Here is a 57,671-nt window from a genome sequence, read left to right on the forward strand (position 1 = left end):
AAAGGGTGCGCATGAAGCATTTCCGGCTGCTCGTTCTCGGTAACGGCGTTTCCGCGTACGGCAGTTATCTGAACATGGTCGCGCTGAACGTCTTCGTCTACGACGTCACCGGGAGCGCCCTGGCCGCGGGGCTCTTCATGGCGGTGCGGCTGGGGACGAGTGTGGGGGCGGGGTTCGTCAGCGGGCGCCTTGTCTCGGCGTACGACCGCAAGCGGCTGATCATCGGCGCCGACCTCGGTCAGGCGCTGGCGCTCCTGGTGCTGCTCCTGGCGCCCGAGGCCGGCCGGATCTCCCTGCTGTACTGCCTGGCCGTGGTCACCGGGGGCTGCTCGACGCTCTCGCAGGTCGCCCTGCGCAGCAGCATCCCGGAGATCGTGGGGGCCGAGCACCGGACCCGCGCCAACAGCCTGCTGGTCACCGGCCGTTCCCTCGCCATGATCGCGGGCTTCGCCTCGGCGGGTGTGGTGGTGGCGCAGCTCGGGTACACGGCGGCGTTCGTCTTGGACGCGGGCACGTTCCTGGTCTCCGCGTCGGTACTGCTGGTGCTGCCGATCCGCACGAGGGCCCGGTCCGAAGGGTCCGGGGGCGCGGAGGAGGGCGCGCCGGGCGCCGGGCGCCGTTCCGTCCGGCTGTTGTGGGCCGGCGCGCCGGTGCTGATGGCGATGATCGCCGTGCGGGCCGTCGACGGGCTGGGCTCCTCCTCGCACAATGTCGCGCTGCCCGTCTACTCCAGCCTGCTGGACCCCGACCACCCGGCCACCTTCATCAGCCAGTTCTGGGCCACCTGGGCGGTCGGCACCATCATCGCCCAGCAGGTGCTGGCCCGGCACAACCGCCGGACCGGACGCACGCTGGGCGAGCGTGCCTTCGCGGTCGGCGCCTGTGTCATGTCGGGGGCGTTCATCATCGTGTTCAGCGGGCTGCCCACCGTACCGGCGCTCGCCACCTCACTCCTCGCCGGAGCGGCGGACGGAGTCACCGAGGTCGTCTACGTTTCACGGCTCCAGCTGGTCCCGGACGAGCAGCGCGGACGCCTCTTCGGGCTCTCCGCCTCGGCCGAGAACGCCGGGTTCGGACTGGGGATGCTGGTCAGCGGATCGCTGCTGGAGTCCTTCTCCCCGTTCCAGGTGGTCGCCTCCCTGCACGGCCTCGCCATCGTCCTGTGCCTCGCCCTGCTGACGCTGCTCGTGCTGCGCCGTTCCCCGGCCGGGACCGGGCGATTACGTGAGGCCGGCGACGCCGCCGTGCAGGAAGGGCGCGGCTGATGGGCGGGGGCGGGCAGGACCCGCGCATCGCCGTGGTCGGGATGGCCTTCCGGCTGCCGGGGGCCGACACCCCGGAGGACCTGTGGCGCATCATCCGTGACGGCGAGGACCGCTTCACCCGCTTCACGACGGACGAACTGAAGGCCGCGGGGGTCCCCGAAGAGCTGTACCGGCGCGACGACTTCGTCGGGGCCTCGGCCGTCCTGGACGACATCGCCGGGTTCGACGCCCGGCACTTCGGGATGAGCGCCCGCGAGGCCCGCCTGACCGACCCCCAGCACCGCCTGTTCCTGGAGTGCGCGCAGCACGCCCTGGAGAACGCCGGCTACCCGGACGAGCGGGACGGCAGGCGGATCGGGGTCTATGCCAGCACCGGCTACCACCTGTACAGCATGCAGTCCTATCTGCTCAACAACGTCCTGCCGAACGAGGACATCGCCGACTGGCTGGCCGGCATGCAGGTCCTGGTGGGCAACTACACCGACTTCAACGCGACCCGGGTCGCCCACCGGCTCGGTCTCACCGGCCCCGCCGTCAACGTACAGACCGCCTGCTCCAGTTCGCTGGTGGGTGTGCACCTGGCCGCCCAGTCCCTGCTGCTGGACGAATGCGACATCGCGCTGGCCGGCGCCGGCGCCGTCCACGTCCCGCAGGTGCTCGGCTACCACTACGTCAAGGGCTCGATCCTCTCCAGGACCGGCCGGCTCCGGGCGTTCGACGCGGCCGCGAACGGGACCGTCGGCGGCACCGGTGTCGTGGCCGTCGTACTGAAGCGGCTGACCCGTGCGCTCGCGGACGGCGACACCGTGCACGGCGTCATCCGCGGCTGGGGCATCTGCAACGACGGCGCCGACAAGCAGGCGTTCGCGGCACCCAGCGCGCGGGGCCAGCAGCAAGCCGTACGCCGGGCGCTGGACCACGCGGGCGTCCGGGCGGACACCATCGGGTATCTGGAGACCCACGGCACCGGCACCCTCAAGGGCGACCCCATCGAGCTGGAGGGGGCGGGCGCGGCGTACCGGCAGGACACGGACCGGACCGGCTACTGCGCTCTCGGAGCCGTCAAGGCCAACATCGGGCATCTCGACGTGGCGTCCGGACTGGCCGGTCTCGTCAAGGCCCTGCTGGTGCTCAAACACGGTGTGATCCCTCCGATCGCGGGCTTCACCGATCCCAATCCGCTGCTCGGGCTGGCGGACAGCCCGTTCTACGCACCCCGCGCCCCGCATCCGTGGCCCGAGAACGGCACCCCCCGGCGGGCGGGTGTCACCTCGCTCGGGGTCGGCGGCACCAACGTCCACCTGATCCTTGAGGAAGCCCCCGAACCCGGGCCGCGGTCCGCCACCGCGGCCCCGCCGGACGTGCTCCTGGTCTCCGCGACGAGCCGGGAGGCCCTCGCCGACAACGTACGGTCCCTGCGCGACGTGCTCCGCAGGCGGACCGCGCTGCCCCTGGCGGATCTCGTCACGACCGCCGCGCTCGGGCGCTCGCACGGCCGGTACCGGATCGCGGTCCGGGCGAGCACACCGTCCACGCTGGCCGACGCCCTGGACGCCTGGCTCCGCGGCCCCGCACCGCTCGCGACCGCCGCGACCGCCGCGACCGCCGCGTCCCCCGTGCCGCCGGGGGACGCCCCCACCCGGGTGGTGTTCCAGTTCACCGGTCAGGGTTCGCTGCGCCCCGGGGCGGCGGCGGCCCTGTACGAACGGTTTCCCGTCGTGCGTGAGGTCCTCGACGCCTGCGAGGCGTGGCACCGCCGTCTCACCGGTGAACCGATGCTGACCGGACTCCTCACCGAGGGGGCGGGCACCCCGGGGGCCGTCTGGCCGACCGCGACCGCGCAGCCGGCCCTGTTCGCCCTGCAGTGCGCCCTGGTCCGGCTGTGGGACGAGGCGGGCATCAAACCCTGGGCCGTGACGGGCCACAGCGTCGGTGAGTACGCGGCGCTCTTCGCGGCCGGGGCGCTGTCGCTCGCGGACGGCCTGGAACTCAGCACGTACCGGGGCCGGCTGATGCGGGAGCACTGCGCGCCGGGCGCCATGGTGGCGGTGGCGCTGGCGCGGGAGTCCGCCACGGAGCTCGCCGCCGCTCACCCCGGCCTGGAACTCGCCGTGACCAACGGGGAACGCTCCCATGTGCTGGCCGGTCCCGTCGCGGCCGTGGACCGGATGTGCGCCGCGCTCGACGACCGGTCCACCCCGTACGAACGCCTCGCGGTGGACCGGGCCTTCCACACCGCCGCTACGGAGCCGATGCTCGACGCGTTCGCGACGGTACTGGCGAAGGTCCCCTTCGCACCGGTACGGACCCGCTTCATCAGCTCTCTCGACGGCCGGACCCGGGAGCCCGGCTGGGTGCCGGACCCGGAGCACCTGGTCCGCCATGCCCGCGAGCCGGTGCGCTACGACGCGTCGCTGCGTGCCGTCGCCGGTGAACGGCCCGGCGTACTCCTGGAGATCGGCCCGCACACCACGCTCAGCAGCCTGGCCCGCCGCTCCCTGCCCGCGGTGCGGGCGGTTCCCTCCCTGCACCGGAACACCGGGCTCACGGCACTCTTCGGCGCTGCGGCGGATCTGCACTGCGCGGGAGCGGATGTCCGCTGGGAGACGTTCCTGGCCGGCACCGGAGGGCGGCGCGTCCCGCTGCCCGGCTACCGCTTCCAGCACCGACACCACTGGGTCGGGGCCCCACCCGGGCCCCGCGGACCCATTTCCCCGGCGAGAGAGGAACGCACCATGACGACAGAAGTGACGGAGACCGGACCGCTGCTGGACAGCATCCTCGGTTTCCTCTCCGGAGCCTTCGGGGAGGACCTCACCTCGGTCCCCGCCGACACCCCCTTCTTCGATCTCGGTGCGGACTCGCTCCTCATGATCAATGTGCTCCGGGAGATCGAGCAGGAACACCACGTCAAGATCACGATGCGAGAGCTGTTCGACGAGACGGGAACGCCCCGGCTTCTCGCCGAACTCGTCGCTGCGCGGCTGCCCGGGCGGCCGGGCCGGTCCGGGCAGCCCGGGGCCGTCCCCCGGCCGGCCGCCGCACCCGCGACCGCCGGGCCGGCGACGGGCGGCACACCGCCTGTCCACGCCGCGTCGGCCGACGACTCGCCGCCTGTCGCCCATGCCGTACCGCACGACGTCCCGCACCCCCACCCCGTACCGCACGACGTCGTCGCGGACGCGGGCCCCGTCACCCGGCAGGAGCCGGACGGCGGTCCCGTCACCCGGCAGGAGCTGCGGGAGCTGGCCCTGCGGGTCCAGCAGCTGTCACAGATCCAGCTCCAGATGCTCACCCAGATATCCCAGCTCTCCGAGTTGCTCGCGCTCCGGAGCAACTCGGCGGCGGCCCTGCCGAACGACGAGGTGGTCCGGTGAACGAGCAGAAGAGCCTCACTGCCGCCCTGGACCGGGACCTGGCCGACATGGCCCGGCTCGCGCAGCGCATCACCGAACAGATCGGCGCCGGGCCGGCCGTGGCCGGCGGTGCACGACAGCCTCAGGCACACGGGCCGCGCGTGGTGATCGCCCCCGATGCCGGCATGGTCCGCTCCACCTCGCCCCGCACTCAGCAGAACCATCTCGACGACCTCGTACGCCGGTACACGGCACGTACGGCGGCCTCCAGACAACTCGCCCAGCGCCACCGCCGCAGACTCGCCGACAGCAGAGCGGTCGTCGGATTCCGCAAGTCGACCAAGGAGATGCTCTATCCGGTAGCGGCCCGTCGCGCGGAGGGCGCACGGATCGAGGACATCGACGGCAACAGCTACACCGACATCACCATGGGTTTCGGGGTGCTCCTCTTCGGCCACGAGCCCGGCTTCGTCCGGGAAGCCGTACGCGAACACCTCTCCCGGGGCATCCGGCTCGGCCCCCGCAGCGTCGAGACGGGCGCGGCCGCCGAGCTGCTGTGCGAACTGACCGGGATGGAACGGGTGGCCTTCGCCAACTCCGGTACGGAGGCCAACGCGGCGGCGATCCGTCTGGCCCGTGCCGCCACCGGCCGCGACCGGATCGTCACCTTCCAGGGCTCCTACCACGGCCATGCCGACCAGGTGCTGGGCCGGCAGGCGGGCCACGGCGCCCAGGAGGGGACCGTACCCGTCTCCCGGGGCATCCCGCACAGTGCCGTCGCCGAACTGACCGTCCTCGAATACGGCAGCGAGAAGGCCCTTCAGGCGATCGAACGGGACGCGGAGCGGATCGCGGTGGTCATCGTCGAACCGGTGCAGAGCAGGCATCCCTCGCTCCAGCCGGCCGCGTTCGTCCGCAAGTTGCGCGAACTGACCGCTCGTCACGGCATCGTGTTGATGTTCGACGAGATGCTGACCGGATTCCGTCCCGCGCTCCGCGGCGCGCAGGAGCTCTACGGCGTCACCCCGGATCTCGCCACCTACGGCAAGCTCCTCGGCGGCGGATTCCCCATCGGCGCGATCGCCGGACGCTCCGACATCATGGACGGGGTCGACGGCGGTCACTGGACCTACGGGGACGACAGCGGTCCGACCGCCGACACCACCTTCTTCGGCGGCACTTACCTGCAGCATCCCGTGTCGATGACCGCGGCGCACGCCGTACTCACTCATCTGAAGGAGCACAGTCCGCACCTTCAGGAGCGGCTCAACGCCCGGACGACCGAACTGGCCACCGGACTCAACGACTTCTTCGAAGCCGAGGAATTCCCCCTGCGGATGGGCTGGTTCGGCTCCCAGTTCCGCTTCGAGCACCGCGCCGACATGGAGCTTCTCTACTACCACCTGATGCTGCGGGGCGTGCACGTATGGGAGTGGCGCAACTTCTTCCTCTCCACGGCTCACACCGACGGTGACATCGAGCATGTGGCCGATGCCGTGCGGGGGTCGCTGAGGGACCTGCGGAAGGCCGGTTTCTTCCGCACCGGCACGGGCCCGTCCCGGCGCCCCGCACCCGTCCGGGCAGCCGTCGGACCGGCGGCGGCCCTCCCCGTCCCGTCGACCGAAACCGTGGCCGATGCGGTGGCGGGCGAGGTGGCGGACGAGGTGGCCGATGTGCCGCCCGTTCCCGCGGCCGTCCCGGTTCCCGTGGCCGTCCCGGTTTCCGCGGCGGCCACGACGCCGCGTCGCGCGGACTTCAGCCTCTACTTCTTCGGCGACTACCCGGACGACGGACCCGGCCCGAAGGAGGGCCGCTACGAACTGCTCATGGAGGCGGCCCGGTTCGCCGACCAGCACGGGTTCGAGGCGCTGTGGATGCCCGAACGGCACTTCAACTCGTTCGGCGGCCTCTTTCCGAACCCCGCCGTCCTGGCCGCGGCACTGTCCCGGGAGACCCGGCGCATCCGCATCAACGCCGGCTCGGTCGTGCTCCCGCTGCACGACCCGATCCGGGTGGCGGAGGAGTGGTCCATGGCGGACAACCTCTCCGGCGGACGCGTCGGCCTCGGCGTCGCGAGCGGGTGGAACGCCAACGACTTCGTCTTCTTCCCCGAGCGCTTCGGGCCGCACAAGCAGGAGATGTACGACCGGCTGGAACAGGTGCGGAGCCTCTGGCGGGGCGAGACACTGCGCCGCACCACCGGGGACGGCGAACGCGAGATCCAGCTCTTCCCCCGCCCCGTCCAGACGATGCCGCCGCTCTACACGGCGGTGGTCGCCAACCCGGAGTCGTACGAACGCGCCGCCGCGCACGACCTGGGCATCGTGACCAATCTGATGACCCAGGACATCGACCAGCTCAGGGACAACATCGCCCGCTACCGCCGGGCCCGGGCGCTCCACGGCCTCGACCCGGACGCCGGACGGGTCGCCGTCCTGCTGCACACCTATCTCGCCGACGACCACGACACCGCCCGCGCCGAGGCCTTCGCGCCGATGGCCCGCTACATGCAGGCCTCGCTGTCCCTGTTCAGCGGCGTCACCAACAGCCTCGGTGTCACCACCGACCTGAGATCGCTCAGCGAGGACGACCTGGACGTGGTCTTCCGGCGCGCCTACGGCCGCTACTGCGACCAGCGGGCCCTGATAGGCGACGTGGACACCGTCCTGCCGGTGGCCGAGGCGGTGGCCGACGCGGGCGCGGACGAGATCGTCGCGCTGGTCGACTTCGGCGTATCGGCGGACCAGCTGCGCGCCGGTCTCCCCCGGCTGGACGCCCTGCGCCGCCGGCACCGGGAGCGGCGGACACCCGACCCGGGCGCGCCCCTGTCCCCGGGCCAGGAGCGGATCTGGTTCCTGGAACGCCTGCTCCCGGGACGCACCGCCTACAACGAGGTGAAGGCGATCCGCCTGCGCGGTGCGCTCGACACCGAGGCACTGCACACCGCGCTGCGCCGGCTCGTCGCCCGCCACGAAGGGCTGCGCACCGTCTTCCGGCAGGCCGGCGATTCGGCGGTCCAGCTGGTGCGGGAGGCCGCCGAGCCCGACTTCGGCGTGGTGGACGGCACGCTCCGGGCCGAGGCCGCCGTGCGGGAGGCGCTGGCGACGGAGAGCGCCCGCCGCTTCGACCTGGAGAACGGTCCGCTGTTCGTCAGCCGGCTCGTACGTACCGCGGTCGACGAGCACGTGCTGGTCCTGTCCTTCCACCACATCGTGGTCGACGCGGCCTCGGCGACCGTCCTGTGCCGGGACCTCGCCGCCTTCTACCGGGCGGCGCGCGACGGCACCGAGGCCGGGCTGCCCGCGCTGACCTGGAGCTACGCCCAGCACGCACGGGAACAGCGCGCGACGGCCGACGGCCCCGGCAGCGCGCGGGACCTGACCCACTGGCGGCGCGTGCTCGGCGGCGACCTCCCGGTCCTCGAACTGCCCACCGACCGCCCCCGGCCGGCGGAGATGACCTCCGAGGGCCGCGCCGTCTTCCGCTCCCTCGGCCCCGGGCTGTCCGAACAGGTCAGGCAGCTGAGCCGGGGCCAACGAGCCACCCTGTTCATGACCCTGGTGGCCGGCTGGGCGGCGATGCTGCGGCGGGTCACGGGGCAGGAGGACATCGTCATCGGCATCCCGGTCTCGGACCGGCCGCGGCGGGCCGAGGAGCTGATCGGCTTCTTCGTCAACACCGTCGCCCTGCGGGTCGACCTCACCGGCGATCCCGGGTTCGCGACGCTGCTGGACCGGGTGCGTACCGTCGCGCTCGACGCCTACGACCACGCGGGGACACCGTTCGAGAAGGTGGTGCGCGTACTCGCTCCGCCCCGCAGGACGGACCGCACGCCGGTGTTCCAGGTGTGCGCCGAGTTCCAGTCGTCGGAGCCGTTCCGCCTCGACCTCCCCGGCATCGAGGCGGTCGCGCTGGACGCCGGCCCCGACAAGGCGCTGACCGATCTGACGGTCTACTTCACCGACGGGCCGCAGGGCGTTCGCTGTCATCTGGAGTACAACGCGGATCTGTTCGAGCCGGGCACCGTCGACAGGTTCTTCACGGTCTTCCGCGACCTTCTGGCCGCCGCCGTCGACAAGCCCGGCACACCGCTGTCCCTGCTCGCCCGCCCGGCGGTCGAGGGCGACGAGGTGCCGGAGAGCTGGGAACACGGCCCGGTCCGGCCGGTCGCGGACACCACCGTGCACGACTGGGTCGCCCGGCAGGCGGCGGCGCACCCTGCGCGGACCGCGGTGGAGGCCGAGGACGCCGTACTGACCTACCGGGAGCTGGACGAGCGGGCCGGCCGGCTCGCCGCCGTGCTCGCGGAACACCGGGCGGACGAGGACCGGGAACCCCTGGTGGCGGTGTGGCTGCCACGCTCCGCGGAGCTCGTCGTGGCGCTGCTCGCCGTGCTGCGGGCCGGTTGCGCGTATGTGCCGCTCGACCCGTCGCTCGGTGCCGTCCGCGCCGCGCAGGTGATCGCCGAGAGCGGCGCCCGCACGGTGATCAGCGGCGCGGACGGACCGGGGGAGCTGCGGCTGCCCCGATCGGTGACCGTCGTCGCGCCGGACGCCGCCCCGACGGGAGCCCCCGGGCCGGGCACCCGGCCGGCCACCGGCACCGGCACCGGCACCGGGGGCTCCTCCCTCATCTCCGCGTGCTCCGTCATCTACACCTCGGGCAGCACCGGCACGCCCAAGGGTGTCGTGCTCACGCACCGCGGCCTCGTGGACCTCTGCCAGTGGCACCACGAACGCTTCGCGTTCACCGGCGACGACCGGAGCGCCGTCGTGTGCAGCCAGAGCTTCGACGCCTCACTCCTGGAGATCTGGCCGGCGCTGACGGCGGGCGGCACGATCGTCGTGGCCGGTGAGCCGGTCCGCCGCGATCCGCTCGCCCTGGCCCGGTGGTACGCGGACCAGGACATCGCCTTGAGCGTCCTGCCGACGGCCCTGGGCGAACAGGTGCTGCGCCTGCCGGTGGCCGATCAGCCCCCGCTGCGCCATCTGCTGCTGGGCGGCGAGGCGCTCCGGAGCCGTCCCCGGCCCGAGGCCCCCTACGAGACGGTGAACATCTACGGCCCGACCGAGACGACCGTGCTGTGCGTCGTCGACACGGTCTCCCCCGGGGCCGGCGGGCCCGTCCCGGACGAGGGCGCGGACGAGGGGGCGGACGTGATCTCGATCGGGCGTCCGGCCGACAACGTGACCCTGCGCGTGGTGGACGCCTCGGACAAGCCGGTGCCCATCGGTGCGGTGGGTGAGCTCCTCGTCGGTGGTCCGGGCGTGGCCGCGGGCTATCTGCACCGGCCGGACCTCACCGGGGAGAGGTTCACGGCCGAGCCGGACAACGCCGAGCCTGAGAGCGGGGCGGAGAACGGGACCGAGAGCCGCTACTACCGCACGGGCGATCTGGTCCGCTGGACGGCGGACGGGCGACTCGTGTTCGTGGGCCGTACCGACGACCAGGTGAAGATCCGCGGATTCCGGGTCGAGCCGGAGGAGGTGACGCAGGTACTGGGCCGTCTCGACGGTGTCCGCCGGGCGGCCGTCGTCGGCCTGCGCCGTGCGAACGGCGAGGCCTTCCTGGCCGCCTATGTGGTACCCGCCGGGCCGGGCCGCGACAGTGCGGCGGAGCAACGGTCCCGCACGGACCGGTGGGCCGAAGAACTCAGCCACCGCCTGCCGGAGTACATGGTGCCGCGCGCCTGGCGGATCCTCGACGAACTGCCGCTGACCGGTAACGGCAAGCTGGACCGGACGCGGCTCCCGTCGGCCGGTCCCTTCATCCCGGCTGCCGGTCCCTTCCTCCCGTCGGCTGGTCCCTTCCCCCCGGCGGCCGGCGAGGGGGCCCGCCGGGCCGGCGGCCCGGCGCCGGAGGCCGAACCCCGCACCGCGCCGGAGGCCGAACCCCGCACCACGCCGACGGACGGACTTCGTGAGCTCTGGGCGGCCGAGTTCGGCCTCACCGCGTCGGGTGTCGATCCGGATGTCTCCTTCTTCGACCTGGGCGGGCATTCGCTCACCGCGACGAGGCTGGTCAACCGGATCAGGGAGGCGTGGGGCATCGAGTACCCGCTCTCGCACCTCTACCAGGAGCCCACGCTGCGCGCCATGACGGAGTTCGTGCACGACGCCGGATCGCGAAGGGTCGTCCGCCGGGGCCCGGCCAGCCGACAGCAGTCGCGCTTCGCCACCCTGCAGGCCCGCCACGCCAGACCGCAGGTCTTCAACGTCGCCCTGCGGATCACCTTCTCCGGCCGGCTGGACCCCGGATCCCTCGGCACCGCACTCCAGCAGCTGACCGAGCGTCATGAAGCGCTGCGTACCCGCCTGGTACAGGAGGGCCTCGGCTCCTGGCGCCAGGAGGTGCTCGAATCCCGCCCCCTCGACCTGCCCGTCGACGACCTCACCTCACGGCCGGAGCCGGAACGGCGGGCCGAGGTGGAACGGCTCGCCGAGCGGGCGGCAGAGACACCGCTCGACCTCTTCGAGGGGGACGTGCTCTCCGCCCGCCTGCTGCGCACCGGCACCGAGGAGTGGGTACTGCTGCTCGTGCTGCACCACTGCACCTGCGACGGGTGGGCCCTGACCACGCTGCTCAATGAGCTCGCCGCGCTCTACCGTACGGCCGTCACCGGAACCGGCCCCGGCCTGTCACCCGTGGTACCGCAGCAAGTGGAGTACGCGCACTGGCAGATCGCCCACGAGGCGGCGACCGGTGGGCGCCGCACGGACTACTGGCTGGACGAACTCGCCGACGCCCCCTTCGCGGTGGATCTGCCGCTGGACCGGCCGCGGCCCGGCGCCCTCAGCGGGCGGGGCGGAGTCGTCGAATTCACCGTGCCCGCCGAGGTCCGCGCCGATGTGGAACGGCTGGCCGCCCGGCGGGCGACCACGCCCTTCGTGGTGACCGCGGCGGCGCTCGGCCGGCTGCTGGCGGCGAAGGCGGAGCAGGAGGACGTGGTGATGAACATCTCCTACGCGGGCCGGGAAAGCCGCGAGTTCGAGTCCCTGGTGGGCTGCACGGCCACCGGGTTCGCCCTGCGGGTCCGTGACGCGCGCGCCGGTTCCTTCGCGGCGCTGACGGACCGGGTCACCCGTACGACGGTCCTGGGCATGGAGCACGCCATGCCGCCGCGCCAGGTGGCGCCGGCGATGCGGGAGCGCAGGGGCGTCGAAATACCGGACAGCCTGGCCGTCGGCCTGGCCTACGAGAGTTCGCTGGACACCGGGATCGAACTGCCGGGGCTCACCACCACGGTGGCGGAGATCGCCCCGGCCGCGTCCCGGTCGGAGTTCATCATGGTGCTGACCCCGGCCGGGGACGTTCTGGAGGGTGCCGTGGAGTACTCGGCCGACCTGTGGGACCGGGCAACGGTCGAGACATGGACCCGGGAGTACGTACGGCTGCTGCGGGACGAGGCCGGGGAGGCGCTCGCCGACGGCGTCCACCCGCGCCGGGACAGCCCGCGGTAACCGGCCCCGCGGCAGCCGGCCCTGCGGTCGGTCACGTGGCCGACGCGTGACCGACCGCAGCCGGGAACGGGCGGAAGCACCTGGACCGGGGCCGACGCAGGCGGTGCGTCGGCCCGGTACGGCGGCTCGGCCGCGTCAGGCCCAGGGCCTCTCGTCCGGATCGCGGCGCGCCCGCCGCGAGACCGCGGCACGCAGTACCCGCTGTCCCTCGGCCGAGACCTCCAGCACCTGGCGCAGTCCGGCGCCCGCCGACGCGGCGTCCGCGGTCGCGGTCGCGGCCAGCATCTCCAGGATCCGGATCTGCCGGCGCAGTTCCCCGGCGGGCAACGGGCCCGCCCCATCCGGATCGCCCGCGCGCCGGCGTCGCGCCGCCTCCGTACCGGCGCCCGGCGCCGTGTCCGGGTCGAGGTGGACCTCCAGGGCCAGCAGCGAGCAGGCGTCGGCCCACTCCCGCAGCTCCGGCGCCGCCCGGTCCGCGGGCGCCTCGCCCAGCAGCTTCCGGATCCGCGGGGCGGCGCCCTCCTCGTCGGCCGCGGCGTCCAGCGCCGCGCGGACCTCCGCGATCCGCTCCGGCCAGGCCGCCGCGTCCGCGCACCCCGCCCAGAGCGGACGGAGCGGATCCGGGTCCGCTCCGTCCACGGGCTGCGGCAGGCAGCGGTCGAGGCAGGCGACCGCGCTCGCGGCGAGCCCGCGCTCGTCGGCGGCGGCGATCAGTTCCAGCAGGCTCATCGGCGTCTCCCGTCGGCACGCCCCCGTGCGCACGCACATGGGGACGAGGCGCTTCCTGTTACCGCTCCTGTACCGCTTTCAGCGCCGGATGGCTCAAAACCGTCACCACGGAGGCCGAATAACGTCGCTCAGTGGGCGCGGCCCCAGTCACCGCGCCCCGGTACGCCCGGGGTGCCCAGCGGATACGTGCCGAGGGCCGCCCGCTCCCCCTGCATCCGGGTCAGCTTGCGGACGAAGAGGACGGCGAACACCGCGGCCACGATGTCGAGGACGTCGCTCCCCATCACCAGGGCCGTCGTATCGAGGATCTCCTGCGGCTGCTCGGCCTTCCAGGACTGCCGGGTCGCGTATTGGGAGGCGATCAGCGAGACGACCCAGAACCCCCACCACAGGTTCATCACGGTGGCCGGGACCGAGCGCCAGCTGCCGTCGGTGTTCGTCTGGGCGCTCGCGGTCCAGATGCCGCCCGCGATCCGGCGCGGCAGCACCAGGTTGGCGATCGGGACGAACCAGGCTCCGACGGCCCAGCCGGGCCTCATCGGCTGCATGCTCGGGTCGAACACCTCGGCGTTGAGCCGTACCCGCCGGAACCAGATGATGAAGACGACCGCGGTGGCCAGGCTCACGAGGGACTGCAGCACGCCCGCCGTCCCGTACAGATTGTCCGCGAGCGTCGCCTCCGCCTCGTCGTAAGTCGCGAAGTCGTTCTCCAGCCCGGCCGCGATCACACGGCGGCTGTTCAGTCCCGCCGCCACGGCGAGCAGATCCGCCGCCGCGACGACCGCCAGCAGGACGACGACGGCCTTCGCGAGCCCCTCGGGCGAACGCAGGTACTGCTGCGGCGCGAAGAAGGCCGGGGCGGGCGGCATCGGGGCAGGTGCCGCCCCGGCCGGGCCGGCGCAGAGCAGGCAGCGTCCGTCGTCGGTGACGGGCGGTCTGAGACGGCAGGTGGAGCAGAGCATGAAGCGGAACCCCCCAAGGTTCTGAGCACGAACGCGAGAACGCGCGTCCCTCCCCGGACCGCGCGGCATCCGGAACCTAGCCCCCCGCCACCTGGCTGTCCACGAGGAATCCGGCCCGGTGCCGGGGAGCGACGGGCCGAGCGGCACCGCCCGGCACCCCGACCGATCACCACCTCGGCACCACCCGACGATCCGTCGCTCGACCTCGCCCCGCCCTGCCCCACCCCGCTCAGCCCGCCCCGCTCAGCCCGTCCCGTCGATCCGCGCGGCCAGTGCCCGGAACTCGTCCCAGCTCAGGGCAGGCTTGCCCGGGGCCCACAGCTTCTGGGCGGTCGCGCGCAGCGGCATCCGGATGCCCTGCGCCACCTGCGCCGGGGTCTGCGCCTGCGGAAGATCACCCCAGACCGCGAACCGGCCGCCGAGGATCTGGCCGGAGTAGCGCGCCGGGACCGGCCGGGTGCCGCGCAGCACGAGCGGGGTCCACTGCTCGTAGATCCGCTTGCCCGTGGGGTAGACGAACTGGTTGGGCTGACCGAGCACGTAATAGAGGAACTCGTCGTTGAGGTTCACCACGCGCCGTCCCTCGCGCAGATACTCCTCCGGCTCCCGGGCGCCGTACTCCTTGCCCGTCCAGTACTCCACCTCGATGTCCTTGTCGGCGTGCACGGTCCCGTCGCGGAAGAAGCCGTCGTTCCACGCCTTGGGCCGCTTGCCGTGCGGGCGCACCACCGCCGCGCGGTCGTTCAGCCAGCCGGTCGTCAGGTCCTTGATGCCGGCCTGCGCCCCGTACTTCTGCTGGGCGGCGCGTTGCAGCTGGGGGTACGAGGCGGCCGGGTTCCGTGCCATCAGCGCGAGGTACTCGTCGGCGCCCAGGTGCCAGTACGCCCCGCCGAACAGCTCGGTGAACTCGCCGAGGAGCTCGTCGACGAGCTTGGCCGAGCCCGGATTGGAGATGTCGAGGGACCCGGGCGAGCGGGTGCCCGACACATTGCGCAGCTGGAGGCCGGGGTGGGCCCGCAGCACCGCGCCGAGGTGACCCGGGGAGTCGATCTCCGGGACGACCTCGATGTGCAGCCGGTTCGCGAGGCCGACGATCGACCGCACCTCGGCCTGGGTGAGGTGCTGCGGCGACACCACCTCGGGATGGGTGCGGGACTCGATGCGGAAGGCCTGGTCGTCGGAGAAGTGCAGGCCGAGCTGGTTGAGCTTGAGGTCGGCCATCTCGCGCAGCCGGTCCTCGATCCAGGCGGCGGTGTAGTGCTTGCGCGCGATGTCGAGGTTGAGGCCGCGCTGCGGCCGGTCGGGCCGGTCGCGCACCTCGCCCTCCGGCATCGTGCCGTCGGCGCGCACCGACTGCTTCAGGGTGCGGGTTCCGTGGAAGACCCCGGCCTGGTCCGGCCCGCTGATGGTGACCCGTCCGTCGTGGACGTCGAGGGTGTACGACTCGGGGGTGCCCTTGCCGGGGGCGAGGGCCAGCCGCACGTCGCCCGCGCGGGCGGGGACCTCGCCCCGGTAATGGATCTTCAGCTCCTGGGCCAGCAGTTGCCCCTCGTCGGCGAGCGTCCCGCTGCCGCGGGCCACGACGACCCCGCTGTCCGGGCCGGGGCGCCAGCCGGGGCCGCGGGCCGCGATGTGCTCGCGTACCGCGGGGATGGTGCGCGGGGCGGTGGAGAGCGGGTAGCTCCGGGCCGGCGAGGGGGCGGCCGAGGAGGATGCGGGGGTGCGGGCGTTCGACGACTGTCCGGCGAGCCCGCTGTCGGAGCCTTCCGGCCAGACGACGACGGCGATCGTCGCGGCGGCCGCCGCGGTGAGGACCGCACCGGCCACGAGAGCGCCTCGTGAGGGCGACATCGTTCAGAAACCTCCGTCATTTACGGAAAACGAGGCAGAATCAGGGAGACAGCCGGGCATTCTCCTTGGAATACGGTTCGTCAGGCGATCCGAAACTCTCCCGTCCGGGTGAAGTTCGCGCATCTGTCGGACGTCCGTTGCCCCACCTGGCTAGCTTTGAGGCACATTCGTCTCTCCCTTCACCCTGCATCTGCCTGGTCTCTTCCACCGCTTCCCCCTCCAGGGTCACAGATGCCGTTGATCCGAGGAGCCCACGCTGACCAGGTCCAGCGAGTCCCGCGCCGGCCTCCCGGAGCAACTGTGCCAACCGGCCACCCGGACGGCCGTACCCGTCCAGAACTCCGCCGCCGACCAGGCCGAGGCCCGTGTCCCGGGCCTCGACCGCTTCAACGCCGTGCCGCCGGCCGAGGCCGAGGCCGCCCTGCTGGAGTGCTGCGGCAGCCGCCGCTGGGCGCAGCGGCTGGCCGCCCACCGCCCCTTTCCCGACGTGGACTCGCTGCTGGCCGCGGCCGACGAGGCGGGCTACGACCTTGCCCCGGCAGACCTCTCCGAGGCGCTCACCGCCGAGGTCTCCCCTGGTCTGCACCACGCCGCCCCGCACTCCGCCCATCTGGCGCTCCAGGCCGCGCACGCCGCGTACGAGTCGCGCTTCGGCCATGTCTTCGTGATCTGCCTGGACGGCTTCGGCCCGGCCGAGCAGCCGGACCAGGTGCTCGCCGGGATCCGGGCCCGGCTGGCCCACGAACCCGACCAGGAGCGGGTGGTGACCGCGGAGGAGATGCGCCGACTCGCCCGGGGCCGCATCATCGAGCTGGTATCGGGTTCATAACGGAACGGGCTCGATGGGGGCGGTCGACAGCCCTTTCTAGCCCGTCCGTGCCTGTTTGATTGCCACTTTGATCACACCGCGGGCCCCCGCGCGAACGAACCGACAAACCGTCGCTACGATGGCCGGGGCCGGTGGACCGTACCCGGCCGGGTCAGACCGACAGTCAAGCCGGCCGGCCCCAATCCCCGCTCCCGGAGGGTTCTTCCGTGCCGGCTGGAACGCTGTACCGCGGCCGGGAAGGCATGTGGTCCTGGGTGGCTCATCGAGTCACCGGTGTCCTCATTTTCTTCTTCCTGTTCGTACACGTCCTGGACACCGCTCTCGTCCGCGTCTCCCCCGAGGCCTACGACGACGTCGTGGCCACGTACAAGACGCCGATCGTCGCGCTCCTCGAATACGGCCTGGTGGCCGCGATTCTCTTCCACGCGCTGAACGGTCTCCGTATCGTCGCCGTGGACTTCTGGGCCAAGGGCCCGCGCTACCAGAAGCAGATGCTCTGGTCTGTCGTGGGCATCTGGATCGTGCTGATGGTCGGGGCGCTGTACCCGGTCCTCGGCCACGCCGTACGCGCAGTCTTCGGGAGCTGAGGCCAATGTCCACCGAGTCCTCCGCCGCGATCGGCTCCGTCGAGGGTGTCAGCCTCTATGACGCTGACAACCCGGCCCCGGTCATCGAGCCGCCGCGCAAGCGGACCGGCAAGACCCCCAAGGGTTCGCGCACCAACTTCGAGATGTACGCCTGGCTCTTCATGCGCCTGTCGGGCATCGTCCTGGTCGTCCTGGTCCTGGGCCACCTGCTGATCCAGCTGGTGCTGGACGGCGGCGTCTCCAAGATCGGCTTCGCCTTCGTGGCGGGCCGCTGGGCCTCGCCGTTCTGGCAGCTCTGGGACCTCGGGATGCTGTGGCTGGCCATGCTGCACGGCGCCAATGGTCTCCGTACGGTCATCAACGACTACGCCGAGCGGGAGAACACCCGTTTCTGGCTGAAGATGCTTCTGTACACCGCCACGGTGTTCACCGTCCTGCTGGGCACGCTGGTGATCTTCACCTTCGACCCGAACATCCGCTAGGCGCCGGGCCAGAGGGACCAGAGGAAATCATGCAGATCCACAAGTACGACACCGTCATCGTCGGCGCCGGCGGCGCCGGCATGCGCGCGGCCATCGAGTCCACCAAGCGCAGCCGCACCGCCGTGCTCACCAAGCTCTACCCGACCCGCTCCCACACGGGCGCAGCGCAGGGCGGCATGGCCGCCGCGCTCGCCAACGTGGAGGAGGACAACTGGGAGTGGCACACCTTCGACACGATCAAGGGCGGCGACTACCTGGTCGACCAGGACGCCGCCGAGATCCTGGCGAAGGAGGCCATCGACGCCGTTCTCGACCTGGAGAAGATGGGCCTGCCGTTCGGCCGTACGCCCAAGGGCGAGATCGACCAGCGCCGGTTCGGCGGTCACACCCGCAACCACGGTGAGGCCCCGGTCCGCCGCGCCTGCTACTCGGGCGACCGCACCGGCCACATGATCCTCCAGACGCTGTACCAGAACTGCGTCAAGGAGGGCGTGGAATTCTTCAACGAGTTCTACGTCCTGGACCAGCTGGTCGTCGAGGAGGACGGCGTCAAGAAGTCCGCCGGCGTCGTCGCCTACGAGCTGGCGACCGGCGAGATCCACGTCTTCCAGGCGAAGTCGGTCATCTATGCCTCGGGCGGCACCGGCAAGTTCTTCAAGGTGACGTCGAACGCGCACACCCTGACCGGTGACGGCCAGGCCGCCTGCTACCGCCGCGGTCTGCCGCTGGAGGACATGGAGTTCTTCCAGTTCCACCCGACGGGCATCTGGCGCATGGGCATCCTGCTGACGGAGGGCGCCCGCGGTGAGGGCGGCATCCTCCGCAACAAGGACGGCGAGCGCTTCATGGAGAAGTACGCGCCGGTCATGAAGGACCTCGCGTCCCGTGACGTCGTGTCCCGCTCCATCTACACCGAGATCCGTGAGGGCCGCGGCTGCGGTCCCGAAGGCGACCACGTCTACCTCGACCTCACGCACCTCCCGCCGGAGCAGCTGGACGCCAAGCTCCCGGACATCACCGAGTTCGCGCGCACGTACCTCGGCATCGAGCCCTACACGGACCCGATCCCGATCCAGCCGACCGCGCACTACGCCATGGGCGGCATCCCGACCAACGTCGAGGGCGAGGTGCTGGCCGACAACACCACCGTCGTCCCGGGCCTGTACGCCGCCGGCGAGGTCGCCTGTGTCTCCGTGCACGGCGCCAACCGGCTGGGCACCAACTCGCTGCTCGACATCAACGTCTTCGGGCGCCGTTCCGGCATCGCCGCCGCCGAGTACTCCGTGAAGCACGACTTCGTCGAGCTTCCCGAGAACCCGGCGCAGATGGTCGAGGACCAGGTCGAGCGGCTGCTCACCTCGACGGGCACCGAGCGGGTCGCGGCACTCCGTCTGGAGCTGCAGGAGTGCATGGACGCCAATGTGATGGTGTTCCGCACCGAGCAGACCATCAAGACGGCCGTCGACAAGATCGCCGAGCTGCGCGAGCGCTACCTCAACGTGTCCGTCCAGGACAAGGGCAAGCGGTTCAACACGGACCTCCTGGAGGCCATCGAGCTGGGCAACCTGCTCGACCTGGCCGAGGTCATGGCGACCTCCGCGCTGGCCCGCAAGGAGTCCCGCGGCGGTCACTACCGCGAGGACTTCCCGAACCGCGACGACGTCAACTTCATGCGCCACACCATGGCGTACCGCGAGGTCTCGGCCGACGGCACCGAGTCGATCCGACTCGACTACAAGCCGGTCGTCCAGACCCGCTACCAGCCGATGGAGCGTAAGTACTGATGGCTACCCCGACTCTGGACAAGGTCGAGACCGCCCCCCCGGCGTCTTCCGCCTCCCCGTACATCACGGTCACCCTCCGGATCCGCCGCTTCAACCCCGAGGTCTCCGACGAGGCCCAGTGGCAGGACTTCCAGATCGACATCGACCCGAAGGAGCGTGTGCTCGACGCCCTTCACAAGGTCAAGTGGGAGATCGACGGCACGCTGACGTTCCGCCGGTCCTGCGCCCACGGCATCTGCGGCTCCGACGCGATGCGGATCAACGGCAAGAACAGGCTCGCCTGCAAGACGCTGATCAAGGACGTCAACCCGGAGAAGCCGATCACGGTCGAGGCCATCAAGGGCCTCACGGTCCTCAAGGACCTCGTGGTCGACATGGACCCGTTCTTCCAGGCGTACCGCGATGTCATGCCCTTCCTCATCACCAAGGGGAACGAGCCGACCCGCGAGCGTCTGCAGTCCCCCGAGGACCGCGAGCGCTTCGACGACACCACCAAGTGCATCCTGTGCGCCGCGTGCACGTCCTCGTGCCCGGTGTTCTGGAACGACGGCCAGTACTTCGGCCCGGCGGCGATCGTCAACGCGCACCGCTTCATCTTCGACTCGCGCGACGAGGGCGGCGAGCAGCGCCTGGAGATCCTCAACGACCGTGACGGTGTGTGGCGTTGCCGCACCACCTTCAACTGCACGGACGCCTGCCCGCGTGGCATCGAGGTCACCAAGGCGATCCAGGAGGTCAAGCGGGCGCTGATCACGCGCCGCTTCTGACCGCCACCGGCTCAGCAGTCGCATCCGGCCCCGTTCTCCGCAGCAACCCTGCGCAGAGCGGGGCCTCTTGCTGCGCCGTCCGGTCCCGGACGGTACGGTCGTGCGGAACCGGACTCCGGTTCGCCCCCGCCGGCCCAGCAGGGTCCGGGGCGCACAGGTCTGATCGAGAGCGGGGAACGTTGAGCGATCCGAATCCGTACGCGGACGACTCATACAAGTGGGGGCCGGCTCCCCAGCAGCCGGGCAACCCGCCCACCGTCGCGGACGGCGCGGGACACCCCGGTCCGGGCGCCCCGGCGTACGGCTACCCGCAGCCGCTGCCCGAGTCCGCGACCCAGCCCGGCCCCGGCTACGGCTACCCGCAGGGCGTCGCGGCCCAGCCGACCATGCCCGGTCAGGGCTTCCCGCAGCCGGGCGCCCAGCCGGGCACCGGCATGCCGGTCCTGACGTTCGGCGACATCGCCGTCATGCAGGACCAGATCGTGACCCCGTCGGGTCCGATGCCGCTCAAGGGAGCGGTGTGGACGGCGACGGACCTGACCCGTACCGAGGAGAAGATCCCGACGGTCGCGATCGTGCTGGCGATCGTCTTCGCGCTGTTCTGTCTGATCGGTCTGCTGTTCCTCCTGATGAAGGAGAAGCAGACGACCGGTTTCGTCCAGGTCTCGGTGACCAGCGGCGGCCGGCACCACTCGACGATGATCCCGGCGACCGGCCAGGACACCTTCCCCATGGTGATGGCCCAGCTCAACACGGCCCGTGCGATGAGCATCTGACGGACACCCCCGCCCCGGCCGCGCGAGCCGCTCCGCACCTGCGCCTCGCGTGTGTCCGACGTCTGTCCCGCGCCGAACGGCCGTCAGTCCCAGGCGGCGCCGCCCCGGTCCTCGGCGACCACCATGATGCGCCGCAGCATGTCGTTGAGCAGTGTGCGCTCGTCGGGGCCGAGTACGCCGAGCAGCCGGTACTCCTCGTGGCCGAGGACGTCCATCGCGCCCAGCCAGGTGGAGCGGCCCGCTTTGGTGAGCTCCACGTCGACCCGTCTGCGGTCGGTGGTGGAGGGGGTGCGGCGGACGAAGCCGCGCCGTTCGAGCGCGTCGAGCCGGCCGGTGACGGAGGCGGGCGCGAGGTCGAGGTCGGCGGCGAGTTCGGAGGGGGCCGCCTTCCCGCCGCGTCCGGCCAGTTTGTGGAGGGTGTCGAACTCCTGGCGGTCCAGGTCGAAGTCGACCAGGGACTGTTCGCGTACCCGGCGCAGATGGACGGAGAGCTTCTTCATGCGGGTCACCGCGCCCTCGACGTCGGGGTCCAGGCCGGGCAGGACGGGCTTCCAGCGCTCCACATGTCCGTCGGTCCAGTCGCGTCGCTCCATGGGGAAATCGTACGCCGGTCCGCCAACTTCCCTTCGGAGCCTAATATTTCGTTGACGAATAGTTCGGTACCGAAATAAGTTCTCGCGCATGCCGCACCCCTTGCGCACGCGCGCCTTCCGCCTGCTCTTCATCGGCCGCACCCTCTCGCTCATCGGCGACGCCGTCATCCCCACCGCCCTCTCCCTGGCCGTCTACCTGGCCACCGGCTCCACCGGGGCACTCGCCCTGGTCCTGGGCTGCGCGATGGTCCCCAAGCTGCTCCTGCTGCCCCTGGGCGGCGTCGTGGGCGACCGCTTCAACGCCCGCACCGTCGCACTCACCACGGACCTCGTACGGTGCGCGACCCAGCTCTTCGTCGGCGCGGAGCTGCTCGGCGGCTCCCCCGCGCTCTGGCAGATCGCGCTCGCCGAGGCGATCGGCGGCGCCGCCGGGGCGTTCGCGATGCCCACCGCCTCACCGCTGATCCGCGGCACCGTGGCGGAGTCCGGGCTGCTGCGCGCCAACTCCCTGATGGCAGTGGTCAACAGCGCCACCCGGCTCGGCGGCCCGGCCCTCGCCGGACTGCTGATCCTCACCGCCGGACCGGGCTGGGCCTTCGTGCTGGACGGCGCCACTTTCGCGGTGAGCGCCGCGCTGCTGTCCGCCGTAGAGGTCCGGCACGTACCCATCCCCCGGCGTTCGCTGCTCACCGACCTCAAGGAGGGCTGGGGCGAGGTCCGCAGCCGTGACTGGTACTGGACGAGCCTGATCGGGCACGCCACCTGGAACGGCGCGGCGGCCGTCCTGATGACGGTCGGCCCGGCGCTCTTCCTCCGGGAACTGGGCGGCAAGGGCGTCTGGGTCGCCCTCCTGCAGACCGGCGCGGTCGGCCTGCTCCTGGGCTCGCTGCTGGCCGGCCGGGCCCGCCCCCGCCGCCCGATACTGGTGGCCAACCTGGGCCTCGCCACGTACGCCCTGCCGCTCGGCCTGCTGGCCGCCCACGCACCCGTCGCGCTCACCATCGCCGCGTACGGCGTCGCCCAGGCCGGTCTCGGCTTCCTCGGCCCGGTCTGGGACAGCTCGGTCCAGTCCGCCGTACCGGCCCACGCACTGGCCCGGGTCACCTCGTACGACTGGCTGCTCTCCCTCGGCGCGATGCCGCTCGGCTATGCCCTGGCCCCGCTCGCGGCCTCGGCCTGGGGCGCCGAAGTACCCCTGGCCATCGCCGCGGTGGCCGTCGGCGCGGCCTGCCTGGGAACGGCGGCGGTGCCGGGCGTACGGCGCTTCGGAGCGCCGGACAAGCAGCCGGAGCGAGCCGCCGGACTCCCCGCTTGAACATGTTCAATTACAGGTCTACAGTCCATGACAACAGCTTTTGAACGCGTTCAAGGGAGGGTGGGGCATGGACCTCACTGTTGTCGCGTACGTCATCTACCTGCTGATCAGCGTGGCGCTGACCGTCTGGGTCGCGCGCACGCTCAGCCGCAACGGCAAGGTGTTCCTCGCCGATGTACTGCACGGGAACGAGAAGCTCGCCGATGCCGTCAACCACCTGCTGGTGGTCGGCTTCTACCTGGTCAACCTGGGCTTCGTCACCCTCTACCTGAGGAACTCCGACGGCGTCACCGACGCCCGCGGGCTCTTCGAGGCACTGTCGGTGAAGCTCGGCGTCGTGCTGCTCGTCCTCGGTGTCATGCACCTCGGCAATGTCTATGTGCTCAACAAGATCCGCCGCCGCGGCCTGATGGAGCGTGAGCAGACCCCGCCGGTGCCCCCGCAGGGCTGGACGGGACCGGCCACCGGCCCGTGGGCGGCGCCCGCCCCGAGGGCCTGAGCCCCATGACGGGCGGACCGGGCGGGCAGCGGCTCCCCGTGGAGCGCCTGACGGTGCTGTACGACGCGCGGTGCCCGCTCTGCCTGCATCTGCGGCAGTGGCTGATGAGGCAGCGTCAGCTCGTCCCGCTCGACCTCGTCCCGGCGGCCTCCGAGGAGGCGCGCCGCCGCTTCCCCGGGCTCGATCACGCCGGGACGCTGGACGAGATCACGGTGATCGGCGACCGGGGGCAGATCTACCGCGGGACCTCCGCGTGGATCGTCTGCCTCTGGGCGCTGGCCGAGCACCGGCCCAGGGCCCACTGGCTGACCACCCCGGCGGGCCGCCCGTTCGCTCGGGCCACCGTGCTCGCCGCCGCGAAGTACCGGTCCCTGACCGCTCCGCCGTGCGGCCGGGAGGGCGGGGACGGTGCCTGTACGGTCCCCGGGTCCGCGGGCTGACCACGACGGATACCCTCGGGTCTGTGGTGAAGGAAGTGAAGGACGTGAAGGAAGCCAGGGCTCCCAAGAGCGAGCAGACCCGCACACTCATCCTCGAAACGGCGCTCCGGCTCTTCCAGGAACGCGGTTACGACAAGACGACGATGCGGGCCATCGCCCAGGAGGCCGGCGTCTCCGTGGGAAACGCCTACTACTACTTCACGAACAAGGAACACCTGGTCCAGGGCTTCTACGACCGGCTCGCGGCCGAGCACGCGGCGGCCGTGCAGCCGGTCCTGGACGGCGACAAGGACCTCGCGGTGCGCATGCGCGGGGTCCTTCTCACCTGGCTGGACGTGGCGGAGCCGTACCACCGCTTCGCCGCCCAGTTCTTCAAGAACGCCGCCGATCCGGAGAGCCCGCTCAGCCCGTTCTCGGCGGAGTCGGTCGCGGCCCGCGAGGCGGCGATCTCCATCCACCGGCAGTGCCTGGCCGGGTCCGACGCCAAGACCGATCCCGAACTGGCGGAACTGCTGCCGCAGTTGATGTGGCTGATGCAGATGGGCCTGGTGCTGTACTGGGTGTACGACCGCACCGAGCACACCGCACGCAGCCGCCGCCTGGTCGAGCGCTCCGCCCCGATCGGGGCCCGCGCCATCGCGCTCTCCCGGTTCCGGGCGCTGCGGCCGCTGGTGCGGCAGGTCCACGAGGTGCTGGAGGATTTCCTGCCCGGCGCCGTGAAGCCGAAGAGCGCGGAACGGCCCGGGAAACCGGACTAGACCGATCCGCCGGACAGGCCCTGGAGCCCGCGGCGGGAAGACGACGGGGGCGGCCGTCCGGCAGATGCCGGTACGACCGCCCCCGTTGTGGTGCGCGGCGGAGCGTCAGATCCGCTTCAGCTCCCAGAGCCGCCAGATGCCGGTGCCGTCCGAGAGGTACTGCGAGCCGGAGACGTCCGTCGTGCTGACGACGTAGTCCTTCTTCTGCCACAGCGGGACCAGCGGCACGTCCTCGCCGACCTGCGCCTGGAGCTCCTTGAAGTCGGCCGCGGTGCGTCCGCGGTCGCCGTACTGGAGCGTGGAGCCGATCAGGCTGTCCACCTTCTTGCTGGAGTAGCCGTTGTGGAGGCTGTTGTTGCGGCCGACGAGCGGCTGGCTGAAGGTGTCGGGGTCCGGGTAGTCGGGGAGCCAGCCGATCGTGTACGCGTCGTACTTGCCGGCCGCGTACTCCTTCTGGAACTTGGTCCACTCGACGGCGTGGAGCTCGATCTTGAACAGCCCGTCCGCCTCCAGCTGGCGGCGGAGCTCGGCGGCCTCCTTCGCCTGCGTCTCGTCGCCGCCGCGGTAACCGAAGTCGATCTTGATCGGCGTCTGCGCGCCGACGTCCTTCAGCAACTCCTTGGCGCGCGCCGGATCGGGCGTCGGGTAGGCGTCGAAGAACGGCGTGCTGTGCCCGATGTACCCCTGCGGGATCAGCGAATAGAGCGGTTCGACCGTGCTCTTGTAGATGTTGCTCACCAGCGGCCCGCGGTCGATGATCGACGCGATGGCCTGCCGGACCTTCTTTTCGGCCAGTGGTGTGCCGGGCCGGACGTTGAAGACGAGGTTGCGGATCTCGGCGCTGTCCGCCTCGGTGACACGCAGGTCGGGGTCGCCGGGGTTCAGCTCGGCGAGCGTGGCCGGCGGCAGTTCGCGGTGGGTGACGTCGAGCTGCTTGGCGTTCCAGGCGGCCAGGAGATCACTGGACTTCTTGTAGTAGTGCACGGTGACCGGGACACCCTCCTTCGTCACCGCGCCCTTGTACCGGGTGTTGGGGACCAGTTCCGCGATCTCGCCCGACCGGTACGACTTCAGGACGTACGGTCCCGAACCTTCGACCGTGTTCCCCTTGCGGAGCTTGTCTGCCGGATACGACTCGCGGTCGACGATCGAGCCGGCTCCGGTGGCGAGCTTCTGCGGGAAGGTCGCGTCGCGCGAGGAGAGGTTGAAGGTGATCGTGCGGCCGTCGGCCACCACGTTCTTCAGGCTCGGGAACAGCACCCACGGACCGACGTCCGTCTTGATCCTGATCATGCGCTCGATGGAGTACTTGACGTCCTCGGCGGTGATCTTCCGGCCGCTGGAGAAGGTCAGGTCGTCGCGCAGCTTGCACTGGTACGTCTGGAGCTTCTGGCCGATGAATCCGCAGCTCTCGGCCGCGTCGGGCTCGGGGACGACCGCCCCGGACTTGAACGTCATGAGCGACTGGTAGATGTTGCTGTACATCGCCCAGGAACCCGCGTCGTACGCGCCTGCCGGGTCGAGCGACGTGACCACGTCCGTCGTGCCGACGGCTACCGGGTCGTTCCTCACCTCGTCCGAGGGAAGCAACTGCCAGGCGACGACGCCTGCGATGACCAAAACCGCGAGAATCGCGAGAATCCGTAGCCGGATCGACCGCATTGCCGTGCTCTCCCTTACCAGCCCCACCTCGGCGTTGCGCTCAGATACGCACATCACCGCATGCTCGCGATCAGCCAATCACACGAAATTCACATCTGGAAGAGCAAAACTGTGACTCATAGCCTTTTGTTCGGTGGTTGAAACCTTGGGTGCATCTGTACGTCCGAAACCGGTTGTCGACGGAGAGTCACGCCAGCCGTGAGGCGAGCTCCACGACGGTGATGTCGGACGGTGCGCCGACCCTCACCGGCGGGCCCCAGGCGCCCGCGCCCCGTGAGACGTACAGCTGGGTGTCGCCGTAGCGGTCGAGCCCGGCGCCGGTGGGATTGGCCAGATCGGCGATGAAGTTGCCCGGCCAGAGCTGGCCGCCGTGGGTGTGGCCGGAGAGCTGGAGGTCCACGCCGTGGGCGACCGCGTCATGGATGACGACGGGCTGGTGGGCCAGCAGGACGGCGGCGCGGGTACGGTCCCGGTCGCCGAGCGCACGGGCGAAGTCCGGGCCCTGCCCTTCACTCTCCCCGGCGATGTCATTGACGCCCGCAAGATCGAATCCAGCGATCTCCACCCGGGCGTTCTCCAGCGGGTGAAGACCCAACTCCCTCACCTGGTCGACCCATTGGGCGGCGCCGGAATAGTACTCATGATTGCCGGTGACGAAGTAATTGCCGTGCCGGGCCTTCAGCCGGGCGAGCGGCTCCGCGGCCGGCCCGAGGTCGGCGACGGTTCCGTCGACGAGGTCGCCCACGACGGCGACCAGATCGGGCTGCGTCCGGTTGATCGTGTCGACGATCCGCTGGGTGTGGGCGCGGCCGAGGATCGGGCCGAGGTGGATGTCGCTGACGACGGCGATCCGGAAGCCGTGCGCGGAACGGGGCAGCTTGGCCAGCGGGACGGTGATCCGCTTGACCCGCGGTCCGCGCAGCACCCCGTAGGTGCCGAGGCCGACCGTGCCGAGCCCCGCGACGGCGGCGGCCCCGCCGACGGCCCGCGCGACGAACAGCCGCCGGCCGGGGGCGTCGGGGCGGGACGGGACGGGGGCTTCGGCGAGGAGGGTGGCCGGGGCGGCGGAAGCCCCCGCGCCCGGCGCACCCGGCGCACCTGCGGAGAGGTTCGAGCGATTTGCGCCGCTTGCTTCATTCGCTTCATTTGATTCGCTTGCCGGATCTACGGCTTTCGCACCGTCCGCTGACGCCGTGTCCGCGTCGTCCGGCCGCCCCGTCCGGTCCGCCCGGCGCGCCAGTACCCGGCGCAGCACCGGCCGTACCACCTCGCCCACCAGCAGGGCCAGCGTCAGGTACAGCACAACGGCCAGCCACAGATAGCCCGGCCAGGCCAGCACCTGCTGGAGCCGGAAGGGCGCGCCCGCGCGGCCGGAGACCAGCGCGCCGACGCTCAGCAGCGGCAGTACGTACGCGGCCACCGTGCCGGCCCTGCGCATCGCGCTGCCTTCGGCCGTCGTGTCACCGACGAGGCGGCGCCACAGATAGCGGTGCACGCCGGCCAGCAGCGCGAGCACGACGATCACCATCACCACGAGACCGGCCACCGCCACTCGCTCTCCTCAGCCCGTCGTACGGCCTGTTATGCGCGTTCGCGGCGCAGGGCCTTGACGCCACGGAACCCGATCACTCCAACGGCCGTCCCCAGGAGAAAGGACGTGATGGCGAGCAGCAGATGCACCCAGAAGTACGCAGTCGGGTCACCCGCGTCGTCGAAGGCGAGTCCGCTGCCGTCCTTCCACAGGTTCTTGACGAAAGTGATCCAGATGAACCAGCTCCACACCCCGAAGGCGAGCAGGAACCAGGAGACGGGGCGGCTGAGCTTCATGGACCCAGTATCTCCGCCACTCTCCGGCAGAGCCGCCCGGGGTGGGCTGTCCCGGCGGTACGCCCGGCGGGTCAAGCCGTCCGCACCCATTTTCATATCTTCTCCCTGTACGTTTCCGACCGTGCCTGCTCTCAAAAAGACCGCTCTGACGGTCATTTCTGCCGCCTTGTTGTCCACTTTTGTTGTCAGCCCGGCGTCGGCGGTCGGCAAGGACGCCTCCGACGAACAGCCGAAGCCGCCCGCGGGCATGTCCAAGGTCGGCGGCGAACTATTGGGCCGAGCCGGTACACAGGTCAAGCTGGGCCCGGATGCCCCGGTGCTGCCGAAGGAGCTCACGGGCAGGTCCTGGATCGTCGCGGACGCGGAGAGCGGCCAGGTCCTCGCCTCGCACAATCCGCACTGGCGGCTGCCTCCCGCCTCCACCCTGAAGATGCTCTTCGCGGACACCGTGATGCCCGCGCTCCAGCCGAAGACCCAGAAGTACACGGTCAAGGACGAGGATCTCGCCAACCTCGGCGAGGGCAGCAGCCTGGTCGGCGTCAAGGAGAAGCTCACCTACACGGTCCACGACCTGTGGCTCGGGGTGTTCCTGCGGTCGGGCAACGACGCGGTACACGTGCTGTCCTCGATGTACGGCGGCGTCCCCAAGACCGTGGACGCGATGCAGTCGCACGCCGAGGAATTGCAGGCGCTCGACACGAACGTGGTGTCGCCCGACGGGTACGACGCACCCGAACAGGTCTCCAGCGCGTACGACCTGACGCTGTTCGCCCGCAGCGGGCTGCAGAAGGCGGACTTCCGGGAGTACTGCTCGACGGCCGACGCGCAGTTCCCCGGCGCGGAGAAGAACGGCAAGCGCGAGAGCTTCGGCATCCAGAACACCAACAAGCTGCTCACCGGCGCCGGCGGCGTCGAGCCGTACAAGGGCATCGCGGGCGTCAAGAACGGCTACACCACGCAGGCCGGCAACACCTTCACCGGCGTCGCCGAACGCGACGGCAAGGTGCTGCTCGTCACCGTCATGAACCCGTCGTCCGAGAAGCCCCACGCCGTCTACGACGAAGCCGCCGACCTGCTCGACTGGGGCTTCACCGCGAGCGGCAAGGTGACCCCGGTCGGCGAGCTGGTGCCGCCGAAGTCGGCCACCACCGGCACCGGATCCGGCAAGGGTTCGACGGCCTCGCCCGGGACGGACGGGGGACAGAACGGCCCCGCGCAGAGCGCGAAGGCCGCCGCGTCCGAGGGCGGCGGCGCCGGGATCGCGCTGGGCATCGCGGCGGGCGTCGTGGTGCTGCTGGCCGGCGCGGCGTTCCTGGTCAACCGGCGCTGGCCGCTGCCGGACCTGGTCCGTCGCCTCCCTCGCCGCTGACCGGCCCGGACGGTTCTTCGGCAGCCTCGTCCTCGGTCTCGCCGGCCTCCTCGCTGTTCTGCGTCGCCGTCCAGGCGGCGCAGAACAGCAGCAGCTTCGCCGAGAGGTTGATCCACAGCAGCAGCGCGACCGGCACCCCGAAGGCGCCGTACATGCTCTTCCCCGCCACGCCCTTCATGTAGCTGCCGAGCAGCAGCTTGAGCAGTTCGAAGCCGATCGCGCCGAGCGCTCCGGCGACCAGCAGCCGGTGCCGCGGCGGCTCGACGCCGGGCAGCAGGGTCAGCAGATAGAGCAGCAGCAGGAATCCGGCGAGCGCCGCCACCAGCAGGGTGGCCACCTGGAGCACCACACCGCCGGCGCCGCGGTCCGAGATGCCGAGCAGCTCCGCCGTCCGGCCGACGGCGACGGAGCCGGCCGACGACACGGCCAGCGTCGCGAGCACCGCCCCGCCGAGCCCCAGCAGCAGCCCGGCGTCCTTGAGTTTGCGCACGACCGGGTTGCCCAGGCTCACGTCGTCCAGGTCCCAGACGGCGCGCAGACAGTCCCGCATCGAGCCGATCCAGCCGATGCCGGTGAAGAGCAGCACCGCACCGGCCACCACACCCACCGTGCCCGCGTGGGCCACCAGGCTCTCGATGCCGAGCTGGTCGGAGATGCCCGGCACCTGCTCGGCGAGCTTGTCCTCGATCTTGTGGAGCTGCTCGGTGGAGAGCAGCGCGGCGCCGATCGCCGCGCCGACCGCGATCAGCGGGAAGAGCGCCAGGAAGCTGATGAAGGTGATCGCGGCGGAGAGCCTGGCCCAATGGACCCGCTCCAGCGTCTCGTAGGAGCGCCAGGCGTGCGTCGCCATCAGCCGGGCGACGATCGGCCCGATGACGGGGAGGTTTTTGAGCCAGTCCATGATGTACGACTACCCTCCCCGGCCCGGAAAACCGAAACCGGCCCTGCCGCGGTACGGACTGACACTTCCTCAATCACCCATATCAGTGAGTGTTGTAACAAATACCTCGAAAGGGTTTTCCCGGGCGATACGGTCACCGTCATGTCTGTCGACACCGTGTCCCTGACCGGCTGGGGCCGCACCGCCCCGACGACCGCCGTGCGTTTCCGCCCCCGTTCGTACGAGGAGGCGGCGGCGACGGTACGCGGCTGCGGGCCCCGCGGCTCCATCGCCCGGGGCCTCGGCCGGGCGCACGGCGACGCGGCCCAGAACGCGGGCGGCTCCGTTCTCGACATGACCGCGCTCAACCGGATCCGCGCCGTGGACGCCGCCGCCGGGCTCGTGGTCTGCGACGCCGGGGTCAGCCTGCACCGGCTGATGGAGGTCCTGCTGCCGCTCGGCTGGTTCGTCCCGGTCACGCCCACGACCCGGTACGTCACCGTGGGCGGCGCGGTCGGCGCCGACATCCACGGTCACAACCAGCATGTCTCGGGTTCCTTCTCCCGGCACGTCCAGGAGCTGGAACTGCTGACCGCCGAGGGCGAGATCCGTACCGTCCGCCCCGGCACCGCGCTCTTCGACGCGACCGCGGGCGGCCTCGGCCTGACCGGGGTGATCCTCTCGGCCACGCTCCGGTGCCACCGCGTCACCAGCTCATGGATGTCGGTCGACACCGAACGCGCCGTCGACCTGGACGACCTGCTGGATCGGCTCGCCGCCGGGGACCACCGCTACCGCTACTCGGCCGCTTGGATCGACCTCCGCGCCCGCGGCCGGGCGACGGGGCGTTCCGTACTCACCCGGGGAGAGCACGTACCCCAGTACGCGCTACCGGCGCGCGCCCGGCGCACACCGCTCTCGTTCCGCCCGGGGCCGCTGCCGGCCGCCCCCGCCCTCGTGCCGGAGGCGCTGCTCGGCGGCGCCCCGGCCGCCCTGCTCAACGAGGTGCGGTACCGCGGCGCGCCCAAGTACCGGATCGGTGAACTCCGGCAGCTCGCCGCGTTCTTCCACCCCCTGGACGGCCTGCCGCACCGCGACCGGATCCATGGGCGGGCCGGATCCGTGCGGTACCAGTTCGCCGTCGGCCACGGCCGGGAGGAGACGCTGCGCCGGATCGTGCACCGGATCTCCCGGCGGCGCTGGCCGTCGATGAACGCCGTGCTCAAACGGTTCGGTGCCGGGGATCCGGGCTGGCTGTCGTTCCCGACGCCCGGCTGGACGCTCGCCCTCGGCCTGCCCGCCGCCCTGCCCGGACTGGCCGGATTCCTGAACTCGCTGGACGAGGAGGTGGCGGCGGCCGGTGGCCGGGTCTGTCTGGCGAAGGACTCCCGGCTCCGGCCGGAGCTGCTGGCCGCGATGTATCCGAGGCTGGCCGACTTCCGGTCGCTCCGTGCCGAGCTGGACCCGGCCGGGGCCTTCCGCTCGGACCTGTCGCGCCGTCTGTCGCTCTGACGCCGCCGCCTCCCCCGACCTCCCACACCCGAACCGCCCACGTCTGAAAGGGGTGTCTTCGTGAAGGACGCCTTCGGAGCCCCGCAGTCCCTGCTCGTCCTCGGCGGCACGTCGGAGATCGCGCTGGCCACCGCCCGGCGGCTGATCGCCCTGCGGACCCGCACGGTCCGGCTGGCCGGACGCCCCGGCCCCGCCCTCGACGCGGCCGCCGCCGAACTGCGCGCCCGCGGCGCCGACGTCCGTACAGTCGGCTTCGACGCCCTGGACGCCGAGTCCCACGAGACCACCCTCGGCAAGATCTTCGCCGAGGGCGACATCGACATGGTGCTGCTCGCCTTCGGCATCTCCGGCGACCAGGGCCGCGACGAGGAGGAGCCCCTGTCCGCGGTCCGGGTCGCCCAGACCAACTACACCGGGGCCGTCTCCGCCGGGCTGGTGTGCGCCGGCGCACTCCAGGCGCAGGGGCACGGCTCGCTGGTGGTGCTCTCATCGGTGGCGGGCGAACGCGCCCGCCGCGCCGACTTCATCTACGGGTCCAGCAAGGCGGGCCTGGACGCGTTCACGCAGGGGCTGGGGGACGCGCTGCACGGGACCGGGGTGCATGTGATGGTCGTGCGCCCCGGCGTCGTACGCCCGGAGCCGGCCCCGGAAGCGGTGCCTGCCGCGCGGGCCGAGCCGCCGTCGCCCGCGCCGGCCCGGAGCGGGGCGGCGCTGCTAGCCCCGGCCCGGGGCGGGGCGGCACGCTCGGCATCGGCCCGGATCACCGCGGCACGCTCGGCATCGGCCCGGATCACCGCGGCGCGCTCGGCATCGGCCCGGTTCGCCTCGGCGCCGCTGGAGGCGCCGTCCCTGACCACGACGCCGGACGCGGTCGCGGAGGCCATCGTGGCGGGTCTGCGGCGGCGTTCGGAGACGGTGTGGGTGCCCGGGTCGCTGCGTGCGGTGATGTCGGCGCTGCGGCACGTACCGCGCCCGCTGTTCCGGCGCCTGCCGCTCTGAGCCGGCGGCGCCGGGGCGGTACGGGGTCGCTCAGGGGTGCAGGGAGGGCTCGTCCACGGATGAGCCGCCCTGCGCGGGCACGGCTGGGGTGCCGCCCCCGGCGTCGAACGGGAACTCGTTGATCTTGCGCCAGACGCTGTCCGAGCCCTGCTCGTACAGCGCGAAGGAACCGCAGGTCCAGGCCGCCTCGTAGTCGGCGAGCTCGGCGTACGCCCGGTCCATCGCCTCCTCGGCGATGTCGTGCGCCACGGTCACATGCGGGTGGTACGGGAACTGGAGCTCGCGGACCAGCGGCCCGGAGGCGTCCCGGACCCGCTTCTGCAGCCAGGTGCAGGCCGAGGCGCCCTCGACGACCTGCACGAAGACGACCGGCGAGAGGGGACGGAAGGTCCCCGTGCCGGACAGCCGCATCGGGAAGGGGCGGCCGCCCGTCGCGATCCGGGCGAGGTGCGCCTCGATCGCGGGCAGGTCGGCCGCCTCGGCCTCGGTCGGCGGGAGAAGGGTGACGTGGGTGGGAATGCCGTACGCGGCAGGGTCCCCGAAGCTCGCGCGCCGCTCCTGGAGCAGGCTGCCGTAGGGCTCCGGGACCGCGATCGAAACGCCGAGCGTTACGGTCCCCACGTGGTCCTCCTCAATGCTCGATGGTCGATGGCCTGCTTTCGGCCATCCACCGGGTTCAGCTTCCCGTCGCCAGTGTGACGCCTGCGGCAGTGAAACCGCCAGGGTCCTTGGACTCAGTGCTTCGCGGGCAGAAAGCCCATCCGGTCGTACGTCCGGGCCAGGGTCTCCGCCGCGACGGCACGGGCCTTCTCCGCGCCCTTGGCCAGGATCGAGTCCAGCGTCTCCGGGTCGTCCATGTATTCCTGGGTGCGGGTCCGGAAGGGTGTGACGAACTCGACCACGACCTCGGCGAGGTCGGTCTTGAGCGCACCGTAGCCCTTGCCCTCGTACTTCTGCTCCAGATCCGCGATACCGGTGCCCGTGAGTGTCGAGTAGATGGTCAGAAGATTGCTGACACCGGGCTTCTCCACCGGGTCGAAGCGGATGACCGTGTCGGTGTCGGTGACCGCGCTCTTCACCTTCTTGGCGGTGGCCTTCGGCTCGTCCAGAAGGTTGATCAGGCCCTTCGGGGTGGCCGCCGACTTGCTCATCTTCGCCGACGGGTCCTGGAGGTCGTAGATCTTCGCCGTCTCCTTGAGGATGTACGGGTTCGGCACGGTGAACGTGTCGCCGTAGCCGGCGTTGAACCGCTCGGCCAGGTCGCGGGTCAGCTCCAGGTGCTGGCGCTGGTCCCCGCCGACCGGGACCTGGTCGGCCTGGTACAGCAGGATGTCGGCCACCATCAGCATCGGGTACGTGAAGAGACCGACCGTGGTCCGGTCGGTGCCCTGATTGGCGGACTTGTCCTTGAACTGCGTCATCCGCGACGCCTCGCCGAAGCCGGTGAGGCAGTTCATGACCCAGCCGAGCTGGGCGTGCTCGGGGACGTGGCTCTGGACGAAGAGCGTGCAGCGCTCCGGGTCGAGACCTGCGGCGAGCAGCTGGGCGACGGCGAGCCTGGTGTTCGCGCGCAGTTGCGCGGGGTCCTGCGGGACAGTGATCGCGTGCAGGTCCACAACCATGTAGAAGGCGTCGTGGGAGTCCTGCAGCGCCACCCACTGGCGGACCGCGCCGAGGTAGTTGCCGAGGTGGATCGAACCCGAGGTGGGCTGGATCCCGGAGAGCACACGGGGGCGTTCAGAGGCCATGGAACTCATTGTCTCAGGTGCGGACGCCGGGCCCCGACCGGCCTGGCGCGCCGGGAAATACAGGTTTCCTCGCCACTGATCCGACCAACGATACAAAGTGGGCACCACCCCCGCCCGCCCCACGACGAACGGAGATCCCGTGTCGACCACGGAAACCGCCATCGCCTCCGCCGAGGCGCACAGCGCGCACAACTACCATCCGCTGCCCGTCGTCGTCGCCACGGCGGACGGGGCCTGGATGACCGATGTCGAGGGCCGCCGCTACCTCGACATGCTCGCCGGCTACTCGGCGCTCAACTTCGGACACGGCAACCGGCGCCTGATCGACGCGGCCAAGGCGCAGCTGGAGCGGGTGACGCTCACCTCACGTGCTTTCCACCACGACCGGTTCGCCGACTTCTGTACGCAGCTCGCCGAGCTGTGCGGCATGGAGTCGGTGCTGCCGATGAACACCGGGGCGGAGGCCGTGGAGACCGCGGTGAAGACGGCCCGCAAGTGGGGGTACCGGGTGAAGGGCGTCCCGGACGGCATGGCGAAGATCATCGTCGCCGCGAACAACTTCCACGGCCGCACGACCACGATCATCAGCTTCTCCACGGACCCGGAGGCGCGGGAGGACTTCGGCCCGTACACGCCGGGGTTCGAGATCGTGCCGTACGGGGATCTCACGGCGCTCCGGGAGGCGATGACCGAGAACACCGTGGCGGTGCTGATGGAGCCGATCCAGGGCGAGGCCGGGGTGCTGGTGCCGCCGCCCGGCTATCTCCCCGGGGTGCGCGCGCTCACCCGCGAGCGGAACGTGCTGTTCATCGCGGACGAGATCCAGTCGGGCCTGGGCCGGACCGGGAAGACCTTCGCCTGTGAGCACGAGGGCGTGGTGCCGGACATGTATGTGCTCGGCAAGGCGCTGGGCGGCGGTGTGGTGCCGGTGTCGGCGGTGGTCTCGTCGCAGGACGTGCTCGGGGTGTTCCGGCCCGGTGAGCACGGTTCGACGTTCGGCGGCAATCCGCTCGCCTGCGCGGTCGCGCTGGAGGTCATCGCGATGCTGCGCACCGGCGAGTTCCAGCAGCGGGCGGCCGAGCTGGGCGAGCACCTGCACCAGGAGCTCGGGCTGCTGGTGGGCGGCGCGGTGCAGGAGGTGCGCGGCCGCGGGCTGTGGGCGGGGGTCGACATCGCCCCGGGCCACGGCACCGGCCGGGAGATCTCCGAGAAGCTGATGGACCGAGGGGTGCTGGTCAAGGACACCCATGGCTCGACGATCCGGATCGCCCCGCCGCTGGTGATCAGCAAGGAGGACCTGGACTGGGGCCTGGAACAGCTCCGGGCCGTGCTGCGCGGCTGAGCCCCCGGGCGGCCGGGCGGGCCGGGGCCCGTCCGGCCGGCCCGCCCTGGCAGACTCCGCACCGTGAGACCCGACCTGACGCAGTTGCGTGACCTGATCGAGGAGTCACCGGGGTTCGGCCGCGGGCCCGCGGGCGGCGTGCCGGAGGCCCTGATCCGCGAGGCCGAGGCGCGCGTCGGGCCGCTGCCGCCGTCGTACCGGTGGTGGCTGGCCGAGTACGGCCACGGACGGGCCGGGGACGCGGACATCGCGACGGTGGCGCCCGCCGGGTCCGGCGAGTCCAGCGGGTCCAGCGGGTCCAGCGGGTCCGGCGAGTCCAGCGAGTCCAGCGAGTCCGGCGAGTCCAGCGGGTCCAGCGGGTCCAGCGGGTCCAGCGGGTCCAGCGGGTCCAGCGGGTCCAGCGGGTCCGGCGACGATCCGGCCGACGATCCGGCGGGCGATCCGGCGGGCGATCCGGCGGGCGATCCGGCCGACGAGATGTACGAGGCCGTCACCGCGGGCTGGCGGCGGGACTGCGAGCGGCTCTGCTTCGCCGTCGAGCCGGACTGCGGCGGCCAGTTCCGCTTCGCCCTGGACCGGGCGGGCGAGGACGGGGAGTACCCGGTGGTCGGGCGGGACGGCGCGGACGGGTGCGAGTACCCGGTCGCGGAGTCCTTCGCCGGATTCCTGGCCGTCCGGGCGGCGCTGTCGCGCGGTCTGCGGGACGGCCCCAATCCTGCGATCGCCCGGCTGTGGCGGTCGACGCCCGGTGTGCTGCTCGACAACGGCGTGCACGTCTACGGCCCGCACCTGATCCAGGAACGCAACGAGACCTTCGAGGTGCCCCGGTACGCGCCCGGCTGGGTGCTGGTCGGGGACGACAGCGGCGGCGACGGGCTCTTCATGCGCCGCCACGGCCGCGACCGCACCACCCTGTACCGGCTGGGCCTGGGCGCGGCCGGCGAGGACATCGGGGCGGCGGGCGAGCCGGTCACGGACGATCTGCTCGGCTGGCTGCGCGCGGGCGGGCCGCTGCCCGGCTGAGGACGGCCCTCAGAGGATGACGTGCGGCAGGAAGCGGGCGTACTCGTCCGTGACCGGACCGGCCGATTCGCGGATGCCGAGCCCGGCCGCCTCGTCCTCGACGACCCAGGCGCCCAGCACCACGCGGTTGCCGTCGAAGTCCGGCAGCGGTGCCAGCTCCTGGTAGCAGCACGGCTCGTCCCGCAGCACCGCGGGGCTTCCCGGCTCATGGATCGTGACGCCGTCGCCCTCGCGGCCGAGCAGCGGCTTGGCCACATAGCCGCGGCCGCCGTCGCCCGGGTCCGCCGCGAGTTCACGGGGACCGTCGAGGTAGGAGGGCAGCAGGTTCGGGTGGCCCGGGTAGAGCTCCCAGAGGATCGCCAGCAGCGCCTTGTTGGACAGCAGCATCTTCCAGGCGGGCTCGATCCAGCAGGTGGTACCCGTACCGCCGCCGTTGTCGAGGGTGTCGAGCACATGCGGGCCGAACCGGTCGGTCGCCAGCCACTCCCACGGATACAGCTTGAAGCAGCTCCGGACGAACCGGAGCCGGTCGTCGACGAACCGCCCGCTCAGCCGGTCCCAGCCGATCTGCTCGACGGAGAGCGCCTCCGTGTCGATGCCGGCCTGTTCCGCGGTCTCGCGCAGATACGCGACCGTCATCAGGTCCTCGCCCAGCTCGTCCCCGTCGGAGTGCGCGAAGTGCAGCGGCCCCGGCGGCAGCAGGGGTGCCTGCCGCTTCCAGGCCGCGACGAGCCGTTCGTGCAGCGAGTTCCACTGGTCGGCGCCCGGGAAGCGGTCCTCCATCCAGAACCACTGGGCGCTCGCGGCCTCCACCAGGGAGGTGGGGGTGTCCGCGTTGTACTCCAGCATCTTCGCCGGGCCGGTGCCGTCGTAGCACAGGTCGAACCGGCCGTACAGGGACGGCAGTTCGTCCCGCCGCTGCCAGGACTGGGCGATCAGACCGGTCAACCGCCGGTCGGTAATGCCGAGTTCGGCGAAGCGGTCCTGCTCCACGATGTACGCGGCCGCGGCCAGACACATGGTGTGCAGTTCCTCGACGACGCCCTCCAGCGCCTCGACCTCGGGCAGCGAGAAGACGTAGTGGGCGCTCTCGTCCCAGTACGGGCGCAGCGATCCGTCCGGGTAGCGGGTGAGCGGGAAGACGATGCCCTGTTCCTCCACCGTCCGCTGCCAGCCGGGGCGGGGTCGTATGGTACGGCGTTCCATGCCGGTTCAGCCGCCGCCGGTGCCCGAGCAGCCGAAACCGCCGCGGTCGACCGCGGACTTGTCGAAACTGCCGCCCTCCACCTTGCCGTTCTTGCTGCTGCCGCCGTAGTAGTACGAGCCCTTGCCGTTCTTGCACTCGTAGCTCGGCAGCTTGTCCCGGGTCAGCGGGTCGACACACCGCTTGTCCGGCTCCGAACCGCAGGACGTGATCATCGCCGCGAGCACCCCCATGCCGCCGAGCACGACCGTGCTCGACCTCAGCCTGCGTGCCATGTTTCCGACTCCCCCGTGCGTACGAATCAAGCCATTGCGACCACCCGTCAGATTAGATGCCTGCCGATGTCGGCGGGAAGCGGGTGCACCGGACGTCCACACGTACCCGGCGTCCACAAGTAGATTCACTATGTGATCTTCGGGATGATCTGCTCGCTCGGTGCCGCCGTCTGCTTCGGCACCGCCTCGGTCCTCCAGGCCGTCGCCGCGCGGGCCGCCGCCGAGCCGGGGTCGGACGCGGGGGTAGATCCGGCGCTGCTGCTGCGCGCCCTGCGCCAGTGGCGGTACGTCGCCGGACTCGCCCTGGACGGCTGCGGTTTCGTCCTCCAGATCATCGCCCTGCGTTCCCTGCCCATCTACGCGGTCGGCGCCGCGCTGGCCGCGAGCCTCGCGGTGACGGCGGTGGTCGCCGCGCGGCTGCTCGGGGTGCGGCTGAGCGGCGTCGAGTGGAGCGCGGTCGGCGTCGTCTGCGCGGGCCTCGGCATGCTGGGCCTGTCGTCCGGCGGCGAGGGCCACGGGACTGGTTCGGCCGCCCTGGCCTGGTCGATGCTGGGGATCGCGCTGGGCATCCTGCTGATCGGCGCGGCGGCCGGCCGGCTCCCGGAGCGGCTGCGGGCGCTCGTGCTGGGGCTCGGCGCGGGCTGCGGCTTCGGGGTGGTGGAGGTCACGGTCCGGCTGATCGACGACGTGTCCCCGGCCGCGCTGCTCGCCGACCCGGCCGCATACGCGCTGCTGCTGGGCGGCGGTTCGGCGTTCCTGCTGCTGACCTCGGCCCTGCAACGCGGTTCGGTGACGACGGCGACGGCCGGCATGGTGCTCGGCGAGACGATCGGCCCGGCGCTGGTGGGCGTGGTCTGGCTCGGCGACCGGACCCGCGAGGGCCTGGAGTGGGTGGCGGTCGCCGGCTTCGTGGTCGCGGTGGCGGGCGCGCTGGCCCTGGCCCGCTTCGGCGAGGCCCCGGCGGACGCCCGGGGACCGGCGGACGACGCGGCCGAGCGGGCCCGCTGCGAGAAGTGACCCGCACGGGGTGCTCGGAAGGCCAGCCCGCGCCGGGTGCCCGACCGGATCACCGGGACCGTCGTCGGCTTCGGCGTCCGGCCGGCGTTCGGCGACCGAGCGGGCCGCCGGGGTCCTCCGACCGCCGCTGAACCTCAGGGCAGCACCCGGCAGAGCGCGTCCAGCGCGCCCGGCCAGGCGCTGTCGGTGGGGGTCCCGTAGCCGATGACCAGCGCGTCGCGGCCCGGACCGGCGTCCGGGTGCCGGAAGTGGGAGATCCCTTCCAGGGCCAGGCCCTGCCACGCCGCCGCCCGGAGCACCGACGGCTCGGTGCCCTCGGGCAGTTCGAGCACGGCGTGCAGCCCGGCCGCGATGCCGCTGACCCGGACGCCGGGGGCCCGTTCCGCCAGGGCCGCGACGAGCTGGTCGCGGCGGCGCCGGTAGCGCAGCCGCATCGAGCGCACATGCCGGTCGTACGCGCCCGACTCGATGAACTCCGCGAGCGTCAGCTGGTCCAGCGCGCTCGACGACCAGTCGCTCATCCCCTTGGCCTCGGACACCTCGCCCACCAGCGAATCCGGCAGCACCATCCACCCCAGGCGCAGCCCGGGTGCCAGCGATTTGCTCGTCGTACCCAGGTGCACCACGCGTTCGGGGTCGAGCCCCTGGAGCGCTCCGACCGGCTGCCGGTCGTAGCGGAACTCGCCGTCGTAGTCGTCCTCCAGGATCAGCCCGCCCGTGCCGCGCGCCCAGTCCACGGCCGCGGCCCGCCGGTCGGGGTGGAGCGGCACACCCGTCGGGAACTGGTGCGCGGGCGTCATCAGTACCGCGCCCACGCCACGCAGGGCGGCCAGTTCGCCGGTCCGCGCGCCGAGTCCGTCGACCGGCAGACAGGGCAGCCGCAGCCCGGCGTCCGCGAGCAGCTTGCGGTGGATGTCCAGCCCGTACGACTCGACGGCCACCTCCCGCACCCGCCGTTTGCGCAGCACCGGCCCCATCAGTTTCAGCGCGTGCACGAAACCGGCGCAGATCATGATCCGCTCCGGGTCCGCGTACACGCCGCGGGCCCGTGCCAGATAGCCGGCGAGCACGGTGCGCAGCTCGATGCGCCCGCGCGGATCGCCGTACCCGAAGGCGTCGTTGGGCGCGGCGGACAGTGCGCGCCGGGACGCCTTGAGCCAGTCGGAGCGCGGGAACGTCGAGAGGTCGGGCGACCCGCCCAGCAGGTTGTGGGCGGGCCGGGACCGCGCCGCGCGGGCGCGTACGGTCCGGCCGGCCGGCGGGCGCGGCTCGGCCCGCTGCGCCACCCTGGTGCCCGAGCCCTGCCGGGCGGTGAGCCACCCCTCGGCGACCAGCTCCGCGTAGGCGTCGGCGACGGTGTTCCGGGCGATGCCCAGGTCGGCGGCGAGGCCGCGGGAGGACGGCAGCCGGGTGCCGGGCGTCAGCCGCCCCGTCCGTACGGCCTCGCGCAGCGCGTCCATGAGACCGGCCCGCAGCCGTGGTGCCCCGGTCGTCTCAAGATGCAGGTCGGCGCCGAAAGTGGCCCATGAATCTGTCATGGAAATGGACCATACCCGTGTGCCATCTGCCGCGTAATGTCGTACCCATGACGACGAACGAGCACAGCCACCCGACCTCCGAGCTCAACTCCGAGCACACCCCCCGCCTGCAGAACTGGGCCGGGCTCGCCCCCGATGTCTACAAGGCGCTGGTCCGGCTGGACGCGGCGTCCCGCAAGGGCCTCGACCCGGTCATCGGGGAGCTGGTGAAGATCCGCGCCTCGCAGCTGAACCACTGCGCGTTCTGCCTCGACATGCACACCAAGGACGCGCTCGCGGCCGGTGAGTCCGTCGAGCGGATCGTCCAGCTCAGCGCCTGGGAGGAGTCGCAGCACTTCTACACGCCCAAGGAGATCGCGGCCATCGAGCTGACCGAGGCCGTGACGGTGCTGACCGACGGTTTCGTGCCGGACGAGGTGTGGGAGAAGGCTTCGAAGCACTTCGACGAGACGGAGCTCGCCCATCTCATCGCCGCGATCACGACGATCAACGCCTGGAACCGCTTCGCCGTGACCACCCGCATGGTCCCCGGTCACTACCAGCCGGGCCAGATCAAGCACTGACCTCCCGCAGGCCCGCACCACGCACCGCCACTCCCCGACACCCGCACAGGAGCCCCGCGTGACCGCATCCGTCCTCCGCGCCCTGCACCACGGCCGCGCCCCCGGCGACCCGCTGGTCGTCCCCGGCCCGTGGGACGCGGGCAGTGCGCGGGTCTTCGTAGAGGCGGGCTTCCCGACGCTCGCCACACCGAGCGCCGGGGTCGCGGCCTCGCTCGGCTACGAGGACGGGGAGACGCCCGCCGACGAGATGTTCGCGGCCGTGGCCAGGATCGTGCGGGCCGTCCCGGCCTCCGTGCCCGTCTCGGCGGACATCGAGGCGGGTTACGGACTGGCGCCGGCGGAGCTGGTGGAGCGGCTCCTGGAAACCGGGGCCGTCGGCTGCAATCTGGAGGACTCGGCGGACGGCGGCCTCGTGGACGCCCGGCGGCAGGCGGACCGGCTCGCGGCGGTGCGGGCGGCCGCGGGCGACGCGCTCTTCGTGAACGCCCGCGTCGACACCTACGTCCGGGGGGTTCCCGAGGACACGGACGTGGAGACGGAGACCGTCCGGCGCGCCCTGCTGTACGTGGCGGCGGGCGCGGACTGCGTCTACCCGATCGTGGCCCCGCCCGAGGCGCTGCCCGCCCTCGCGGCCGCCGTCCCGGCCCCGCTCAACGTCTTCGCCCGCCCGGACGGCCCGCCACCGCGCCGGCTGGGCGAGCTGGGCGCCACCCGGATCACCTTCGGCCCCGGGCTCCAGCGCCGGGCGATGGCGGCGGTACGGGAGATCGCGGACGGGCTGCGGAAGGGCTGAGCGACACGGGCTGAGCGACACGGGCTGAGTGACAAGGGCTTAGCACTCAGGCGCTCCGGCCGCCGAAGGCGGCCAGGGTCCGTTCCAGCATCGGCATCGCCCGCACCACCCGGCGGGAACGGATCAGGGCGTCCCAGGCGGGTTCGAACTTCTTCCAGCCGCCCGAGTACGCCAGGTGCCTGAGCCGTTCGTGGGTGCCGGGCTGGGCGGCCGCACCGCGCCAGATGTTGGACCACCGGTAGAAGTCGCGGTACGCGCGCCAGTACCCGTCCTCCAGCTGGCGCGGCGTCATGCCCTTCGGGCGGTAGACGACATGGCGGGTGTCGTAGAGGTCCCAGTCCCGGTGGACGATCCGGTCCTCGGCCTCCATCTGCTTCCACAGTCCGGTGGACGGATACGGCGTCATGATGTGGAAGGTGGCCGTCTCGATGCCCTGTTCGACGGCCCACTCCACCGTACGGTCGAAGACGTCCGGGCCGTCGTGGTCGAGCCCGAAGACGAAGCTCGCGTTGACCATGACCCCGGCGTCATGGAGCCGGCGGACGGCGGCCGCGTAGTCCTTGCCGATGTTCTGGTCCTTGCGGCGCTCGGCGAGGTTCGCGCTGTTGACGGTCTCGAAGCCGACGAACAGGCTGCGCAGCCCCGCCGCCACGGCCCGCTCAAGCAACTCCGGCTGGAGCACGGACTTCACCGTGCCGGCGGCCTGCCAGAGCCGCCCCATGCCGGCCATCCCGTCGAAGAGCGCCTCGGCGAAGCGCCGGTTGCCGAGCAGATGGTCGTCCAGGAAATACAGATGTCTGCCGGGCAGCCGCTCGATCTCGGCGAGCGCGTCGTCCACCGCCTGGGTGTAGAAGGACTTCCCGCCCTCGAAGAAGGCGTCCTTGTAACAGAAGTCGCAGTGGTGCGGGCAGCCGCGCGAGACCACGATCGAGTTCGGTACGAGATACAGCTGCCGCTTGATCAGGTCGCGCCGGACCGGCGGCAGCCCGGCCAGGGTGCGCAGCTTCGAGTCGTACCGGCGGCCCGGCGCCCCGGCGCGGAACTCCTTGAGGAACAGCGGCCAGGTGTCCTCGCCGGGCCCGGTGAAGATCGTGTCGGCATGGGCGGCGGCCTCGTCCGGGAGCGAGGTCACATGGAGGCCGCCCATGGCGACGTGGACGCCCCGGGCCCGGAAGTGGTCGGCGATCTCGTAGCCGCGCCGCGCGGAGGTGATGTACGGCTGGACGACCAGGAGATCGGGGCTGTCGAGCGCCTCGATGTCCACCCGCTCCACGTGTTCGTCCAGGAGCGTCACTTCGTCGTCCGGGCCGAGGTACCCGGCGAGGGTCGCCAGGCCGAGCGGCGGGAAGAGCGAGTACTTGATGGGGCGGAACAGCGGGCTGGTCGCCTCGGTCAGTGCCGGAAGGATCATCGTCACGCGCATGACAGCGCAGACTCGGGAACGGGTGCGGTCAGTTCCCGGCCACCGCCGCCCGGACATGCCGCCGCCCCCGGCAGCGGTGCGGCCGGGGGCGGCGGTGTACGCCTCGCAGGGCGTACGGATCAGATCAGGCCGAGCTCGCGGACCGCGTCGCGCTCCTCGGTGAGCTCCTTCACCGACGCGTCGATGCGCGCACGGGAGAACTCGTTGATGTCCAGGCCCTGGACGATCTCGTACTTGCCGTCCCTCGTGGTGACCGGGAAGGACGAGATGATGCCCTCGGGCACACCGTAGGAACCGTCCGACGGGATACCCATGGAGGTCCAGTCGCCCGCGGCGGTGCCGTTGACCCAGGTGTGCACGTGGTCGATGGCGGCGTTGGCGGCCGAGGCGGCGGAGGACGCGCCACGGGCCTCGATGATCGCGGCGCCGCGCTTGGCGACGGTCGGGATGAAGGTGTCGGCCAGCCACGCCTCGTCGTTGACGAGCTCGGCGGCGTTCTTGCCGGCGACCTCGGCGTGGAAGATGTCGGGGTACTGGGTCGCCGAGTGGTTGCCCCAGATCGTCAGCTTCTTGATGTCGGAGACGGCGGCGCCGGTCTTGGCGGCCAGCTGCGAGATCGCGCGGTTGTGGTCGAGGCGGGTCATCGCGGTGAAGCGCTCGGCCGGTACGTCCGGGGCGGCGGCCTGCGCGATGAGCGCGTTGGTGTTGGCCGGGTTGCCGACGACGAGGACCTTGATGTCGTCCGCGGCGTTGTCGTTGATGGCCTTGCCCTGCGGCTTGAAGATGCCGCCGTTGGCGGAGAGCAGGTCGCCGCGCTCCATGCCCTTCGTACGCGGGCGGGCGCCGACCAGCAGCGCGACGTTGGCACCGTCGAACGCCTTGTTGGCGTCGTCGGTGATCTCGATGCCGCGCAGCAGCGGGAAGGCGCAGTCGTCGAGCTCCATCGCGGTGCCCTCGGCGGCCTTCAGACCCTGCGGGATCTCCAGGAGACGCAGGTTGACCGGCACGTCCGGGCCGAGCAGGTGGCCGGAGGCGATGCGGAAGAGCAGCGCGTAGCCGATCTGGCCGGCTGCGCCGGTCACGGTGACATTCACGGGAGTGCGGGTCATGGCGATCTCCGTTAGACAGCTGGCGGTGGGGGTCCCTGCCCCTGGTGCTGGACATCCCTGATCTGAATCTTGATGTGAAGAGATATCCAGCGATCAGGCTATCCGACCCGGAACCCCCCGGCGGCCCTGCCCCCTGTGGCACCGCACACAACCCGTCACACAGCGCTCACCCGGCCGAATCCCGGTCACCCCGGAGGCGCGGCCCGGCAGTGACCCGGTGGCCTGGCGGTGACCCGGTGGCGGCCCAGTGCGGCCAGGCGGCGGCTCCCGTACGGACCGTCGTCAGCGCGCCGGCCCGGTCAGCAGCACCACCGCGACCAGCACCAGCAGCGTGCCGACCACGCCCGCCAGGAGCACGGCCTGCCGTCTCCGGCGGCCGGTGGGGCACACCACGGCCGGTCCAGCCGGGGATATCCCCGCGCCACCCGTACCGCCCGCATCGCTTGTACCGCCCGCGTCGCCCCCGTCGCCCGTGCCGGGGATCCTGACGCTCAGCACCGTCATGTCCTGGCGCGGCTCGGGACGGCTCCACGCCCGCTCAGCCAGCTCCCACATCGTCGTCAGGTGCGCCTGGCTGGTGCCCGTCGCTTCGGCGAGCGCCACGACCGCCCCCTTCGGCGCGAGCAGCCGCCCGTTCGGATACCGCTCCCACGAGGTCCTGCTGCAGCCCGTGCGGTCGGCCACCGCGGCGATGCTCAGCCCCCTGCGGTCGACGAGCCTGCGCAACTGGCCGGCGAACTCCCTGACCTGCGCATCGAGTTCGTCCGACAGCGCCTTCCAACGAGGCATCGCTCCCCCTTGCCCGGGTCCGGTGATTCTTCCGTTCCGGACTACCCAGGAGCGGGCGCGAACGCGGGGCGGCGGGTCATCGGCACGGGGCGCACAGGGGGTGTTCGGAGCCCTGCGATCCACTGCCTCGCGCCCCCGCACCCCGCCCCTGCTCGCCGCCCCCGGTCCCGGTCCCGGCACTCCGTTGCCGGACGATCACACGGTGGCGGAATGGTCACTTCCGTGCCACAGGCGACAGGCATCCCTTGAACGGCCTCACCCCATCGACCAGGCTGAAGTCCGGACGGGGCAAGGCCGCTCAAGTCACCGCATCCCGGGGCGTTCTGCGTTCCGGCGGGCCCCGTCACCGGTGTCCGTCCCTCCTCGGGGGAGGGGACGGACACCGCTTCTTCCGTGAGGCGCCTTCATGCCCGAGGCGCCGCCCGCCCCGCGGGCGGGCTCAGCGGATGGTGAAGTGGACCGCCTGTTCCAGGAACGGGATGTCCAGCCACGGCTTGGGCTGCGCCACCAGCGCGAGCATCACGATGAGGAAGCCGAGCAGCCCGTAGGTCACCAGGTCGGTGAAGCGGGAACGTACCGCCAGCATGCCCACCGAAGGCACCACCAGCCGCAGCACGGCGCCCCCGATGAGGGCCGCACCGATCAGCATCGTGCCGACCCGGAACGCCTCGGCGAACGGGTCGACGGCCACGATCAGCAGCCCGATCCCGGCCGTGCAGAGCACGGCGAGCAGCGGCCACTGGCGGGCCGGGGCCGGCGCGTCCCCGGACGCGGCCCGGCCGCCGCCCTCGGGGCGCGCGGTGTCCCGGGTGAACGACGGGAAGCGCCGCGACGGGCGCGGGGCCGCGCCCGTACCACCGTCGCCCGCCCCTTCACGGACGCCGCCTTCACGGACGCCGTCCTCACGAGCGTCACCGTCACCGGTGTCACCGTCACCAGTGACACTCATGTCGGCGTCACGGGCGTCGGCGTCACGGTTCGCGGCCCGATCCGGTGCGGCCGCGTCCGCCGCTTTCTCACCCGTGCCCGGCTCGTCCGCCCGGGACGACGCCGCGGGCGTGCCGTCCGCCTCGGCGGACGGGTCGGCCGGACTCGTACCAGCACCCATGGGGTTCCCTCCGGATCGGGTCGGCCGGCTCAGACGGCCGCGGCCGCGTCGCGCTCGGCCGCCTCGACCACGTTGACGAGGAGCTGGGCGCGGGTCATCGGGCCGACACCGCCCGGGTTCGGGGAGAGCCAGGCGGCGACCTCGGCCACGCCCGGGTGGACGTCCCCGACGATCTTGCCGTTCTCGTCGCGGCTGACGCCGACGTCGAGCACTGCGGCGCCCGGCTTCACGTCCTCGGGCTTGATGATGTGCGGCACCCCGGCGGCGGCCACGATGATGTCGGCCTGCTTGAGCTGGGCGGAGAGGTCACGCGTACCGGTGTGGCACTGGGTGACGGTGGCGTTCTCGGACTTACGGGTCAGCAGCAGCGGGATCGAGCGGCCGATGGTGACACCGCGGCCGACGACCACGACGTGCGCCCCGTTGATCTCCACGTCGTGGTGGCGGAGCAGCTGGACGACACCCTGCGGGGTGCAGGGCAGCGGGCCGGTCTCGTTCAGCACGAGGCGGCCGAGGTTCATCGGGTGGAGGCCGTCGGCGTCCTTGGCCGGGTCCATCAGCTCCAGGACGCGGTTGGTGTCGATCCCCTTGGGCAGGGGCAGCTGCACGATGTAACCCGTGCACTCGGGGTTGGCGTTGAGCTCCCGTACGACGTCCTCGATCTCCTCCTGGGTGGCGGTGTCGGGGAGTTCGCGCTGGATGGAGGCGATGCCGACCTGCGCGCAGTCGCGGTGCTTGCCGTTCACGTACCACCGGCTGCCCGGGTCGTCCCCGACGAGCAGGGTTCCCAGGCCAGGGGTGATGCCCTGTGCCTTGAGGGCCGCCACGCGGACGGTGAGATCGGACTTGATCGCGGCTGCGGTGGCCTTGCCATCGAGAATCTGGGCAGTCATGTCCCCATACTCGCGGATGACCCCGCCCGCGTACCAATTCGGGTACTGGGGGTGCACGCGATGTTGCACTTGCGCAACATCGACCGTCGCGACTGGACAAACTTACATTCCGCTTATAACGATTATGGCCGCAGTGCCGCAGAAGTACCCGGGGGGCGGACCACTGACTCTTCTTTCCTCCGTGCGGCCGCATCGTCCCCGCACGCACGTTGGAGGAACGCCCAGATGAGTTTCGGCGACCCGAACCCGAATCCGAACAACCCTTACGGCCAGCAGCCGAACCAGCCGCCGCAGGGTCAGCCCGGTTACGGCTACCCGCAGCAGGCTCCGCAGGGCGTGCCGCCGCAGCAGGGCCAGCCGGGCTACGGCTACCCGCAGCAGCCGGGCCAGCCCCAGGGCCAGCCGGGTTACGGCTACCCGCCCCAGCAGCCGGGCGGCACCCTCCAGGCCAACAACGGCTACATAAACGTGGCGGGTCTCGGCACCGTCGAACTCGCCACGATGGGGCGTCGCCTGGGCGCGCGTGCGCTGGACGGCGTCGCGTACGGCATCCTCTACGCGATCTTCTCGGCGATCGGCGTCGCGAGCCTGGTGGGCGCCTCCAAGTCCATCGACGACTGCAGCAGCAGCGCGTACGGCACCGAGGCCTACAACCAGTGCATGAACGACGCGGCCGACGCCAGCGTCGGCATCCTCGCGGGCTTCTTCGGCTTCATCGCCGTGTTCGCGCTGATCGCGCTGCTCTACGAGTGGCTGATGGTCTCCATCTGGGGCGCCACGCTCGGCAAGATGGTCCTCAACGTCAAGGTCGTCAAGGAGAGCACCGGCCAGGCCCCCGGCCTGGGTGCGGGCTTCATCCGCTGGATCATCCCGATGGTCGGCTCGCTCTTCTGCGGTCTCGGCACGCTGCTGGTCTACCTCTCCCCGTTCTTCGACAACTCGGGCAAGCTCCAGGGCTGGCACGACCGCGCCGGCAGCACGATCGTCATCAAGACGAAGTGAGCGCGCTGAAGGTGTAACCACCCTCACCGCAATCGCGAAGGCCGCCAATTCCCTACTCGCTCGTGGGGATTGGCGGCCTTCCGTCTTACCCGGGCTGCCCGGGTGCGGCTCGTATCAGTGGAAGAAGTGCCGCGTACCCGTGAGGTACATCGTCACGCCCGCCTTCTTCGCGGCCTCGACCACCAGCTCGTCACGGACCGAACCGCCGGGCTGGGCCACGGCCCTGATGCCCGCGGCGGTCAGGATCTCCAGCCCGTCCGGGAACGGGAAGAACGCGTCGGAGGCGGCGTACGAACCGCGCGCCCGCTCCTCGCCCGCCCGCTCGACGGCCAGCTTCGCGGAGTCGACCCGGTTGACCTGGCCCATGCCGACGCCGACCGAGGCGCCGCCCTTGGCGAGCAGGATCGCGTTGGACTTGACCGCGCGGCAGGCCTTCCACGCGAAGGCGAGCTCCTTCAGCTCGTCCTCGCTCAGGGCCTCACCGGTGGCGAGGGTCCAGTTGGCCGGGTCGTCGCCGTCGGCCTGGAGGCGGTCGGTGACCTGGAGCAGCGCGCCGCCGTCGACCGGCTTGACCTCGACCTCGGCGGACGGGGCGTCGGGGCAGCGCAGCACCCGGATGTTCTTCTTGCGGGCCAGGACCTCGACCGCGCCGTCCTCGTACGCCGGGGCAACGATGACCTCGGTGAAGATCTCCGCGACCTGCTCGGCCATCTCGACGGTCACCGGGCGGTTGACGGCGATGACGCCGCCGAAGGCCGACAGCGGGTCGCAGGCGTGCGCGTTGCGGTGCGCCTCGGCGACGTCACCGGCGATCGCGATGCCGCACGGGTTGGCGTGCTTGATGATCGCGACGCACGGCTCGGCGTGGTCGTACGCGGCCCGGCGCGCGGCGTCGGTGTCCGTGTAGTTGTTGTACGACATCTCCTTGCCGTGCAGCTGCTCCGCCTCGGCCAGGCCACCGGTGCCGGAGGTGTAGAGCGCGGCGGGCTGGTGCGGGTTCTCGCCGTACCGGAGCACGTTCTTGCGCTCGTACGTCGTGCCGAAGAAGTCGGGGAAGCCCGAGTCGTCGGCGGCGGCGTAGTCGTCCGCGAACCAGGAGGCGACGGCCACGTCGTACGCGGCGGTGTGCTGGAACGCCTCGGCGGCCAGCCGCTTGCGGGCGGTCAGGTCGAAGCCGCCCGCCGCGACCGCGGCTAGGACGTCGGCGTACCGCTCGGGGCTGGTGACGACGGCCACGGACGGGTGGTTCTTGGCGGCGGCGCGGACCATGGACGGGCCGCCGATGTCGATCTGCTCCACGCACTCGTCGGCGGAGGCGCCGGAGGCGACGGTCTCCTTGAACGGGTAGAGGTTCACGACCACCAGGTCGAACGGCTCCACGCCGAGCTCGGCGAGCTGCTCGCGGTGGGCGTCCAGACGGAGGTCGGCGAGGATGCCGGCGTGGACGCGGGGGTGCAGCGTCTTGACGCGGCCGTCGAGGCACTCGGGGAAGCCGGTGAGCTCCTCGACCTTGGTGACCGGCACCCCGGCTGCGGCGATCCTCCCGGCGGTGGAGCCGGTGGAGACCAGCTCGACACCGGCCTCGTGCAGACCGCGGGCGAGGTCTTCGAGCCCCGTCTTGTCGTAGACACTGACCAGGGCGCGGCGGATGGGCTTATTCACCGACATGACCGAGATGAACCTTTCGTCCCTCAATGCGATAGCCGTCACGGGCGAGCCGCCCCACGGCCTCGACGAGCAGCTTGCGCTCGACTTTCTTGATGCGTTCGTGGAGGGCCGCTTCGCCCTCCGCCGTGTCCTCTTCGGTCACCTCGACCACGCCCTGCGCGATGATCGGACCGGTGTCGACGCCGTCGTCGACGAAGTGGACGGTGCACCCGGTGACCTTCACGCCGTACGCGAGCGCGTCGCGCACTCCGTGGGCACCGGGAAAGCTGGGAAGCAGGGCGGGGTGGGTGTTGATGAACCGGCCGCCGAACCGGGCGAGGAACTCCTTGCCCACGATCTTCATGAATCCGGCGGACACCACGAGGTCGGGGCGGTGCTCGGCCGTCGCGGCCGCGAGCGCCGCGTCCCACTCCTCGCGGGTGGCGTGGTCCTTGACCCGGCACACGAAGGTCGGCAGCCCGGCTCGCTCCGCCCGTTCCAGACCGACGATGCCGGGGCGGTCGGCGCCGACCGCGACGATCCGCGCGCCGAAGCCCTCGGGGTCGTCGCCGATGGCGTCGAGCAGGGCTTGAAGGTTCGTACCCGAACCGGAGACCAGTACGACCAGGCGTGCGGGGGCGGCGGAAGGGGGCGGGGAGGCCACGGCTGGGCCCTTTCTCGCGTGGTGGTTCTCGCGTGGTGGAGCAGAGCGACGCTGATTTGTATGGTCGTACGAAAGAACTGAGCCCCTCGATACGGGGAACTCTACGAACCAGCCGACCGTCAGCAACGATACCGGCACCTCGCAGGACCCCCACGGGACGGGGGTGGACGGCGGCCGGCCCGGCTCCGGGGAGCGGCAGCGGGCCCGGGGGGGCGAATATCGGCTGCCCGGCCCCGCTCCCAGCTTTCGGCCGCTCCTGGCCGGGAGGTAGCGTCAGGGGACAGCGAACCGTCCGCAGGGCGGAAATGACGAGATGGGGAAGACGTTCACCACATGCCGGACCGACGCCACCGCACCGCCTTCCGCCAGCCGCTGCCCGAGCGGACCTCACTGCTGATGCGGGAACGCCAGTCCCCCACGGGCTCCTCTTCTTCCTCTTCCTCCTCCGGAGGTTCTTCCTCTTCCTCCTCCGGAGACCCCGACACCTCCGGGTCCTCCGGCCGGACGGACGAGAACCCCTTCGCCGCTCCCCCCGAGAACCGGCCCGACCAGCCCTGGCAGCCCCGCCGCCCCTCGAACACCGGAAACGGGAACGGGAACGGCGACGGGAACGGCTCCGCCGAGGGCGGCTCCTCCGACGACCGGCCCGCCTGGGGCGGCCAGTGGAGCAGCCGGCAGCCCGGCCGTCAGAGCGGCGGCTTCGGCGGCCGCCCCGGAGGTCAGGGCGGTTCGAACGGCCAGGGCGGGCCCGAGGGCAGCCCCGGCGGGCTGCGCTGGGACCCGACCGACCCCGCCCAGCGCCGTGCGCGCTACGCGCTGCTCGGTGGCATGTGGGCCTTCTTCTTCGCCCTCTTCGACTTCCCTGAGATCGCCCTGCTGCTCGGCGCGCTCTCCGCGTACTGGGCGATCAGCGCGCTGCGGTCGAAGCCGAAGAGCGCCTCCGCCGCGGCGGCCGACGGCTCCGACCAGGCGTCGGCGTCGGCCGCCGCCCGGACGGCCGGTGCCGCCGCTCCCGGGCGGGTTCCGGCGGCCGGCTCCGCGCCGGGCGCCCCCACCGCTCCGACCGGTGGCCGGCAGCAGACCACCGCGGCGGTGAGCGGCCTGGTGACGGCGCTGCTCGCGCTCTCGATCGTCGCGACGACCTACACGGTGCAGCTGGTCTACCGCGACTACTACACCTGCGTGAACGACGCCCTGACCAAGACCGGCCGGCTGTCCTGCAACGACCAGCTGCCGAAGCCGCTGGAGCCCTTCTTCGGAGTCAAGGACTAGAGCGCCGAGCGCCTCGGGCGTTCAGCCGTTTCCGGACGGCCCGGCCCCATCGGGCCGGGCCGTCCGCTCGTGCCAGGGGTCGGTCGGCAGGAAGTCGTACGGCTCGAAGCCCTCGTCCCGGTCCGGAGCGGACGCGCGGGCGGCGGGCGGCGCCACGGGCGCCGATGCCGCCGCAGCGGGACGGGGAGCGGGAGCGCCTGCGGACGCGGCGTCGGCCTCGCTCCCCGGTGCCGCCCCTGCCACGGCGCCGCCGCCCCGGCGCCCGGACCACTGCCACCACCGCCGGTCGCCGCCGTGCGATTCGCGCCGCGCCTCCTCGTGGGCGGGGGCAGGGGCCTGGGCTCGGGCAGGGGCCTGGGCGAGGGCGGAGGCGGACACCGGCGCCGGGACCGGGACCGGGACCGGACGCGGGTTCCCGGCCGCCTCCCCTTCCCCATCCATGGAGGCGCCGGGCTCCCGCAGCCGCCAGGCCCTCAGCAGCAGCGCGCCGGGGACGCCGAGCAGCACCGTCCATGCCAGGGCCGCCGCACCCGTGAGCCACCACACCGGCCCGAACTCCGCCAGCGCCCGGGTGCCGAGCGGGCCCCCGGCTGCCGCCGCCAGCACCGCCGTACCGGCCCCGCACCCCACCGCCGCCAGGCCCGCCACCAGCGCGGTCTCCCGCGGGCTCCAGGCGTCCTCCCGCGCGGCGCCCGGCGGCGCGGCCCGCCGTACGGTGAACCAGGCGACCGTCACCCCGGCCGCGACCGGCACCGCGGCGGCCGACCAGTTCAGGGCCGTCCCCGGGCCCTCGGCGGGCATCGCGGCGAGCAGCGGGAAGCCGGGCAGCGCCGGGCGCCCCGAGAAGGCGAGCGGGGTGACCGTGGACGCCGTACCGAGGGCGAAGCCCGGCCCGAGCCCGTACGCCGCACCCCACACCGCCGCGTTCGGCACCAGCACCAGCGCGAGCAGGAAGACCGAGACCCGGCCCGCCCAGTCGCCCGCGAGCTGGACGAACGACTGCTGGGCGGGGTGCGCGTGCCACATCAGCGCCACCGCGACGAGCAGCGCCCCGCCACCGAGCAGCACCGACACCCCGGCCGCCGCCGTCCGGCACGCCGTCCCCGCGTGCTCCCTGAACCGGCCGCGCGCCAGCGCCTCGTGCAGGCTCACCGGCGCCCAGGACGGCGGCGGCCCGACCGGTCGCCCGGCCGCCGTCCAGACCCCGGCGGCTGCCGCGCCCGCCACCACGAGCGCGGCCGGGAAGAGCAGCGACGGCGGGTGCACGGACAGCGGACCGCCCCGCCCGTAGTACGCGACGGCCGCCCCGACCAGCAGATATCCGGTGACGACCATGGCGAACGCCTCCGCCGCCGAGGGGACCGGGCGCCCCTCCTCGGGCACCAGGACGTCCCGCGCCGCACGGTGCACCAGCCACACCGGCACCACGGCGAGCAGCAGCGGAACGAGGCCCACCGGGGCGGGGACCCCGCTGAGCGTGTCGGCCCTGATCAGCTCGGCGCCGTGGGCGAGCAGCCAGAGCCCGGCCGCCGCGTGGAGCGCGCCACCGGGGCTGCTGTCGGAGGCTGGGGAGCTGATCCACAGCGCCAGGACAAGGACGGTGATCGAGCCCACTCCCAGCCCGGCCGCAACCGCTCCACGCAAAAGGGCGAACGCCAGCACGGCGGACCGGCTCTGCTCGGCCGACAACGACGGGCTGCTTCCGGTCACTTGGGTCACCCGGCCATGCTCCCAACGACACGCGCCTATTCCGCGTAACAGGCGAATGGTCGCTGTGTCGCCCAATATACGTTTATGTACTTTTCCACCCGGTGCAGCCCCGTCGGGGGTCCTTCATGACGCAGAGCTCGACCGACTCGGCCTCTGCGCACCCGCTCCCCTCCCCCAAGGAGCGACGCAGACTGCGTGAGGCGAAGTCACTGAGTGAAGAGCAGGTCGCGGCGGCGATGGGCGTCACGCGCGCCACGGTCCGGTCCTGGGAGACCGGTCGCACCACGCCCCGCGGGCGGAAACGCGAGGCATACGCCAGGCTGATCAGCGGTGGCCGGCCCAGCCCGCAGGCCACTCCACCGAGCGCCCGGACCAAACCGGGCGCCCCGAACACCCGGCCGAAGGCCGCCGTCAAACGTGCGGCCCGACCGGCGGCACCGAAGACGGTCGCGAGGCTCTCCAAGCCGGTGACGTCCACGAGGCCGCCGTCGCGTCCGCCGACCCCCGTCGAAGCCACCGGGAGCACCGCCATGGCCCCGACCGAGCCCGGCACCACCCCCGATCTGCCCCGTACTTCCGCGATGCCCGAACCGTTCGTCGCACCCCCCGCAGCCGAAACCTCGGCCGAACCCGCTGGAATCACCGAACCCGCCGGAATCACCGCAACGGCCGGAATCACTGGAACAGCCGGAATCACTGGAACCGCCCCCGGCGGGCTCTCCCCCGACGCGGCATTCGATGCCCTGTACAAACACTCCGCCGCCGCCCTGTTCCGCCAGACGTTCCTGCTGACCGGGCGCCGGAGCCTCTCCCGGGAGTCCGTCGCACGGGCCTTCGCGCTGGCCTGGGAGCGCTGGCCCGAGGTGGCGGTCGACCGGGACCCGGTGGGCTGGGTGCGGGCCGCCGCGTACGAGTACGCCATGTCGCCGTGGCACCGGCTGCGCCGCACCCACCGTCGGCTCGACCCTCCACCGGCCGATCCAGGTCCGCGGGCGCTGCTCGACGCGCTGCTGGAGCTGCCGCCCTCGTACCGCCGCACCCTGCTGCTCCACGACGGCGTCGGCCTGGCCCTGCCGGAGACCGCGGCGGAGACGGAGGCGAGCACCCCGGCGGCGGCGGGCAGGCTGATGAACGCCCGTGCCGCGGTCGCCGAGCGGCTGCCCGAACTGACGAGGGGCTCGTCGCCCACCGAACAGTCGGCGCTGCTGCACGAGCGGATCGGGGCCCTGGCCCTGGCCCAGCCCTCCGACTCGCTGCCCCCGCCCGACATGATCCGCACGGACAGCGAGCGCAAGGCCCAGCTGTGGACCCGGGCGGCCGTCTCGTTCACGGTGCTGATCATCGGGCTGACGCTGTTCACGCTGGGCACCGCCCCGACGCGGTACGAGACCCCGGAGTCACCCGCCCAGCAGGTCGACGGGGTGCCGCCGCGGGGCGGTCCGCAGAAGATGACGCCGCAGGACCTCAAGCTGCAGAAGCGGCTCGACGACGAGCTCGTACAGGGGCCGGCGCGGCTGGTCCCCGAGACCGGCTGAGCCGCTGCGGCAACACTGCGGAGAATCCGAAACGGCGCGGGTCCGTACCCCTTGATCGGGTACGGACCCGCGCCGTCTGTGCGGTGACGCGATACTGCGTGCGGCGGTACTGCGCCGACGCGGTGGAGCGATCAGGCGCCGAGGATCCCGCGGGCCAGCTTGGCGGTCTCGGTCGGCGTCTTGCCGACCTTGACGCCGGCGGCCTCAAGGGCCTCCTTCTTCGCCTGGGCGGTGCCGGAGGAGCCGGAGACGATGGCGCCGGCGTGGCCCATGGTCTTGCCCTCGGGGGCGGTGAAGCCCGCGACGTAGCCGACGACCGGCTTGGTGACGTTGGCCTTGATGAAGTCGGCCGCACGCTCCTCGGCGTCGCCGCCGATCTCGCCGATCATCACGATCAGGTCGGTCTCGGGGTCGGCCTCGAACGCCGCGAGGGCGTCGATGTGCGTCGTACCGATGACCGGGTCGCCACCGATGCCGACGGCGGACGAGAAGCCGATGTCACGGAGCTCGTACATCATCTGGTAGGTCAGCGTGCCGGACTTGGACACGAGACCGATGCGGCCGGGCTTGGTGATGTCGCCCGGGATGATGCCGGCGTTGGACTGGCCGGGGGTGATCAGGCCGGGGCAGTTCGGGCCGATGATCCGGGTCTTGTTGCCCTTCGAGCCGACGTACGCCCAGAAGGCGGCCGAGTCGTGGACGGCGATGCCCTCGGTGATGACGACCGCGAGGGGGATCTCGGCGTCGATCGCCTCGACGACGGCGGCCTTCGCGAAGGCCGGCGGCACGAAGAGGACGGACACGTTCGCGCCGGTCTTCTCCATCGCCTCGGCGACGGAGCCGAAGACCGGTACCTCGGTGCCGTCGAAGTCGACGGAGGTGCCGGCCTTGCGCGGGTTCACGCCGCCGACGATGTTGGTGCCGTCGGCGAGCATGAGCTTGGTGTGCTTCATGCCGGTGGCACCGGTCATCCCCTGGACGATGACCTTGCTGTCCTTGGTGAGGAAGATAGCCATGCTGTTGGAGTCCCTCGTCCCTTACTTCGCAGCCGCGGCGAGCTCGGCAGCCTTGTCGGCCGCGCCGTCCATGGTGTCCACGCGCTGAACCAGCGGGTGGTTGGCGTCGGAAAGGATCTTGCGACCCAGCTCCGCGTTGTTGCCGTCGAGGCGCACGACCAGCGGCTTGGTGACTTCCTCGCCCTTGGACTTGAGCAGCGCGAGCGCCTGGACGATGCCGTTGGCGACCTCGTCGCACGCGGTGATGCCACCGAAGACATTGACGAAGACGGACTTGACGTCCGGGTCGCCGAGGATGATCTCCAGGCCGTTCGCCATGACCTCGGCGGAGGCGCCGCCACCGATGTCGAGGAAGTTGGCGGGCTTCACGTTGCCGTGGTTCTCACCGGCGTACGCGACGACGTCCAGCGTCGACATGACCAGACCGGCACCATTTCCGATGATGCCGACCTCGCCGTCGAGCTTGACGTAGTTGAGGTTCTTGGCCTTGGCGGCAGCCTCCAGCGGGTTGGCTGCGGCCTTGTCCTCAAGGGCCTCGTGCTCGGGCTGACGGAAGTCGGCGTTCTCGTCGAGAGACACCTTTCCGTCCAGGGCCAGGATGCGGCCGTCCTTGGTCTTCACCAGCGGGTTGACCTCGACGAGGAGGGCGTCCTCGGCGACGAAGGTGTCCCACAGGGTCACCAGGGCCTCGGCGACACCCTCGGCCACGTCGGCCGGGAACTTCGCCTGCGCCACGATCTCGCGGGCCTTGACGATGTCGACCCCGTCGACAGCGTTGACCGGGACCTTCGCGAGGGCCTCGGGGGTCTTCTCCGCGACCTCCTCGATGTCCATGCCGCCCTGCACCGAGGCCATGGCCAGGAAGGTGCGGTTGGTGCGGTCGAGGAGGTACGAGACGTAGTACTCCGCCTCGATCTCCGGCGACAGCTCGGCGATCATCACGTTGTGGACCGTGTGGCCCTTGATGTCCATGCCGAGAATGTCGGTCGCCCGGGCGACCGCCTCGTCGGGGGTTGCGGCCAGCTTCACGCCGCCGGCCTTGCCACGGCCGCCGACCTTCACCTGCGCCTTGACGACAGACTTGCCGCCCAGCCGCTCGGTCGCCTCGCGGGCTGCCTCAGGCGTGTCGATGACTTCACCGGCCAGCACCGGTACACCGTGCTTGGCGAAGAGGTCCCTCGCCTGGTACTCGAACAGGTCCACGCGCGTCCGTCCCTTAATCAATGGTCTCGCGGTTCGTTTTCTGCGTGGGCGTGCCGCGAGGGGCAACGTGACTGCTCTGTCACTAGGAAGGCGCA

Annotated in this window: 46 protein-coding genes and 1 pseudogene; 24 read left to right on the plus strand and 23 right to left on the minus strand. The window is 71.7% G+C overall.

Annotation, left to right across the window (positions count from 1 at the left end; all coding sequences use genetic code 11):
* The first annotated feature begins 11 nt into the window (after positions 1-11).
* Genes ABZ622_RS00960 through ABZ622_RS00970 form a run of 3 tightly spaced genes read left to right on the plus strand, consistent with a single transcriptional unit; the run spans position 12 to position 12,081 of the window.
* Positions 12-1,265, plus strand: coding sequence for an MFS transporter (locus tag ABZ622_RS00960; RefSeq protein WP_360539081.1), 1,254 nt, complete (start codon positions 12-14; stop codon positions 1,263-1,265).
* Entirely contained in the window at positions 1,265-4,642 is a 3,378-nt protein-coding gene (locus ABZ622_RS00965; protein WP_360539084.1) for a beta-ketoacyl synthase N-terminal-like domain-containing protein, read from the plus strand. Before ABZ622_RS00960 ends, ABZ622_RS00965 begins: the two co-directional genes overlap by 1 nt.
* Positions 4,639-12,081 carry a MupA/Atu3671 family FMN-dependent luciferase-like monooxygenase gene (locus ABZ622_RS00970; RefSeq protein ID WP_360539087.1) on the plus strand — a complete coding sequence of 2,481 codons (7,443 nt, stop codon included), beginning with the start codon at positions 4,639-4,641 and terminating at the stop codon, positions 12,079-12,081. The genes ABZ622_RS00965 and ABZ622_RS00970 overlap by 4 nt, the downstream gene beginning before the upstream one ends.
* Positions 12,082-12,216: 135 nt before the next feature.
* Here ABZ622_RS00970 and ABZ622_RS00975 read toward each other — a convergent pair whose 3' ends face one another.
* The 3 genes from ABZ622_RS00975 to ABZ622_RS00985 all read right to left on the minus strand — a co-directional run bounded on the left by ABZ622_RS00975 (position 12,217) and on the right by ABZ622_RS00985 (position 15,623).
* Positions 12,217-12,810, minus strand: a complete 594-nt coding sequence (locus tag ABZ622_RS00975; protein WP_360539090.1) for a hypothetical protein — start codon at positions 12,808-12,810, stop codon at positions 12,217-12,219.
* A gap of 128 nt (positions 12,811-12,938) precedes the next feature.
* Positions 12,939-13,772 (minus strand): DUF4328 domain-containing protein, encoded by an 834-nt coding sequence (locus ABZ622_RS00980; RefSeq protein ID WP_360539093.1) that lies wholly within the window; start codon positions 13,770-13,772, stop codon positions 12,939-12,941.
* A gap of 243 nt (positions 13,773-14,015) precedes the next feature.
* A complete protein-coding gene (locus tag ABZ622_RS00985; protein ID WP_360539096.1) occupies positions 14,016-15,623 on the minus strand; it encodes a glycoside hydrolase family 20 protein in 1,608 nt (535 codons plus the stop codon).
* A 298-nt stretch (positions 15,624-15,921) separates the two neighbouring features.
* Here ABZ622_RS00985 and ABZ622_RS00990 point away from each other — a divergent pair, with 298 nt between their 5' ends.
* The 6 genes from ABZ622_RS00990 to ABZ622_RS01015 all read left to right on the plus strand — a co-directional run bounded on the left by ABZ622_RS00990 (position 15,922) and on the right by ABZ622_RS01015 (position 20,848).
* Positions 15,922-16,452: a 2-oxo-4-hydroxy-4-carboxy-5-ureidoimidazoline decarboxylase gene (locus ABZ622_RS00990; protein WP_360540207.1), complete on the plus strand. Its 531-nt coding sequence runs from the start codon at positions 15,922-15,924 to the stop codon at positions 16,450-16,452.
* 206 nt (positions 16,453-16,658) lie between these two features.
* A complete protein-coding gene (gene sdhC, locus ABZ622_RS00995) occupies positions 16,659-17,039 on the plus strand; it encodes a succinate dehydrogenase, cytochrome b556 subunit (RefSeq protein WP_266913134.1) in 381 nt (126 codons plus the stop codon).
* 5 nt (positions 17,040-17,044) lie between these two features.
* Positions 17,045-17,521 (plus strand): succinate dehydrogenase hydrophobic membrane anchor subunit, encoded by a 477-nt coding sequence (locus ABZ622_RS01000; RefSeq protein WP_360539099.1) that lies wholly within the window; start codon positions 17,045-17,047, stop codon positions 17,519-17,521.
* 29 nt (positions 17,522-17,550) lie between these two features.
* On the plus strand, positions 17,551-19,305 hold the full coding sequence (gene sdhA / locus ABZ622_RS01005; RefSeq protein WP_360539102.1) for a succinate dehydrogenase flavoprotein subunit: 1,755 nt from the start codon (positions 17,551-17,553) through the stop codon (positions 19,303-19,305).
* The gene (locus ABZ622_RS01010; protein ID WP_360539105.1) at positions 19,305-20,072 is read left to right on the plus strand and encodes a succinate dehydrogenase iron-sulfur subunit; all 768 of its coding nucleotides are present in this window, start codon (positions 19,305-19,307) and stop codon (positions 20,070-20,072) included. The genes sdhA and ABZ622_RS01010 overlap by 1 nt, the downstream gene beginning before the upstream one ends.
* 179 nt (positions 20,073-20,251) lie before the next feature.
* The gene (locus ABZ622_RS01015; RefSeq protein WP_360539108.1) at positions 20,252-20,848 is read left to right on the plus strand and encodes a hypothetical protein; all 597 of its coding nucleotides are present in this window, start codon (positions 20,252-20,254) and stop codon (positions 20,846-20,848) included.
* 83 nt (positions 20,849-20,931) lie between these two features.
* On the opposite strand, the gene ABZ622_RS01020 is transcribed toward ABZ622_RS01015, so the two are convergent.
* Positions 20,932-21,441 (minus strand): MarR family transcriptional regulator, encoded by a 510-nt coding sequence (locus ABZ622_RS01020; protein ID WP_360539111.1) that lies wholly within the window; start codon positions 21,439-21,441, stop codon positions 20,932-20,934.
* Between the two features lie 88 nt (positions 21,442-21,529).
* On the opposite strand from ABZ622_RS01020, the gene ABZ622_RS01025 reads away from it, so the two are divergent.
* The 4 genes from ABZ622_RS01025 (at position 21,530) to ABZ622_RS01040 (ending at position 24,453) form a co-directional block, all read left to right on the plus strand.
* Entirely contained in the window at positions 21,530-22,756 is a 1,227-nt protein-coding gene (locus ABZ622_RS01025; protein ID WP_360539114.1) for an MFS transporter, read from the plus strand.
* A gap of 67 nt (positions 22,757-22,823) precedes the next feature.
* Positions 22,824-23,255, plus strand: coding sequence for a hypothetical protein (locus ABZ622_RS01030; RefSeq protein ID WP_259928150.1), 432 nt, complete (start codon positions 22,824-22,826; stop codon positions 23,253-23,255).
* 5 nt (positions 23,256-23,260) lie between these two features.
* Positions 23,261-23,695 (plus strand): DCC1-like thiol-disulfide oxidoreductase family protein, encoded by a 435-nt coding sequence (locus tag ABZ622_RS01035; RefSeq protein WP_360539117.1) that lies wholly within the window; start codon positions 23,261-23,263, stop codon positions 23,693-23,695.
* A 23-nt stretch (positions 23,696-23,718) separates the two neighbouring features.
* Positions 23,719-24,453: a TetR family transcriptional regulator gene (locus ABZ622_RS01040; RefSeq protein ID WP_360539120.1), complete on the plus strand. Its 735-nt coding sequence runs from the start codon at positions 23,719-23,721 to the stop codon at positions 24,451-24,453.
* A 105-nt stretch (positions 24,454-24,558) separates the two neighbouring features.
* On the opposite strand, the gene ABZ622_RS01045 is transcribed toward ABZ622_RS01040, so the two are convergent.
* The 3 genes from ABZ622_RS01045 to ABZ622_RS01055 all read right to left on the minus strand — a co-directional run bounded on the left by ABZ622_RS01045 (position 24,559) and on the right by ABZ622_RS01055 (position 27,942).
* Positions 24,559-26,115 carry an ABC transporter substrate-binding protein gene (locus ABZ622_RS01045; protein ID WP_360540209.1) on the minus strand — a complete coding sequence of 519 codons (1,557 nt, stop codon included), beginning with the start codon at positions 26,113-26,115 and terminating at the stop codon, positions 24,559-24,561.
* A gap of 187 nt (positions 26,116-26,302) precedes the next feature.
* Positions 26,303-27,643, minus strand: coding sequence for a metallophosphoesterase (locus tag ABZ622_RS01050; protein WP_360540211.1), 1,341 nt, complete (start codon positions 27,641-27,643; stop codon positions 26,303-26,305).
* A gap of 53 nt (positions 27,644-27,696) precedes the next feature.
* Positions 27,697-27,942, minus strand: a complete 246-nt coding sequence (locus ABZ622_RS01055; protein ID WP_079179553.1) for an SCO4848 family membrane protein — start codon at positions 27,940-27,942, stop codon at positions 27,697-27,699.
* 121 nt (positions 27,943-28,063) lie between these two features.
* On the opposite strand from ABZ622_RS01055, the gene ABZ622_RS01060 reads away from it, so the two are divergent.
* Complete coding sequence (locus tag ABZ622_RS01060; protein ID WP_360539122.1) at positions 28,064-29,311, plus strand: D-alanyl-D-alanine carboxypeptidase; 1,248 nt, start codon at positions 28,064-28,066, stop codon at positions 29,309-29,311.
* On the opposite strand, the gene ABZ622_RS01065 is transcribed toward ABZ622_RS01060, so the two are convergent.
* Complete coding sequence (locus ABZ622_RS01065) at positions 29,259-30,212, minus strand: YihY/virulence factor BrkB family protein (protein WP_360539125.1); 954 nt, start codon at positions 30,210-30,212, stop codon at positions 29,259-29,261. The genes ABZ622_RS01060 and ABZ622_RS01065 overlap by 53 nt on opposite strands.
* Before the next feature lie 141 nt (positions 30,213-30,353).
* Between ABZ622_RS01065 and ABZ622_RS01070 the strand changes: the two genes are divergently transcribed.
* Together ABZ622_RS01070 and ABZ622_RS01075 are read left to right on the plus strand one after the other, a co-directional pair.
* Positions 30,354-31,703: an FAD-binding oxidoreductase gene (locus ABZ622_RS01070; protein ID WP_360539128.1), complete on the plus strand. Its 1,350-nt coding sequence runs from the start codon at positions 30,354-30,356 to the stop codon at positions 31,701-31,703.
* A 60-nt stretch (positions 31,704-31,763) separates the two neighbouring features.
* A complete protein-coding gene (locus ABZ622_RS01075) occupies positions 31,764-32,702 on the plus strand; it encodes an SDR family NAD(P)-dependent oxidoreductase (RefSeq protein ID WP_360539131.1) in 939 nt (312 codons plus the stop codon).
* A gap of 30 nt (positions 32,703-32,732) precedes the next feature.
* Here the strand turns inward: ABZ622_RS01075 and ABZ622_RS01080 are convergent, their stop codons facing one another.
* Positions 32,733-33,323, minus strand: a complete 591-nt coding sequence (locus ABZ622_RS01080; protein WP_360539134.1) for a 2'-5' RNA ligase family protein — start codon at positions 33,321-33,323, stop codon at positions 32,733-32,735.
* Between the two features lie 113 nt (positions 33,324-33,436).
* A complete protein-coding gene (gene trpS, locus ABZ622_RS01085; RefSeq protein ID WP_266913163.1) occupies positions 33,437-34,450 on the minus strand; it encodes a tryptophan--tRNA ligase in 1,014 nt (337 codons plus the stop codon).
* A 139-nt stretch (positions 34,451-34,589) separates the two neighbouring features.
* On the opposite strand from trpS, the gene rocD reads away from it, so the two are divergent.
* Entirely contained in the window at positions 34,590-35,792 is a 1,203-nt protein-coding gene (gene rocD / locus ABZ622_RS01090) for an ornithine--oxo-acid transaminase (protein ID WP_360539137.1), read from the plus strand.
* A gap of 63 nt (positions 35,793-35,855) precedes the next feature.
* Positions 35,856-36,815, plus strand: a complete 960-nt coding sequence (locus ABZ622_RS01095) for an SMI1/KNR4 family protein (protein WP_360539140.1) — start codon at positions 35,856-35,858, stop codon at positions 36,813-36,815.
* A 9-nt stretch (positions 36,816-36,824) separates the two neighbouring features.
* On the opposite strand, the gene ABZ622_RS01100 is transcribed toward ABZ622_RS01095, so the two are convergent.
* On the minus strand, positions 36,825-38,021 hold the full coding sequence (locus tag ABZ622_RS01100; protein WP_360539142.1) for a glutathionylspermidine synthase family protein: 1,197 nt from the start codon (positions 38,019-38,021) through the stop codon (positions 36,825-36,827).
* 6 nt (positions 38,022-38,027) lie between these two features.
* Positions 38,028-38,294: a hypothetical protein gene (locus ABZ622_RS01105; RefSeq protein ID WP_351255764.1), complete on the minus strand. Its 267-nt coding sequence runs from the start codon at positions 38,292-38,294 to the stop codon at positions 38,028-38,030.
* A gap of 144 nt (positions 38,295-38,438) precedes the next feature.
* On the opposite strand from ABZ622_RS01105, the gene ABZ622_RS01110 reads away from it, so the two are divergent.
* Positions 38,439-39,311 (plus strand): hypothetical protein, encoded by an 873-nt coding sequence (locus ABZ622_RS01110; protein WP_360540214.1) that lies wholly within the window; start codon positions 38,439-38,441, stop codon positions 39,309-39,311.
* Between the two features lie 134 nt (positions 39,312-39,445).
* Here ABZ622_RS01110 and ABZ622_RS01115 read toward each other — a convergent pair whose 3' ends face one another.
* Entirely contained in the window at positions 39,446-40,849 is a 1,404-nt protein-coding gene (locus ABZ622_RS01115) for a PLP-dependent aminotransferase family protein (RefSeq protein WP_360539146.1), read from the minus strand.
* Positions 40,850-40,896: 47 nt separating this feature from the next.
* Here ABZ622_RS01115 and ABZ622_RS01120 point away from each other — a divergent pair, with 47 nt between their 5' ends.
* Both ABZ622_RS01120 and ABZ622_RS01125 read left to right on the plus strand, forming a co-directional pair.
* Positions 40,897-41,412: a carboxymuconolactone decarboxylase family protein gene (locus ABZ622_RS01120; protein ID WP_360539150.1), complete on the plus strand. Its 516-nt coding sequence runs from the start codon at positions 40,897-40,899 to the stop codon at positions 41,410-41,412.
* Positions 41,413-41,470: 58 nt separating this feature from the next.
* Positions 41,471-42,205 carry an isocitrate lyase/phosphoenolpyruvate mutase family protein gene (locus tag ABZ622_RS01125; protein WP_360539153.1) on the plus strand — a complete coding sequence of 245 codons (735 nt, stop codon included), beginning with the start codon at positions 41,471-41,473 and terminating at the stop codon, positions 42,203-42,205.
* A 46-nt stretch (positions 42,206-42,251) separates the two neighbouring features.
* Here ABZ622_RS01125 and ABZ622_RS01130 read toward each other — a convergent pair whose 3' ends face one another.
* From ABZ622_RS01130 to ABZ622_RS01150, 5 genes and pseudogenes are all read right to left on the minus strand, one after another.
* A complete protein-coding gene (locus ABZ622_RS01130) occupies positions 42,252-43,628 on the minus strand; it encodes a radical SAM protein (RefSeq protein ID WP_360539156.1) in 1,377 nt (458 codons plus the stop codon).
* Between the two features lie 119 nt (positions 43,629-43,747).
* The gene (locus tag ABZ622_RS01135) at positions 43,748-44,737 is read right to left on the minus strand and encodes a malate dehydrogenase (RefSeq protein WP_360539158.1); all 990 of its coding nucleotides are present in this window, start codon (positions 44,735-44,737) and stop codon (positions 43,748-43,750) included.
* Between the two features lie 480 nt (positions 44,738-45,217).
* Positions 45,218-45,526: pseudogene (locus ABZ622_RS01140) on the minus strand (helix-turn-helix transcriptional regulator); the annotation flags it as partial.
* A 439-nt stretch (positions 45,527-45,965) separates the two neighbouring features.
* Positions 45,966-46,634: a DUF3017 domain-containing protein gene (locus ABZ622_RS01145; protein WP_360539160.1), complete on the minus strand. Its 669-nt coding sequence runs from the start codon at positions 46,632-46,634 to the stop codon at positions 45,966-45,968.
* Between the two features lie 29 nt (positions 46,635-46,663).
* Positions 46,664-47,527 carry a bifunctional methylenetetrahydrofolate dehydrogenase/methenyltetrahydrofolate cyclohydrolase gene (locus ABZ622_RS01150; protein WP_360539162.1) on the minus strand — a complete coding sequence of 288 codons (864 nt, stop codon included), beginning with the start codon at positions 47,525-47,527 and terminating at the stop codon, positions 46,664-46,666.
* A gap of 225 nt (positions 47,528-47,752) precedes the next feature.
* Here ABZ622_RS01150 and ABZ622_RS01155 point away from each other — a divergent pair, with 225 nt between their 5' ends.
* Positions 47,753-48,529: an RDD family protein gene (locus ABZ622_RS01155; protein WP_360539164.1), complete on the plus strand. Its 777-nt coding sequence runs from the start codon at positions 47,753-47,755 to the stop codon at positions 48,527-48,529.
* A gap of 114 nt (positions 48,530-48,643) precedes the next feature.
* Here the strand turns inward: ABZ622_RS01155 and purH are convergent, their stop codons facing one another.
* On the minus strand, positions 48,644-50,197 hold the full coding sequence (gene purH, locus ABZ622_RS01160) for a bifunctional phosphoribosylaminoimidazolecarboxamide formyltransferase/IMP cyclohydrolase (RefSeq protein WP_360539166.1): 1,554 nt from the start codon (positions 50,195-50,197) through the stop codon (positions 48,644-48,646).
* Complete coding sequence (gene purN, locus ABZ622_RS01165) at positions 50,184-50,840, minus strand: phosphoribosylglycinamide formyltransferase (protein WP_124716853.1); 657 nt, start codon at positions 50,838-50,840, stop codon at positions 50,184-50,186. Before purN ends, purH begins: the two co-directional genes overlap by 14 nt.
* A 333-nt stretch (positions 50,841-51,173) precedes the next feature.
* On the opposite strand from purN, the gene ABZ622_RS01170 reads away from it, so the two are divergent.
* Entirely contained in the window at positions 51,174-52,112 is a 939-nt protein-coding gene (locus tag ABZ622_RS01170; protein ID WP_360539168.1) for a hypothetical protein, read from the plus strand.
* Between the two features lie 21 nt (positions 52,113-52,133).
* On the opposite strand, the gene ABZ622_RS01175 is transcribed toward ABZ622_RS01170, so the two are convergent.
* The gene (locus ABZ622_RS01175; RefSeq protein WP_360540216.1) at positions 52,134-53,822 is read right to left on the minus strand and encodes a DUF6350 family protein; all 1,689 of its coding nucleotides are present in this window, start codon (positions 53,820-53,822) and stop codon (positions 52,134-52,136) included.
* A gap of 125 nt (positions 53,823-53,947) precedes the next feature.
* On the opposite strand from ABZ622_RS01175, the gene ABZ622_RS01180 reads away from it, so the two are divergent.
* Positions 53,948-55,357, plus strand: a complete 1,410-nt coding sequence (locus ABZ622_RS01180) for a helix-turn-helix domain-containing protein (protein WP_360539170.1) — start codon at positions 53,948-53,950, stop codon at positions 55,355-55,357.
* 131 nt (positions 55,358-55,488) lie between these two features.
* On the opposite strand, the gene sucD is transcribed toward ABZ622_RS01180, so the two are convergent.
* Both sucD and sucC read right to left on the minus strand, forming a co-directional pair.
* Positions 55,489-56,373: a succinate--CoA ligase subunit alpha gene (sucD, locus tag ABZ622_RS01185; RefSeq protein ID WP_360539172.1), complete on the minus strand. Its 885-nt coding sequence runs from the start codon at positions 56,371-56,373 to the stop codon at positions 55,489-55,491.
* 21 nt (positions 56,374-56,394) lie between these two features.
* Complete coding sequence (sucC, locus tag ABZ622_RS01190; protein WP_266913197.1) at positions 56,395-57,576, minus strand: ADP-forming succinate--CoA ligase subunit beta; 1,182 nt, start codon at positions 57,574-57,576, stop codon at positions 56,395-56,397.
* Positions 57,577-57,671 lie beyond the last annotated feature (95 nt).

The sequence above is a fragment of the Streptomyces sp. NPDC007164 genome, assembly GCF_040634135.1.
Taxonomy (GTDB): domain Bacteria; phylum Actinomycetota; class Actinomycetes; order Streptomycetales; family Streptomycetaceae; genus Streptomyces; species Streptomyces sanglieri.

Bases quoted from the DNA above. Each gene is read 5' to 3' on its own strand.
- ABZ622_RS00960 (WP_360539081.1), top strand. From the start codon at position 12: ATGAAGCATTTCCGGCTGCTCGTTCTCGGTAACGGCGTTTCCGCGTAC.
- ABZ622_RS00965 (WP_360539084.1), top strand. From the start codon at position 1,265: ATGGGCGGGGGCGGGCAGGACCCGCGCATCGCCGTGGTCGGGATGGCC.
- ABZ622_RS00975 (WP_360539090.1), bottom strand. From the start codon at position 12,810: ATGAGCCTGCTGGAACTGATCGCCGCCGCCGACGAGCGCGGGCTCGCC.
- ABZ622_RS00980 (WP_360539093.1), bottom strand. From the start codon at position 13,772: ATGCTCTGCTCCACCTGCCGTCTCAGACCGCCCGTCACCGACGACGGA.
- ABZ622_RS00985 (WP_360539096.1), bottom strand. From the start codon at position 15,623: ATGTCGCCCTCACGAGGCGCTCTCGTGGCCGGTGCGGTCCTCACCGCG.
- ABZ622_RS01000 (WP_360539099.1), top strand. From the start codon at position 17,045: ATGTCCACCGAGTCCTCCGCCGCGATCGGCTCCGTCGAGGGTGTCAGC.
- sdhA (WP_360539102.1), top strand. From the start codon at position 17,551: ATGCAGATCCACAAGTACGACACCGTCATCGTCGGCGCCGGCGGCGCC.
- ABZ622_RS01010 (WP_360539105.1), top strand. From the start codon at position 19,305: ATGGCTACCCCGACTCTGGACAAGGTCGAGACCGCCCCCCCGGCGTCT.
- ABZ622_RS01020 (WP_360539111.1), bottom strand. From the start codon at position 21,441: ATGGAGCGACGCGACTGGACCGACGGACATGTGGAGCGCTGGAAGCCC.
- ABZ622_RS01025 (WP_360539114.1), top strand. From the start codon at position 21,530: ATGCCGCACCCCTTGCGCACGCGCGCCTTCCGCCTGCTCTTCATCGGC.
- ABZ622_RS01030 (WP_259928150.1), top strand. From the start codon at position 22,824: ATGGACCTCACTGTTGTCGCGTACGTCATCTACCTGCTGATCAGCGTG.
- ABZ622_RS01035 (WP_360539117.1), top strand. From the start codon at position 23,261: ATGACGGGCGGACCGGGCGGGCAGCGGCTCCCCGTGGAGCGCCTGACG.
- ABZ622_RS01045 (WP_360540209.1), bottom strand. From the start codon at position 26,115: ATGCGGTCGATCCGGCTACGGATTCTCGCGATTCTCGCGGTTTTGGTC.
- ABZ622_RS01050 (WP_360540211.1), bottom strand. From the start codon at position 27,643: ATGGTGATCGTCGTGCTCGCGCTGCTGGCCGGCGTGCACCGCTATCTG.
- ABZ622_RS01055 (WP_079179553.1), bottom strand. From the start codon at position 27,942: ATGAAGCTCAGCCGCCCCGTCTCCTGGTTCCTGCTCGCCTTCGGGGTG.
- ABZ622_RS01065 (WP_360539125.1), bottom strand. From the start codon at position 30,212: ATGGACTGGCTCAAAAACCTCCCCGTCATCGGGCCGATCGTCGCCCGG.
- ABZ622_RS01070 (WP_360539128.1), top strand. From the start codon at position 30,354: ATGTCTGTCGACACCGTGTCCCTGACCGGCTGGGGCCGCACCGCCCCG.
- trpS (WP_266913163.1), bottom strand. From the start codon at position 34,450: ATGGCCTCTGAACGCCCCCGTGTGCTCTCCGGGATCCAGCCCACCTCG.
- ABZ622_RS01100 (WP_360539142.1), bottom strand. From the start codon at position 38,021: ATGGAACGCCGTACCATACGACCCCGCCCCGGCTGGCAGCGGACGGTG.
- ABZ622_RS01105 (WP_351255764.1), bottom strand. From the start codon at position 38,294: ATGGCACGCAGGCTGAGGTCGAGCACGGTCGTGCTCGGCGGCATGGGG.
- ABZ622_RS01110 (WP_360540214.1), top strand. From the start codon at position 38,439: ATGATCTGCTCGCTCGGTGCCGCCGTCTGCTTCGGCACCGCCTCGGTC.
- ABZ622_RS01115 (WP_360539146.1), bottom strand. From the start codon at position 40,849: ATGACAGATTCATGGGCCACTTTCGGCGCCGACCTGCATCTTGAGACG.
- ABZ622_RS01120 (WP_360539150.1), top strand. From the start codon at position 40,897: ATGACGACGAACGAGCACAGCCACCCGACCTCCGAGCTCAACTCCGAG.
- ABZ622_RS01130 (WP_360539156.1), bottom strand. From the start codon at position 43,628: ATGCGCGTGACGATGATCCTTCCGGCACTGACCGAGGCGACCAGCCCG.
- ABZ622_RS01135 (WP_360539158.1), bottom strand. From the start codon at position 44,737: ATGACCCGCACTCCCGTGAATGTCACCGTGACCGGCGCAGCCGGCCAG.
- ABZ622_RS01145 (WP_360539160.1), bottom strand. From the start codon at position 46,634: ATGGGTGCTGGTACGAGTCCGGCCGACCCGTCCGCCGAGGCGGACGGC.
- ABZ622_RS01150 (WP_360539162.1), bottom strand. From the start codon at position 47,527: ATGACTGCCCAGATTCTCGATGGCAAGGCCACCGCAGCCGCGATCAAG.
- ABZ622_RS01155 (WP_360539164.1), top strand. From the start codon at position 47,753: ATGAGTTTCGGCGACCCGAACCCGAATCCGAACAACCCTTACGGCCAG.
- purH (WP_360539166.1), bottom strand. From the start codon at position 50,197: ATGTCGGTGAATAAGCCCATCCGCCGCGCCCTGGTCAGTGTCTACGAC.
- ABZ622_RS01170 (WP_360539168.1), top strand. From the start codon at position 51,174: ATGCCGGACCGACGCCACCGCACCGCCTTCCGCCAGCCGCTGCCCGAG.
- ABZ622_RS01180 (WP_360539170.1), top strand. From the start codon at position 53,948: ATGACGCAGAGCTCGACCGACTCGGCCTCTGCGCACCCGCTCCCCTCC.
- sucD (WP_360539172.1), bottom strand. From the start codon at position 56,373: ATGGCTATCTTCCTCACCAAGGACAGCAAGGTCATCGTCCAGGGGATG.